Source organism: Sphingomonas sp. AC449, from assembly GCF_979253475.1.
Genome location: NZ_CEEDCZ010000002.1, coordinates 502,231 through 559,561, shown reverse-complemented (window position 1 = coordinate 559,561; position 57,331 = coordinate 502,231). Strand labels below are relative to the sequence as shown.

General features: G+C 66.2%; 49 protein-coding genes, 5 tRNA genes and 1 pseudogene (2 of these 55 running past the window's edge). 26 read left to right on the top strand and 29 right to left on the bottom strand.

Translation table 11 applies throughout. The features are described 5' to 3' along the window. Positions 1-1,390 carry the 3' portion of a cysteine--tRNA ligase gene (cysS, locus tag AC0CH3_RS06195; protein ID WP_354302862.1) on the top strand. 53 nt of this gene lie to the left of the window's left edge, so only the last 1,390 of its 1,443 coding nucleotides appear in the window; the start codon falls outside the window, past its left edge; the stop codon is at positions 1,388-1,390. 74 nt (positions 1,391-1,464) lie between these two features. After that, on the top strand, positions 1,465-2,403 hold the full coding sequence (locus tag AC0CH3_RS06190) for a D-2-hydroxyacid dehydrogenase (protein WP_354302673.1): 939 nt from the start codon (positions 1,465-1,467) through the stop codon (positions 2,401-2,403). Between the two features lie 43 nt (positions 2,404-2,446). Here the strand turns inward: AC0CH3_RS06190 and AC0CH3_RS06185 are convergent, their stop codons facing one another. Beyond that, positions 2,447-2,602: a hypothetical protein gene (locus tag AC0CH3_RS06185; protein ID WP_156350430.1), complete on the bottom strand. Its 156-nt coding sequence runs from the start codon at positions 2,600-2,602 to the stop codon at positions 2,447-2,449. 266 nt (positions 2,603-2,868) lie between these two features. Between AC0CH3_RS06185 and AC0CH3_RS06180 the strand changes: the two genes are divergently transcribed. The 4 genes and pseudogenes from AC0CH3_RS06180 to AC0CH3_RS06165 all read left to right on the top strand — a co-directional run. Then, a complete protein-coding gene (locus AC0CH3_RS06180; protein WP_354302671.1) occupies positions 2,869-4,242 on the top strand; it encodes a class II 3-deoxy-7-phosphoheptulonate synthase in 1,374 nt (457 codons plus the stop codon). A gap of 197 nt (positions 4,243-4,439) precedes the next feature. Further along, positions 4,440-4,514, top strand: a tRNA-Glu gene (locus tag AC0CH3_RS06175). Positions 4,515-4,683: 169 nt separating this feature from the next. Then, positions 4,684-5,508: a hypothetical protein gene (locus tag AC0CH3_RS06170; RefSeq protein ID WP_354302669.1), complete on the top strand. Its 825-nt coding sequence runs from the start codon at positions 4,684-4,686 to the stop codon at positions 5,506-5,508. Positions 5,509-5,630: 122 nt separating this feature from the next. Beyond that, positions 5,631-5,870, top strand: a pseudogene (locus AC0CH3_RS06165) (FRG domain-containing protein); the annotation flags it as partial. A gap of 34 nt (positions 5,871-5,904) precedes the next feature. On the opposite strand, the gene AC0CH3_RS06160 reads toward AC0CH3_RS06165, so the two are convergent. Together AC0CH3_RS06160 and AC0CH3_RS06155 are read right to left on the bottom strand one after the other, a co-directional pair. Next, positions 5,905-5,981: transfer RNA gene (locus AC0CH3_RS06160), tRNA-Pro, on the bottom strand. A gap of 184 nt (positions 5,982-6,165) precedes the next feature. Next, positions 6,166-6,242, bottom strand: a tRNA-Arg gene (locus AC0CH3_RS06155). A gap of 94 nt (positions 6,243-6,336) precedes the next feature. On the opposite strand from AC0CH3_RS06155, the gene AC0CH3_RS06150 reads away from it, so the two are divergent. Beyond that, on the top strand, positions 6,337-6,897 hold the full coding sequence (locus AC0CH3_RS06150) for a hypothetical protein (protein WP_354302667.1): 561 nt from the start codon (positions 6,337-6,339) through the stop codon (positions 6,895-6,897). A gap of 16 nt (positions 6,898-6,913) precedes the next feature. Here the strand turns inward: AC0CH3_RS06150 and AC0CH3_RS06145 are convergent, their stop codons facing one another. Genes AC0CH3_RS06145 through hemB form a run of 3 tightly spaced genes read right to left on the bottom strand, consistent with a single transcriptional unit; the run spans position 6,914 to position 10,650 of the window. Further along, complete coding sequence (locus tag AC0CH3_RS06145) at positions 6,914-9,127, bottom strand: spermidine synthase (protein WP_465237702.1); 2,214 nt, start codon at positions 9,125-9,127, stop codon at positions 6,914-6,916. Continuing rightward, positions 9,120-9,665 carry a GNAT family N-acetyltransferase gene (locus tag AC0CH3_RS06140; RefSeq protein ID WP_354302663.1) on the bottom strand — a complete coding sequence of 182 codons (546 nt, stop codon included), beginning with the start codon at positions 9,663-9,665 and terminating at the stop codon, positions 9,120-9,122. The genes AC0CH3_RS06145 and AC0CH3_RS06140 overlap by 8 nt, the downstream gene beginning before the upstream one ends. Continuing rightward, positions 9,658-10,650 carry a porphobilinogen synthase gene (hemB, locus tag AC0CH3_RS06135; RefSeq protein ID WP_354302661.1) on the bottom strand — a complete coding sequence of 331 codons (993 nt, stop codon included), beginning with the start codon at positions 10,648-10,650 and terminating at the stop codon, positions 9,658-9,660. The genes AC0CH3_RS06140 and hemB overlap by 8 nt, the downstream gene beginning before the upstream one ends. Positions 10,651-10,763: 113 nt before the next feature. On the opposite strand from hemB, the gene AC0CH3_RS06130 reads away from it, so the two are divergent. Beyond that, positions 10,764-11,681: a diacylglycerol/lipid kinase family protein gene (locus AC0CH3_RS06130; protein WP_056021725.1), complete on the top strand. Its 918-nt coding sequence runs from the start codon at positions 10,764-10,766 to the stop codon at positions 11,679-11,681. Between the two features lie 21 nt (positions 11,682-11,702). Here the strand turns inward: AC0CH3_RS06130 and AC0CH3_RS06125 are convergent, their stop codons facing one another. From AC0CH3_RS06125 to AC0CH3_RS06095, 7 genes are all read right to left on the bottom strand, one after another. Beyond that, complete coding sequence (locus AC0CH3_RS06125; RefSeq protein WP_465237701.1) at positions 11,703-13,208, bottom strand: MATE family efflux transporter; 1,506 nt, start codon at positions 13,206-13,208, stop codon at positions 11,703-11,705. A 110-nt stretch (positions 13,209-13,318) separates the two neighbouring features. Continuing rightward, on the bottom strand, positions 13,319-16,003 hold the full coding sequence (locus AC0CH3_RS06120) for a valine--tRNA ligase (RefSeq protein WP_354302657.1): 2,685 nt from the start codon (positions 16,001-16,003) through the stop codon (positions 13,319-13,321). 39 nt (positions 16,004-16,042) lie between these two features. Further along, positions 16,043-17,641, bottom strand: a complete 1,599-nt coding sequence (locus AC0CH3_RS06115; RefSeq protein WP_465237700.1) for a histidine kinase famiy protein — start codon at positions 17,639-17,641, stop codon at positions 16,043-16,045. Between the two features lie 200 nt (positions 17,642-17,841). Further along, entirely contained in the window at positions 17,842-18,429 is a 588-nt protein-coding gene (locus tag AC0CH3_RS06110) for a DUF2497 domain-containing protein (RefSeq protein WP_354302653.1), read from the bottom strand. Positions 18,430-18,464: 35 nt separating this feature from the next. Next, on the bottom strand, positions 18,465-20,000 hold the full coding sequence (locus AC0CH3_RS06105) for a TolC family outer membrane protein (protein ID WP_056021717.1): 1,536 nt from the start codon (positions 19,998-20,000) through the stop codon (positions 18,465-18,467). A 9-nt stretch (positions 20,001-20,009) separates the two neighbouring features. Beyond that, the gene (locus AC0CH3_RS06100) at positions 20,010-20,684 is read right to left on the bottom strand and encodes a protein-L-isoaspartate O-methyltransferase family protein (RefSeq protein ID WP_354302651.1); all 675 of its coding nucleotides are present in this window, start codon (positions 20,682-20,684) and stop codon (positions 20,010-20,012) included. Between the two features lie 312 nt (positions 20,685-20,996). Next, positions 20,997-22,172, bottom strand: a complete 1,176-nt coding sequence (locus AC0CH3_RS06095; RefSeq protein WP_465237699.1) for an AraC family transcriptional regulator — start codon at positions 22,170-22,172, stop codon at positions 20,997-20,999. A gap of 188 nt (positions 22,173-22,360) precedes the next feature. Between AC0CH3_RS06095 and AC0CH3_RS06090 the strand changes: the two genes are divergently transcribed. Beyond that, a tRNA-Cys gene (locus AC0CH3_RS06090) sits at positions 22,361-22,434 on the top strand. A 45-nt stretch (positions 22,435-22,479) separates the two neighbouring features. On the opposite strand, the gene AC0CH3_RS06085 is transcribed toward AC0CH3_RS06090, so the two are convergent. The 4 genes from AC0CH3_RS06085 to AC0CH3_RS06070 all read right to left on the bottom strand — a co-directional run bounded on the left by AC0CH3_RS06085 (position 22,480) and on the right by AC0CH3_RS06070 (position 24,604). Next, positions 22,480-22,854 carry a hypothetical protein gene (locus tag AC0CH3_RS06085; protein ID WP_354302647.1) on the bottom strand — a complete coding sequence of 125 codons (375 nt, stop codon included), beginning with the start codon at positions 22,852-22,854 and terminating at the stop codon, positions 22,480-22,482. After that, the gene (locus AC0CH3_RS06080; protein WP_354302645.1) at positions 22,851-23,426 is read right to left on the bottom strand and encodes a GAF domain-containing protein; all 576 of its coding nucleotides are present in this window, start codon (positions 23,424-23,426) and stop codon (positions 22,851-22,853) included. The genes AC0CH3_RS06085 and AC0CH3_RS06080 overlap by 4 nt, the downstream gene beginning before the upstream one ends. Before the next feature lie 249 nt (positions 23,427-23,675). Beyond that, entirely contained in the window at positions 23,676-24,035 is a 360-nt protein-coding gene (locus tag AC0CH3_RS06075) for a hypothetical protein (RefSeq protein ID WP_354302643.1), read from the bottom strand. Positions 24,036-24,256: 221 nt separating this feature from the next. Continuing rightward, entirely contained in the window at positions 24,257-24,604 is a 348-nt protein-coding gene (locus tag AC0CH3_RS06070) for a hypothetical protein (RefSeq protein ID WP_354302641.1), read from the bottom strand. A 202-nt stretch (positions 24,605-24,806) separates the two neighbouring features. On the opposite strand from AC0CH3_RS06070, the gene AC0CH3_RS06065 reads away from it, so the two are divergent. Beyond that, positions 24,807-26,597, top strand: coding sequence for an autotransporter outer membrane beta-barrel domain-containing protein (locus AC0CH3_RS06065; protein ID WP_354302639.1), 1,791 nt, complete (start codon positions 24,807-24,809; stop codon positions 26,595-26,597). 109 nt (positions 26,598-26,706) lie between these two features. On the opposite strand, the gene AC0CH3_RS06060 is transcribed toward AC0CH3_RS06065, so the two are convergent. Beyond that, a tRNA-Ser gene (locus AC0CH3_RS06060) sits at positions 26,707-26,796 on the bottom strand. A 197-nt stretch (positions 26,797-26,993) separates the two neighbouring features. Between AC0CH3_RS06060 and hspQ the strand changes: the two genes are divergently transcribed. From hspQ to AC0CH3_RS06040, 4 genes are all read left to right on the top strand, one after another. After that, the gene (gene hspQ / locus AC0CH3_RS06055; protein ID WP_082445977.1) at positions 26,994-27,428 is read left to right on the top strand and encodes a heat shock protein HspQ; all 435 of its coding nucleotides are present in this window, start codon (positions 26,994-26,996) and stop codon (positions 27,426-27,428) included. Positions 27,429-27,606: 178 nt separating this feature from the next. After that, entirely contained in the window at positions 27,607-27,951 is a 345-nt protein-coding gene (rplU, locus tag AC0CH3_RS06050) for a 50S ribosomal protein L21 (protein WP_031393729.1), read from the top strand. A gap of 13 nt (positions 27,952-27,964) precedes the next feature. Beyond that, complete coding sequence (gene rpmA / locus AC0CH3_RS06045) at positions 27,965-28,255, top strand: 50S ribosomal protein L27 (protein ID WP_031393730.1); 291 nt, start codon at positions 27,965-27,967, stop codon at positions 28,253-28,255. Between the two features lie 176 nt (positions 28,256-28,431). Continuing rightward, positions 28,432-28,974 carry a GNAT family N-acetyltransferase gene (locus AC0CH3_RS06040; protein WP_354302636.1) on the top strand — a complete coding sequence of 181 codons (543 nt, stop codon included), beginning with the start codon at positions 28,432-28,434 and terminating at the stop codon, positions 28,972-28,974. A 249-nt stretch (positions 28,975-29,223) separates the two neighbouring features. Here AC0CH3_RS06040 and AC0CH3_RS06035 read toward each other — a convergent pair whose 3' ends face one another. Further along, positions 29,224-30,093: a metal-dependent hydrolase gene (locus AC0CH3_RS06035; RefSeq protein ID WP_354302635.1), complete on the bottom strand. Its 870-nt coding sequence runs from the start codon at positions 30,091-30,093 to the stop codon at positions 29,224-29,226. Between the two features lie 63 nt (positions 30,094-30,156). Here AC0CH3_RS06035 and AC0CH3_RS06030 point away from each other — a divergent pair, with 63 nt between their 5' ends. From AC0CH3_RS06030 to AC0CH3_RS05985, 10 genes are all read left to right on the top strand, one after another. Next, positions 30,157-30,756, top strand: coding sequence for a TetR/AcrR family transcriptional regulator (locus AC0CH3_RS06030; protein ID WP_354302633.1), 600 nt, complete (start codon positions 30,157-30,159; stop codon positions 30,754-30,756). A 55-nt stretch (positions 30,757-30,811) separates the two neighbouring features. Beyond that, the gene (obgE, locus tag AC0CH3_RS06025) at positions 30,812-31,858 is read left to right on the top strand and encodes a GTPase ObgE (RefSeq protein WP_056021679.1); all 1,047 of its coding nucleotides are present in this window, start codon (positions 30,812-30,814) and stop codon (positions 31,856-31,858) included. Between the two features lie 115 nt (positions 31,859-31,973). After that, entirely contained in the window at positions 31,974-33,071 is a 1,098-nt protein-coding gene (proB, locus tag AC0CH3_RS06020) for a glutamate 5-kinase (RefSeq protein ID WP_465237712.1), read from the top strand. A gap of 34 nt (positions 33,072-33,105) precedes the next feature. After that, complete coding sequence (locus tag AC0CH3_RS06015) at positions 33,106-34,005, top strand: NAD-dependent epimerase/dehydratase family protein (RefSeq protein WP_354302631.1); 900 nt, start codon at positions 33,106-33,108, stop codon at positions 34,003-34,005. Between the two features lie 58 nt (positions 34,006-34,063). Then, positions 34,064-34,309, top strand: coding sequence for an acyl carrier protein (locus AC0CH3_RS06010; protein WP_354302629.1), 246 nt, complete (start codon positions 34,064-34,066; stop codon positions 34,307-34,309). Between the two features lie 121 nt (positions 34,310-34,430). Then, positions 34,431-35,693, top strand: a complete 1,263-nt coding sequence (gene spt / locus AC0CH3_RS06005; protein ID WP_465237698.1) for a serine palmitoyltransferase — start codon at positions 34,431-34,433, stop codon at positions 35,691-35,693. A gap of 167 nt (positions 35,694-35,860) precedes the next feature. Beyond that, positions 35,861-37,780 carry an ATP-binding protein gene (locus AC0CH3_RS06000; RefSeq protein ID WP_354302859.1) on the top strand — a complete coding sequence of 640 codons (1,920 nt, stop codon included), beginning with the start codon at positions 35,861-35,863 and terminating at the stop codon, positions 37,778-37,780. Positions 37,781-37,881: 101 nt separating this feature from the next. Further along, complete coding sequence (gene lptF, locus AC0CH3_RS05995; protein WP_200916251.1) at positions 37,882-39,081, top strand: LPS export ABC transporter permease LptF; 1,200 nt, start codon at positions 37,882-37,884, stop codon at positions 39,079-39,081. Beyond that, the gene (lptG, locus tag AC0CH3_RS05990) at positions 39,078-40,175 is read left to right on the top strand and encodes an LPS export ABC transporter permease LptG (RefSeq protein ID WP_354302625.1); all 1,098 of its coding nucleotides are present in this window, start codon (positions 39,078-39,080) and stop codon (positions 40,173-40,175) included. The genes lptF and lptG overlap by 4 nt, the downstream gene beginning before the upstream one ends. Positions 40,176-40,243: 68 nt before the next feature. After that, positions 40,244-41,398: an N-acetyltransferase gene (locus AC0CH3_RS05985; protein WP_354302623.1), complete on the top strand. Its 1,155-nt coding sequence runs from the start codon at positions 40,244-40,246 to the stop codon at positions 41,396-41,398. Between the two features lie 21 nt (positions 41,399-41,419). On the opposite strand, the gene AC0CH3_RS05980 is transcribed toward AC0CH3_RS05985, so the two are convergent. The 8 genes from AC0CH3_RS05980 to AC0CH3_RS05945 form a co-directional block, all read right to left on the bottom strand. Continuing rightward, on the bottom strand, positions 41,420-41,827 hold the full coding sequence (locus AC0CH3_RS05980; RefSeq protein ID WP_056022353.1) for a response regulator: 408 nt from the start codon (positions 41,825-41,827) through the stop codon (positions 41,420-41,422). Positions 41,828-41,889: 62 nt separating this feature from the next. Continuing rightward, positions 41,890-44,349: an ATP-binding protein gene (locus AC0CH3_RS05975; RefSeq protein ID WP_354302621.1), complete on the bottom strand. Its 2,460-nt coding sequence runs from the start codon at positions 44,347-44,349 to the stop codon at positions 41,890-41,892. Between the two features lie 7 nt (positions 44,350-44,356). Beyond that, positions 44,357-45,649: an EAL domain-containing protein gene (locus AC0CH3_RS05970; protein ID WP_354302619.1), complete on the bottom strand. Its 1,293-nt coding sequence runs from the start codon at positions 45,647-45,649 to the stop codon at positions 44,357-44,359. Positions 45,650-46,330: 681 nt separating this feature from the next. Further along, entirely contained in the window at positions 46,331-50,551 is a 4,221-nt protein-coding gene (locus AC0CH3_RS05965; protein ID WP_465237697.1) for a translocation/assembly module TamB domain-containing protein, read from the bottom strand. Positions 50,552-50,598: 47 nt separating this feature from the next. Then, entirely contained in the window at positions 50,599-52,791 is a 2,193-nt protein-coding gene (locus AC0CH3_RS05960; protein ID WP_354302615.1) for a BamA/TamA family outer membrane protein, read from the bottom strand. Between the two features lie 101 nt (positions 52,792-52,892). Continuing rightward, a complete protein-coding gene (locus tag AC0CH3_RS05955) occupies positions 52,893-53,252 on the bottom strand; it encodes a hypothetical protein (protein WP_333996450.1) in 360 nt (119 codons plus the stop codon). A gap of 98 nt (positions 53,253-53,350) precedes the next feature. After that, a complete protein-coding gene (locus tag AC0CH3_RS05950) occupies positions 53,351-54,124 on the bottom strand; it encodes a prepilin peptidase (RefSeq protein WP_354302613.1) in 774 nt (257 codons plus the stop codon). Positions 54,125-54,159: 35 nt separating this feature from the next. Further along, a complete protein-coding gene (locus tag AC0CH3_RS05945) occupies positions 54,160-54,648 on the bottom strand; it encodes an SH3 domain-containing protein (RefSeq protein ID WP_354302611.1) in 489 nt (162 codons plus the stop codon). A gap of 181 nt (positions 54,649-54,829) precedes the next feature. On the opposite strand from AC0CH3_RS05945, the gene AC0CH3_RS05940 reads away from it, so the two are divergent. Together AC0CH3_RS05940 and AC0CH3_RS05935 are read left to right on the top strand one after the other, a co-directional pair. Continuing rightward, the gene (locus AC0CH3_RS05940) at positions 54,830-55,828 is read left to right on the top strand and encodes a 2-hydroxyacid dehydrogenase (protein ID WP_354302609.1); all 999 of its coding nucleotides are present in this window, start codon (positions 54,830-54,832) and stop codon (positions 55,826-55,828) included. A 68-nt stretch (positions 55,829-55,896) separates the two neighbouring features. Then, the gene (locus AC0CH3_RS05935) at positions 55,897-56,088 is read left to right on the top strand and encodes a hypothetical protein (protein WP_200916249.1); all 192 of its coding nucleotides are present in this window, start codon (positions 55,897-55,899) and stop codon (positions 56,086-56,088) included. Positions 56,089-56,128: 40 nt separating this feature from the next. Here AC0CH3_RS05935 and AC0CH3_RS05930 read toward each other — a convergent pair whose 3' ends face one another. Together AC0CH3_RS05930 and AC0CH3_RS05925 are read right to left on the bottom strand one after the other, a co-directional pair. Continuing rightward, positions 56,129-56,755 carry a LysE family translocator gene (locus AC0CH3_RS05930; protein WP_354302607.1) on the bottom strand — a complete coding sequence of 209 codons (627 nt, stop codon included), beginning with the start codon at positions 56,753-56,755 and terminating at the stop codon, positions 56,129-56,131. Positions 56,756-56,787: 32 nt separating this feature from the next. After that, positions 56,788-57,331, bottom strand: partial view of an NAD(P)H-dependent flavin oxidoreductase gene (locus AC0CH3_RS05925; RefSeq protein WP_056021641.1) — the 3' end only. 860 nt of this gene lie beyond the right edge of the window; 544 of the gene's 1,404 nt are visible here — the last part of the coding sequence; the start codon falls outside the window, past its right edge; its stop codon occupies positions 56,788-56,790.

Sequence of the window (57,331 nt, the reverse complement as noted above, 5' to 3'; positions counted from 1 at the left end):
GATCGATCCGGCCAATGTCGGCATCTATTCGTGCGGGCCGACGGTCTACAACTATGCGCATATCGGCAATCTTCGGGCCTATGTCTTCACCGATACGCTGTCGCGCGTGCTGTCGTGGAAAGGATACAGCCTCACGCACATCATCAACATCACCGATGTCGGCCACCTGACATCCGATGCGGATCTGGGCGATGACAAGATGGAGGCGGCCGCGCGGGCCACGGGTCAGGACATCTGGGCGATCGCGCGCCACTATACCGAGGCGTTCAAGCGCAACCTCGTCGATCTGCACATCCGTACGCCGACCCGATTCCCGCTCGCGACCGATCATATCGCCGAGATGATCGCCTTCGCCGAAGCGATCGAGGCCCGGCATTGCTACCGGCTCGCCGACGGGCTTTATTTCGATACCGCCACGGTGCCCGACTATGGCCGGCTGGCGCGGTCGCAGGACGATGCCGGCGAAAGCCGGATCGACCCCGTCGAGGGCAAGCGCCACCCGCAGGATTTTGCGATCTGGCGTACCTCGAACGCCGGCGAGAACCGCCAGATGGAATGGGATTCGCCATGGGGCCGCGGCGCGCCGGGCTGGCATCTCGAATGCTCGGTGATGAGCAAACAGTATCTCGGCGAGCGGTTCGACATCCATACCGGCGGGATTGACCACCGCGAGATCCACCATCCCAACGAGATCGCGCAGAACCAGGCGCATTGCGGATGCGCGGATACCGGCGCAACGCTCTGGATGCACAACAACTTCCTGGTCGAACGATCGGGCAAGATGTCGAAATCGGGTGGTCAGTTCACCACGCTCCAGACGCTGGTCGATCGCGGCTTCCACCCGCTCGCCTATCGCCTGATGTGCCTGCAGGCGCAGTATCGCAGCGAGCTCGAATTCTCGTGGGACAACCTTGTCGCCGCGACGACGCGACTGAAGCGGCTCGCGCTGACGGTGCAGACGCTGCGCGATCGCGCCGCGACGTCCACGGCCGCGCCGGCCGACGCGCGGGTCGACGCGCGGCTTCAGGACTATCGGTCGCGGCTCGATGCGGCGATATCCGACGATCTCGCGACGCCGCGCGCGCTGCCGATCCTCGACGAACTGCTCGCTGACAAGCGCCTGTCGCCCGCGGATCTGCTGATCGCGCTTGCGGATTTCGATGCGGTGCTCGGCCTCGATCTCGCGACGATTCGCCGCGAGGATCTGCGCGTCCGGCCGGCAGCGGCGACGATCGACGCGCAAGACGTCAGCGATCGCCTTGCCGAACGTCGCGCCGCGCGGGCGGCAAAGGATTTTCCCCGATCGGACGCGATCCGCGACTCGCTGATCGCCGACGGGGTGGAGGTGATGGACGGCGACCCGATCGAATGGGACTGGCGGCTGGCCTGAATTCGCCACGATCCGCGCCGGAGCGGCCGGGATCGCTGTTGGGCGCGCGCCGGTAACGCGCTAGGTCTGGCCGGATGAAAGCCGTCCTCCCCGCCGCCGCCCGCCCGCTGCTCGAGTCGCATCTCCCGTCCGATCTCGCGGTGACGTGGTTCTCCAGGCCGGACGAGGCGATGACGGGAATCGCCGATGCGGACATCGCGTGGGTCGATATGCAGCCCACCCAGCTCGTCGCCGACGCGATCCGCGCATCCGGCGCACAGCTCAAATGGGTGTCGACGATCTACGCCGGTCTCGACGCCTTCCCGCTCGACGTAATCCGCGAGCGCGGTGCGATCCTGACCAACGGCGCGGGCATCAACGCCGTCACGGTCGCCGAATATGCGGTGATGGGGGTCCTCGTCGCCGCCAAGCGCTTCGACACCGTCGTGCGCGCGCAGGATCGGCGCGACTGGCTGAAGGACGCGCCCGGCAAGGTCGAGCTGGCGGACACCAGCGCGCTCGTCATCGGCTACGGCACGATCGGCAGGATGATCGGCGAGCGACTCGCAGCCTTCGGCGTAGCGGTGACGGGGGTGACGCGTACCGGCCGCGACGGCACGATCACGCCCGATGCGTGGCGTGCACGGCTTGGCGACTATGACTGGATCATCCTCGCCGCACCGTCGACCGGCGATACCAAGGCGCTGATCGGCGCGAACGAGATCGCGGCGTTCCGGAAAGGCGCCTGGCTGATCAATATCGCGCGCGGCGACATGATCGACGACGACGCACTGCTCGCAGCGCTCGAAGCCGGGACGATCGGCGGCGCGTTTCTCGACCCGACGCATCCCGAGCCGCTTCCCGCCGACCATCCGCTCTGGTCCGCGCCGAACACCATTCTCACGATGCATCTGTCCGGCCGCAGCCAGACGACGATGTTCAAGCGCGGCGCAGCCTTGTTCCTGGAAAACCTGGCGGCGTTCCGCGCCGGTGCACCTATGACGAACGTCGCCGATCTACAGGCGGGCTATTAGGCCATTTGCGGCACACGGCGCAGGCCCGTTGCCGTATCGACGATCAGCTGCCCGCGACGCGGTTGCTCGACCGGTTATAGTCCTTGATACCCCGCCGCCGCAGGTTGACGCGACGCCGACGTTTGGCAGCGATGATCAGCACCGGCACGCCGACGAGCACGCCAGCGCCGATGATCGACAACGCAATGATGATACGCATTGGGATATCCATCGGAACGGCATGCCAAATTCGCGCGAAAAATAGAACCCCTCTCCTGACCCATATCTGTCATTATCCCGCTTCAGAATGCTGCGAATTCCGCAGCGCCTCAACCGAGCCGCGATGAACGGAACCGGCGCGATGCGATTTGGCCGCAAACGCGCGGTGCGGACGCGGCTGCCACCACCCGATAGCTTTACTTCGTTGCGCAAAAACGCGTTTTGGCGCATGGCCGCGCCTCGAATTCATCAATCGGACGAACAATTATGGCCGCGAACTGGGCCCCCGACAGCTGGACCACGCACGAAGCCCGTCAGCTTCCGCTCTACCCCGACGCCAACTCACTCGACGCGGCGACGGCGCAACTCGCGACCTTCCCCCCGCTCGTCTTCGCCGGCGAAGCGCGCAACCTCACGGCGAGCCTCGCCGACGTCGCGGCGGGCAAGGCGTTCCTGTTGCAGGGCGGCGACTGCGCCGAAAGTTTCGCCGAGCACAGCGCGAACAACATCCGCGACACGTTTCGCGTCATCCTCCAGATGGCGGTGGTGCTGACCTTCGCCTCGAAGCTGCCCGTGGTGAAGCTCGGCCGCATGGCGGGCCAGTTCGCCAAGCCCCGCTCCGCCAATACCGAGACGATTGGAGGCGTGGAACTGCCGAGCTATCGCGGCGACAACGTCAACGACATCGCGTTCACGCCCGAATCGCGCATGCCCGATCCGCAGCGGATGATCCGCGCCTATTCGCAGTCCGCCGCCACGCTCAATCTGCTGCGTGCGTTCGCGCAGGGCGGCTATGCCAATCTTCACCAGGTGCATCGCTGGACGCACGACTTCATGGGCCGCAGCCCGTGGTCGAAGAAATATGCCGAGACCGCCGACCGGATCGGCGAGGCGCTCGAGTTCATGGCGGCGTGCGGAATCGATCCCGAGACCGTGCCGCAGCTCGCTCAGACCAATTTCTACACCAGCCACGAAGCACTGCTGCTGCAATATGAGCAGGCCCTGACGCGGCAGGATTCACTGACCGGCGACTGGTACGACACCAGCGCGCATTTCCTGTGGATCGGCGACCGGACGCGGTTCGAGGGCTCGAGCCATGTCGAATATCTGCGCGGCATCGGCAACCCGATCGGCATCAAGTGCGGGCCCAGCCTCGAGCCCGACGCGCTGCTGCGGATGCTCGACACGCTCAACCCGGGTCGCATCCCCGGTCGCATGACGCTGATCACGCGCTACGGCTACGACACGATCGAAGCCGCGCTGCCCCGCCTGGTGCGCGCCGTGACGCGCGCAGGCCATCCGGTGGTGTGGTCGTGCGACCCGATGCACGGCAACGTCGTCAAGGCCGCCAACGGCTACAAGACGCGGCCGTTCGAGCGCATCCTTGCCGAGGTCCGCGGCTTCTTCGCCGTGCACCGCGCCGAGGGCACGCATGCCGGCGGCATTCATATCGAGATGACCGGGCAGAACGTTACCGAATGCACCGGCGGCGCGGTCGACGTGACCGAACAGAGCCTTGCGGATCGCTACCACACGCATTGTGACCCGCGACTCAACGCCAGCCAGAGCCTCGAGATGGCGTTCCTCCTCGCCGAGATGCTCAACGCGGAGATGGCGGAGCGCAAGAAGGTCGCGGCCTGACGATCCCGGTTGCCCCATCTGTTCGTACCGCGCGCCCGGTGGCCGCGGGATGCGTGGATGGGGCAACCGAGCGGTATCACTGCGGGATCAGCGGTCTTCACCCCGATCCCGCCCAAAACGACGTCCCATCCGCGATTTACGCATCAAGTCGCTTGACGCCCGCCCGCCCCTTTCGTAGGAGCGCGCCTCGACTACACGGCCCCTTCGTCTAGCGGTTAGGACGACGCCCTCTCACGGCGTAAGCACGAGTTCGATTCTCGTAGGGGTCACCAGTCTTTTCAACGACTTACAGACCAGTAAATTACGTTACCCCCTTAACTTGGGTAATGAGTGGCCAATATACGTCTTCGCACAGGCTGGAACCGTCTGGGACAGACTCGGACGCTATTACTTTGACAGGGCCCGCGCACCAACCATAGCTTTCCCTGGGGAGCATGATGGATGGCAACTGTTGGGAGATCGTATCAGGACGATCAGGTCCGAAGCCATGAGCTGGCTAAGAGCCGATTTTGGGGTACGCTTCTCGCTCAGGTTGGCCGGGCTGGAGCGGCCGCTATTGCGGCGGACGATTGGGATCGAGACGACAACATCCGACGCGGTCTCGACGTCGTGGAGACCGCAGCGCGAGCCGTGAACCCGAACTGGTGGGATTGTGATGACAAGCAATCCGTCGTCGGTTGGAATCATCAGTCGCGACCAACGCTTGCGGGCAAGAAGCACGCTGAGCCTTACATCATCCGCCTCGACGTCGAAGAAGCGGCCGCCAAGTATCTCGCACTCCCCTATCGGGTCGATGGCCTCGATCGGTTGCTGACGGACATGCTGATGGCAGCGGAGATGTTCGCCTTCGCAGACGAGATGCAACCCCAGTTGAAGCAAAAACTACCGACGGTGCTGTCTTGGCTTTGGAACAACCTCAAGTCACTGGTGATCGGGCTGTCGATAGCGGGTGGCCTTGCCTGGCTGGCGCCTGACTCCACCGTTGCGCTTTGGATCGCTGGCATCGTAGCTGGCGTTACAGTCCTCAGCGTCGGCTTCTCGCTCGTCGTGTTCCCGTTTGCTTACCCCGGGGTTCGGGCGCAGCGGCAGAGATTTCACGCGACTGTCATGGCGATGGCGGACGCCTACACTGCGCTGGGTGGGTCGCCAGCGTCGGTCTCTCACATCAGGAAGCTCGTGGATCGTGCTGCTGACGAGGGGGTTGTCTGGCCTGCTCCGTTGATGGTGTTGCTAGACGACATCGCTGATCGACGAAAGGCAATCTAACTATGGATCAGCGTGGCCCCCGACAGATTTGCGCGTTTTTTCAAGCATTGTCGCAAAAACCGACTCGCGATACCCCTTACCACGACCATGCGGATGTAAGTTGATCCACGCAACCTTCAGCATATAGAGCACGCAAGAAGGGCATCCCCAAACGAGAGGCACTTCATCGGTGGCCCCGTGGTGCTGCGGAGTTCGCCTCTCCGTTTCCAAGGCACGATATAGAGTGGATCGTCCCAGCTCAACACTATGGCGGACCAATGATGCTTCTCGACCGAACCGACAGCCCGCTAATTGCGCCGGAGCCCGCTAATCGCGCCGGAGGCCGCTCATCGACTGAACAACGACAATGTAATCAAAATTGAACGCGCCTCGCAGCCCTTTGGGCATGCGCGTAAATGGTCGGGAAGAGAGGATTCGAACCTCCGGCCCCTGCCTCCCGAAGACAGTGCTCTACCAGGCTGAGCTACTCCCCGACGGAGTCCGGCGCGGGGCCCTGCGGGGCCCGGCCGGTGACTGGAGGGGCGCGTATAGCCAGCCGTTTCGGGCTATGCAAGCGGGTCCCGAACGATCTTCGCGTAAGTTTTCCGAACCGCGCGAAAAGACCGCAGTCGCGCGCATACCGCCCGCAGGGACCGTCATGATGACATCGATGGAGAATGGTGCACCCAGAGCGATTCGAACGCCCGACCCTCAGATTCGTAGTCTGATGCTCTATCCAGCTGAGCTATGGGTGCACTGGAGGGGCGCTGATAGCAGGCATTTTTCGCGGCGCAAGAGTGCTTGGCGATAAAGTTGTGCGGCGCGTGCCGTCGGCATACAGCGAACGGCATGAAACACGACCGCGCCGCCCGCCCTCTTCCCTCCGACGCCATCACGCGCCGCCCCATCCCCGCGACCGGAGCCGCGCTGCTCGCGGCGATGCTGCTTGCCACCGCCGCGTGCAGCAAGGACACGACCGTTTATCCTTCGCTCGGCATTCGTCCCGCCGAAAGCATCGGTTTTGCCGAGCCCGAGGTGAAGACGGTGGTCGCGAGGCCCGATCCCGCGCTCGATACCGACATCGCGCGCTACGAGGGTCGGCGCGTGGCTGTCGCTGCCGGGTTCGCCAAGGCGTCGGTGAGCGCGGAGCGAACGGCGCGCGCGGCCCGCGGCCAGCCGGTCGGAAGCGAGGCGTGGCTTACCGCACAGACCGATCTTGCGCAGCTCGACGACTGGCGCGCGCAGGCGTCGCTGCTCGTCACCGACATCGAACGGCGCGCGACGGATCGCGCCGTCAAGCTCGAGGCGGCCTATCCCGCGCTCGATGCTGTCCGCGAGCGCACGCAGGCTGATTCGGACCGGATCGGCGAGACGATCGGGCGTATCCAGGCGACGCTGCCCGCCGCCTGACCCGGTTTCGTGAGACTTACCAGAGGCCTTTGAGCAACGGCAGGATCGTCGAATAGTCGTCGGTCCATGGTGTCGTCCCGGCCTTCGCGACGATTGGCGTCCAGTCCGGGTTGGCAGTCGTCAGCGTGTCGATGACGTGCGGATCCCGCGAGAGCGCGATCCAGTCCGATGGCGACGCACGGTCACTCTCGTTCGGGGATGGCCGGTACAGCAGGTGTGTCGCGGTCCAGCCGCCCTCCCGCGCCGCGGCTGCGACCACGGGCTGCAGGTCGAGATAGCGGTTCGAGATATGGACGAGGAGCAGCCCGCGGGGCGACAGCACGCGGCCATAGGTCGCGAACGCCTCGCGCGTCATGAGGTGCATCGGCACGGTGTCCGAGGAGAAGGCGTCGAGCGCGAGCAGGTCGAGGCTCGACGAGCGCTCGCCCGCGAGCACGATACGCGCATCGCCGATCCGGATGCTGGGTTTCGGAAGGCACTGCGACAGGTAGGTGAACTGTCCCGTATCGCGCGCGATCCGCACGACCGCCGGATCGATCTCGTAGAACCGCCATGCCTGCCCGGGCCTGGCATAACAGGACAAGGTCCCCGTCCCCAGCCCGACGACACCGACGCGCGCGCGCGGTCCGTACAGCGCCGGGAGCGCCTGCATCGCCTGGCCGATCCCGGAATTTGCGACATAATAGGTGGTCGGCGTCCGTTCGCGCGCGGGAGATCCGCGTAGCTGCAACCCGTGCACGGTGGTCCCGTGATCGAGTTCGCGGACCGCGCCGTCGCCGCGGACGGTGTACACGCCGAAATAGCTCCGCTCGCGCGCGCCGCTCTCGGCGCTCAGCTGCAACGCGCGATATCCGCCGAACATCACCAGCGTGCTCGCGAGCACGATCGCATAGGGCAGCCGCGCCCCCAGCGTCGCAAGCCCGATCGCCGCGATCAGCAGGAACGCCGCCCCCTGGTGCTGGTCGCCGATGATGCCATCGGGATTCGATATCCGCATTCCTGCCGCGACCGCGAGGATCACGACGATCACGCCCAGCGCGACGAGCCGGCGCGTGGAATCGCCGACCCAGAGTGACCGGAACGTCGCGGTCAGGTACATCTGAGGCACCAGCACGCCTGCCGCCAGGATCAGCAACGGATATTCATAGGTCCAGTCGAAGATCACCGGTGCGAGCAATGCCGCGAAGACGCCGCCGAGCACGCCGCCCACCGACATGGCGAGATAGAAGCCCGTCAGGCGGTCGGCCGCCGGTCGACGCCGGTACATCGCCGTATGCAACGCGACCGACACCATGAACAGCAGCGTCAGTGCGATCCCCGCGCTGAACAGCGGTTTGTCGTTGAACCCGCCCATGATGATGCCGCCGAACAGCAGGATCGTCACCGGCGCGATCCGGGTCAGCAGATCGGCCAGCGTGCGGTCCTGCGCGAAGGCGATCGAGAAGCTCAGAAGATACAGCCCGAGCGGCAGCACCCAGAGCAGCGGCATCGCGACGATATCGGTGGTGATATAGGTCGAGGTCGCAAGCATCAGCCCCGACGGGACGAGCGCCAGCGCGATCCAGTGCAGGATCTGCATCCGTCCGGGCGCGGGGCTGCTAGCGGCGACGTGCTCCGCGGTTGCGGTCCGCGGCAACCGCGTCGCGCAGACGGCGACCAGCACCGCCAGCGCGGCATAACCGATACTCCAGATCAGGCTCTGCCCGCGGATCGCGAACAACGGCTCCACCAGCAGGGGATAGGCGATGAGACCCGCAAAGCTGCCTAGGTTGGAGGCGGCGTACAACGCATAGGGATCCGCCCCGCCGCTCGACACGCTGAACCACCGCTGGATCAGCGGCGCCTGCGCCGATACCGCGAAGAACAGCGGCCCGATCGACAGGCCGAGCAGCCACGGCACCCAGACCGCGGGCTGCGCATCGGTTGGCAGGTCGAGCGCGAACAGCCCGATCGGCAGCCATAATGCGGCCACCGCCAGCACGCCCAGATGGATCGCCGCCTGTGCGCGCGGTTTCACCCGGCCGAGCCAATGCGCATAGGCATAGCCGCCGAGCAGCAGGGCTTGATAGACGAGCATCGCCGAATTCCACACCGCCGGGGCTCCCCCGAGCCGCGGCAACGCCATCCGCGCCACCATCGGCTGCACGAGGAACAGCAGGAACGACCCGGCGAGAATCGTCAGCACGAACAGGGTGCGGCACCACCGCGCCATCACGGGGGACTCAGGCATTGGCAGGTCGCTCGATACGATAGAGGATGTGGCGGCGAAGCGGATCGGATAGGCCGAGTTCCGGATGGTCGAAATCGCCGTCCTCGACGCGGTGCATGCCCAGACGCTGCATCAGCCCCCGGCTGCGGCTGTTCGCCGGCACCGTGATGGCGACGATATGGTCGACGGACAGGTTCGCCCAGCCCCAGTCGAGGCTCCTTGCGGCCGCGTCGCGGGCATAACCCTGTCCCCAGGCATGACGCGCAAGACGCCAGCCAATCTCGATCTCGCCTGCGATCGGCGGTTTGGCGGGAAGCAGTCCGCAGAAGCCGAGGAACATGCCGTCCGCTTTGCGCTCGACGGCCCAGAAACAGTGGCCGCAGGATTGCTGGCGCTCGACCATCCGGCCGATCGCGGCTTCAGCCTCCGCGCGCGTCGCCAGGCGGCCGAGATAGCGCATCACCTCGGCATCGCGCCCCATCGCGGCAAAGGGTTCGATATCGCCGTCACGCCACGACCGAAGGATCAGCCGGCCGGCGTCCAGCCGAAACTCACCCATTCAGCAGCTTTGCCGCGTGTGCCGCATGATAGGTCAGCACGCCCGAGCATCCCGCGCGCTTGAACGCCATCAGCGTCTCGAGCACCAGCGCGTCGCGGTCGCCCGCGCCGGCTGCGGCCGACGCCTCGATCATCGCATATTCGCCCGACACCTGATAGGCGAAGACCGGCACCTCGAACGCCTGACGGACGCGGACGATGATGTCGAGATAGGGCAGGCCCGGCTTGACCATCACCGTATCGGCGCCCTCGGCGAGATCCATCGCGACCTCGCGCAGCGCCTCCTCCGCATTGGCGTTATCCATCTGGTACGTCTTCTTGTCGCCCTTCAGCAGCCCGCGGCTGCCGACCGCATCGCGGAACGGGCCGTAAAAGGCGCTCGCATATTTGGCGGCATAGGACATGATCTGGACGTTGTGATGCGACTCCGCCTCGAGCGCGGTGCGGATCATGCCGATCCGGCCGTCCATCATGTCGCTCGGCGCGATGATGTCCGCGCCCGCCGCCGCCTGGTTCAGCGCCTGCGCGACCAGCATCTCCGCGGTCGTGTCGTTGACGACATAGCCCGCCGCATCGACCAGCCCGTCATGGCCGTGGCTGGTATAGGGGTCGAGCGCGACATCGGTCAGCACACCGATCTCCGGAACCGCATCCTTCAGCGCGCGGATCGCCTGGCACATCAGATTGTCGGGGTTAAGCGCCTCGCGGCCGTCCTCGGTCCGCCGTTCGGGCTGTGTATACGGGAACAATGCGACACAGGGGATGCCGAGGTCGCGCGCTTCGCGACCGCGTGCGACGATCTGATCGACCGACCAGCGCGAGACGCCGGGCAGGCTGGCGATAGGCTGTTCGACACCCTCCCCCTCGACGACGAACAGCGGCCAGATCAGGTCGGCCGGGGTGAGTACGGTTTCGGCATGCAGGCGCCGGCTCCAGCCGGTCGAACGCGTGCGGCGAAGGCGAAGCGCGGGATAGCTTGCGGACATGCGAAGGGCTTTGCGGGATGGCAGGAAGCGAGGCAAGCGCGGGGTTCACGCACGAAGAATTTTCCGGCGAAGCGTTACGGGTGCGAAACCGCGTTCCGTGCGTTGTGCGCTCGATGACCACCGCCCCATCCGATCCCGCCCCGATCAAGTCGGCTGCCCTCGTCGTGAACGCGAAGTCGCGCAAGGGGCAGAAGATGTTCAAGCGCGCGTGCGCGAGCATGTCCGGTCTGCCCTTTCCGGTCGATGCGCATGCGGTCGACGATCCCGATGATCTGGAGCAGACCGTCAGGACCGCGCTTGCCAAAAAGCCCGATCTGCTGATTCTGGGCGGCGGCGACGGCACGATCAGCGGGCTGGTCGATCTGATGGTTGGTCATGACGTGATTCTCGGCGTGCTCCCGCTCGGCACCGCGAACAGCTTTGCGCGTACGCTCGGCATCCCGCTGACGGTTGAAGGCGCGGTCGACGTCATCCGGACGGGGGCGCCGCGGCGCATCGATCTCGGGATGATCGACGGCGACTATTTCGCCAACTGCGCGGCGATGGGGATCAGCCCGAAGATCGCCGAAACCGTCCCCCACGGCTTGAAGAAGATCCTCGGTAGGGTGGGGTATCTCGGCTGGGCGGCGTATCAGTTCGCGCGCTTCCGGCCCTTCACGCTGATCGTCGGCGAGGGTGACGACGCGGTGCGCATGCGCGTCGTCGAGGTCCGTATCTCCAATGGTCCGTTCCACGGCGGTACCGAACTCGTCGATGCCGCCGCGGTCGATTCGGGCGAGATCGTCGTCCAGGCGGTGATGGGGCATGTGAAACGCCGGCTCGTGATGAACTGGCTCGCCAGCGTCTTCCGCCACGAGTCGCGCCATGAAAAGGTCCGTGACTTTCGCGGCAAGAGCCTGAAGATCACGACGATACCCAAGCTGCCCATCTCGATCGACGGCGAGGTGCTGGCAAAGACACCCGTGACCGCGAAGGTTGCCGCGGGGATCATCCGCGTGATGGCGCCGGTTTCCGTTCCGCCGGAGCGCTGATCAGACGCTTGGCGGCGACGCTCAGCCGACGGGCATCGATCGAGCGGTCGGTTCGCAATCGGCCCTGGTCTGCTCGCCCGCGCCATCGCCGGTGGCGTCCTGCGCGTCCGCTCCCGCAGCCCCGACTGATCCCGGCGTGGCGATCCGTCCCCGCCGCCAGCCGCCTCGCGCATAATAAGCGATCGTCAACAGCATCGACGCGAGCGATCCCGCGGGAAAACTCCACCAGATCGCATCCGCGCCGAGCATGGGCTCAAGCGCATAGGCGAGCCCGAAGCGGACCGGCCCCATCGCGATCGCGAGGATGACGAGTGGCCCGACGACCGCCCCGTTCGCGCGCACCGTCGCGGACAACACCATCGACACGCCGAACAGGATGAAGCTCCACCCTGCGATCAGGTTGATGCGCGTGGCGATGCCGATCGCACCGCCGTCCTGCCCCAGGAACAGCCACAGCACGTGCCGGTCGAGCAGCGTCAACACCGCGACGAGGCCGCCGGTCAGCGCAAGGTTCATCATCAGCCCCGCGCGCGTGATGCGATCGACCCGGTCCCAGCGCCCTGCGCCGATATTCTGCGCCGCCATCGCGCTGACCGCCGCGCCGACCGCCATCGCGGGCATCTGGACATAGGTCCAGAGCTGGTTGGTCGCGCCATAGGCTGCGGTGGTCGTCGTGCCGTGACGGTTGACGAGCCCGATCATCGCCAGCGCGGAGGTCGAGACGACGAGCATCTGCAACCCCATCGGGACGCCCTTCACGACGATCGTCTTCAGCAGCGCACGATCGGGCAGGATATAGCGCAGCTCCGCGCCACGCAGCCGGATCGGCAGGTCCTTCGCATAGATATAGGCGAGCAGCGCGACGAACGAGACGGTGTTGGCGATCAGCGTCGCGAGCGCGGATCCCTCGATCCCAAGCGCGGGGATCGGCCCCCAGCCGCGGATCAGCAGCGGATTGAGCGCGACGTCGACGACCGAGCCGAGCGCCATGAACTTGAGCGGCGTCAGCGAATCGCCCGTACCGCGCAACGCCATCGTCAGCAGCACCGACAAAAACCCCGCGGGCATCGCGACGAAGATCACGCGCAGATAGGCGAGCGCGAGCGGATAGACCTCGGCGGGCGTCGCCAGCACGCGCAGGATCGCCGGCGCGACCAGCCAGCCAATCCCCACCGTCAGAACCGAGATGATCGTGAACAGCCCGAACGACGTGCCAAGCACGCGGCGTACCGCATCGATGTCGCGCCGCCCCATGTTCTGGCCGATCAGGATCGTCGACGCCATGCCGAAGCCGAACACCGCCGCGACGAGCAGGAACATGATGATGTTCGCGTTGGTCGTGGCCGCCAGCGCGCGCTCGCCGAGAAACTGGCCGATCCACACCGCGTTGATCGAACCGTTGAGCGACTGGAGGATCGACGATCCAAGCGTCGGCAGCGCGAACGCCAGCAACGTCTTGCCGATCGGCCCCGCGGTCAGGTCGCGCTGGCCGGTCTTCGCTGCAGCCGTGTCCGTCGCATCAGGCATCGCAGTCGGGTCCCCTCCCCTTTGCATGCGGGGTCAGGACAGGCCCCGACCCCATATGCTGGCAGCTTTCGTAACGCACGCCCATGCCCGTCCCGTACAGCGGACGGAAGTCAGCCCAGCCGGCCCAGCGCCGCCTGCAGCCGCGCGGCTTCCGCCGCCTTGTCGGCGTGATCCGCCTTGGCCTTCTCGACCGCTTCGGGCTTGGCGCGCTCGACGAAGCTCGCATTGCCGAGCCGGCCCGCCAGCGCGTCGCGTTCCTTCTCCGCCGCCGCGATCGCCTTGGTGAGACGCGTGCGCTCGGACTCGAGATCGATCACGCCTTCGAGCGGCAGGACGAAGGTCGCCTCGTCGACCACGACCTGCGCCGCGCCGCCGGCGGGTTCGCCCTCGGCATGCGTGACGCGCGCGAGCCGGGCGAGCGCAGGGGCCTGGCGTTCGAGCCGCGCCAGCGTCGCCGCGTTGGCATCACGGACGTGCAGCGGCAGACGCGCGCCCGGCGGCACGTTCAGCTCGTTGCGCGCGGTGCGGATTTCCTGGACCAGTCGTATCAGCCAGTCGACCTCCCTGCTCGCCTCGGGATCGAGCGAGCGCGCATCGGCCATCGGCCACTGCGCGACGATCAGGTCGTGATCGCGGGGGCCCATCGCGTGCCACAGCTCTTCGGTGATGAACGGCATGAACGGGTGGAGCAAGACCAGGATCTGGTCGAGCACCCAGCCCGCGACGGCCTTGGATTCGTCATCGATCTGGCCGCGCTCGTCACCGACCATCTGCGGCTTGATGAGTTCGAGATACCAATCGCAGAAGCGGCTCCACGCGAACTGGTAGATCGCGTTGGCGGCGCCGTCGAACCGGTAGTCGGCGAGTGCGAGGTCAACCGTCTGCACGGTCGCGATCGTCTCGGCGATGATCCACTTGTTGACCGCGAGGTCCGCGCGGGGGGCTTCGAGCGTGGTGCTCGCGACGATGCCGTTGGCCTGCGCAAACCGCGCCGCGTTCCACAGCTTGGTGGCGAAGTTGCGATAGCCCTCGACGCGCTTCTCATCCATCTTGATGTCGCGGCCCTGGCTTTCCATCGCCGCCATGAAGAAGCGCAGCGCATCGGCGCCATATTGGTCGATCAGCCCGAGCGGGTTGACGACATTGCCCTTCGACTTCGACATCTTCGCGCCGTCCGCCGCGCGGACGAGGCCGTGCAGGTAGAGCGTGCGGAACGGCACGTCCTTCATGAAGTGCAGCCCCTGCATCATCATCCGCGCGTTCCAGAAGAACAGGATGTCGAAGCCGGAAATCAGCACGTCGTTGGGATAGCGCCCGCCGAGCGTGGGATCGGATTCCTCGGGCCAGCCCATCGTCGCAAACGGCCAGAGGGCGGAGGAGAACCACGTGTCGAGCACGTCCGGATCGCGAACCAGCGTCACGCCCGCGCCGGCCAGCGCCTGCGCTTCGGCCTCCGTCTCGGCGACGTACGGCGTGCCGTCCGGCCCGAACCAGGCCGGGATCTGGTGCCCCCACCAGAGCTGCCGCGACACGCACCAGGGCTGGATGTTTTCCATCCAGTTGAAGAAGGTCTTCTCCCAGGTCTTGGGCACGATATCGATCGCGCCGACGCGGACCGCCTCGATCGCGGGCTGCGCGAGCGTCTTGGCGTCGACATACCATTGGTCGGTCAGCCACGGCTCGATCACCACGCCCGAGCGATCGCCGTACGGCGTCTGGATCGTGCGCGGTTCGGCGTCGTGCTCGACGCCCTCCTTGTCGACATGCGCGATCAGGAAACCTTCGGCCTTCAGCTGCGCGACGACCGCTTTCCGCGCCTCCGCGGTCGTGAGGCCAAGGAACGCATCCGGGATCAGCCCGTCGGACACCTGCACGACGCGCGCCTTGGCATCGAGCATGTTGAGCATCGCGCCCGCGGCCATCCCGGCCCGCTTGCCGACCTCGAAATCGTTAAAGTCGTGGCCGGGCGTGATCTTCACCGCGCCCGATCCGAGCTCGGGATCGGCATGGTCGTCGGCGATGATCGGGATCAGACGCCCGGTGATCGGCAGCTTCACCTGCTTGCCGATCAGCGCGGTATAGCGCTCGTCCGCGCCGTTAACCGCCACCGCCATGTCGGCGAGCATCGTCTCGGGCCGCGTCGTCGCGACCTCGATGAAGCCCGATCCGTCGGCGAGCGGATAGCGCAGGTGCCAGAAGCTCCCCTTGATCTCGCGAGTCTCGACCTCGAGGTCGCTGATCGCCGTGCCGAGGCCCGGGTCCCAGTTCACGAGGCGCTTGTCACGGTACAGCAGCCCCTGCCTGTGCAGGTCGACGAACACCTTGAGGACGGCCTTCGAAAAGCCCTCGTCCATCGTGAAGCGTTCGTTCGCCCAGTCCATCGAGCAGCCGAGCCGGCGGAGCTGCTGCGTGATCTCGCCGCCGCTCTCTTCCTTCCACGCCCAGACCTTGGCGATGAACTCGTCACGCGACAGGTCGGTGCGCTTCTGCGGCGGGGACATCGCGCCCATCTGGCGCTCGACGACCATCTGCGTCGCGATGCCGGCGTGATCGGTGCCGACCACCCAGAGCGCGTCCTTGCCCTTTAGCCGGGCGTGGCGCGTCAGGATGTCCTGCAGCGTGTTGTCGAGCGCATGGCCGATATGCAGGCTGCCCGTGACGTTGGGCGGCGGGTTGACGATCGTCCATGGCTCCGCGTTTGGGCGGTCGGGGCGGAACTGGCCGCTGGCCTCCCAATGCGCATACCAGCGCGATTCGATGGAGGCGGGGTCGAAGGTTTTGGGAAGCTCGCTCATGCCCGACGCCTTAGCGAGCGCGTCCGGGCTAGACCAGCCTCACGTCCGCGCGCCCGGCTTGTCGAGCACCGCGCGGATCCGCTGGTTGAGTTCGTTGCGCCGATAGGGCTTGCGGATCAGCTCGAACGACCGGCTCCCCTCGTCGATCGCCTCATCGGCAAAGCCCGTGGTCAGCAACACCGCGATATGCGGGAAATCGCGCCGGACGCTCTGCGCCAGCGCGACGCCGTTCATGCCGCCGGGCATCAGGATGTCGGTGAACACCAGGCGAAAGTCGGTGTCCGCCGCGAGCGTATCGAGCGCGGCGCGCCCGCTGTTCACCAGCACGACGTCATAGCCGAGATCCTCGAGGATCGTCTTGCCGAGCTCGCCCACCTCGATCTGGTCCTCGACCATCAGCACGCGCTCGGCGCCGCCGGTACGCGGCGCGATCGGCCCGGCGGGCTTGCGCTCGACCGCACCGCTCGCGCGCGGGAAATAGAGCGAGACCTCGGCACCGCCGCCCGGCGCGTTCTGGATCGTGGCGAGTCCGCCCGACTGCCGCACGAAACCATAGACCATCGCCAGACCGAGCCCTGCGCCCTTGCCCATCTCCTTGGTCGTGAAGAAGGGTTCGAACACCTTGTCCGCAGTCGCCGGATCGATCCCGGGCCCGTCATCCCTGATGCTCAGGACGACATATTCGCCCGGTTCGAGCTTTGCCACGCCGTCATCCTCGGGCAGGACCGCGTTGCGAGTCGTGAGCGTGACGGTCCCCGCGCCGCCGAGCGCGTCGCGCGCGTTGGCGATGACGTTGAGCAGCGCCATCTCGGCCTGGACTGGGTCGATCCGGCAGTTCCACAGGTCGTTCGCCAGTTTTCGTTTGAGCACGACGCCATCGCCGATGCTGCGATCGAGGATCGGCCGGAAATCGCCGATCAGCTGGTTGAGATTGAGCAAACGGTCGCGCAGCTCCTGCTTGCGCGCAAAGGCGAGCAATTGCTGGGTCAGCGTCGCGGCGCGCGATGCCGACGTCGCGATCGCATCCACCGCGCGCCGCGCCGCGCGGTCACTCGCGTCGATCCGGGCATCGAGGATATCCGCATAGCCCTGGATGACCTGAAGCAGGTTGTTGAAATCATGCGCAATGCCGCCGGTCAGCTTGCCGACGGCCTCCATCCGCTGCGCCTCGTGCAGCGCCTCCTCGGCCTCGCGTCGCCGCGAAATGTCGAGCTGGCTCGCGAAGAAATAGCGAAGCTCGCCGTCGTCGCCGAAGACCGGCGACACGAAGAGCGCGTTCCAGAAGGTCGAGCCGTTCTTGCGGTAATTGAGCACCTCGACCGCGATCTCCTCGCGCTTGGCGATCGCGGCACGGATCTCGTCGACGACGGTGCGGTCGGTTTCGGGCCCCTGTAGGAACCGGCAATTATACCCGAGGATCTCGTCCTGCGAATAGCCGGTCAGGAACGAGAACGCCTCGTTGCAGAAGATGATGGGGTTGTCGGGCCGGTGCGGATCGGTCACGACCATCGGCATCCGCGTGGTCTTCACCGCCGCGAAAAAGATGTCGCTCCCGGCGCCGGCGGGCATGATGTCGTGCAGGTGCCCGCTCACACTCAAGGCAGCAGTGTCTGTATCGGGCGCGGGCAGCTTGGACATGCCCAACCAAACCAAGTCCGTCGCACCGTGGTTCCGCCGGACTCGTGCCAGAACACGCGATTTGCGACGGAAGCCGGAAGCCGGCCGCGCTTGGGCTTCCCCTCCCGCTACCGGTACATCTTCCGTAGCTTAAGCCATGGCAGCGTCAGGTCAGGCTCGGGAAACGATGGGCGGGCCGCGATCTGACAGCCCGCCGATGGTCAGGGCTGCTGGTTCATGATCTTCGCGATTTCGCGCGCGACCATGTCCTCGACCATATGCGGCAGGTTCGCATCGATCCACTCGCGCAGCATAGGTCGCAGCATCTCGCGGACCAGCCCTTCGAGCGTACCGTCACTGTTTGCGTCGGGCTTCACCATCATGCGCGTCAACGCCTCGAGCGGCGCGCGCGTTGCAGCTGCGGTTTCGCGCGACACGATCGGCTCGGCGGGCTCTTCCGGAACCGGGGCCTGCTGCGCCTGCGGGCGAGGCGCGGCCGGTCGTGGCTCAACGTGCCGTGGCTCGGCGTGCCTCGGTTCGGCGTGCCGCGGGTCGGGCACCGGATCGACCGACGTCAGCACCGGCGATTTCGGCGGGCGGGGCGTACGGTCTACCATCGGCATCGGGTCGCTCAGTTCGAGAATTTCGTCGTCGTCGATCTCGTCGTCATAGTCGACCGACGGTGATGCCTGCATCGTGCGCGCCGGACGCCGCTGACGGCTCGGCATGCCATCGCCCTCTTCGGCGATGATCCGTTTGATCGACGAGAGGATTTCCTCCATCGACGGCTCCGCGCTGATATCCCCCATCCGGACCATCCCAAACCCCATGGCCGGTCCCGCCCCTATTGGCGGCTCGGCGCGTCCCTACCTGTCGTCAATGCCGGGTTCCTGTCAACCGGACTGTCGAGCAACGGATCAAGTTCACGCCGCACATCAGCGGTCTGCGTGGGCGACTGGACGGTACGCGTCGCCACCGGCAGCGCCTGGCCATCGCCGCCGAAATCCCAGATCTTCTTGTGGACGCGGTCATAATTGACGACCGGGTCGTAGAGAACGCCGCCGTCCAGACCGAGATCGCGCGCCTCGGCCTGCCCCATCGCCGCCAGCAGCGCGAAGCCCGCGACATAGGCGTCGCGGCGCGCGGTCACGAGCGTGACCTGGCTGTTGAGCAGTTCCTGCTCGGCGTTGAGGATGTCGAGGATCGTTCGCGTGCCGACGCTGTTTTCCGCGCGCACGCCCTCGAGGCTGAGCTTGTTCGCGTTCACCGCGGTCTCGGACGACTGGATCACCTGCTCCGACGACCGCCAGACCGCAAAGGCCGAGCGCGCCTGCGAGATCACGTTGCGTTCTGCGGCGGTGACATTCTCGATCGCGCGCGCATTGAGCGCCTCGGCCTGGCGGACCTGTGCAGCCGGGCGCCCGCCCTGGAACAGCGGCATCGTCAACGACAGCCCGGCCTGAACCGACTTGTTCGCGTTCGGAACCGAGCCGGTCGTGCCCGTACCGCCGACCGCCGGGATCGAGCCGAGATAATTGGTGTAGCTGCTCCCGCCGACCGCGTTGATCTGCGGCAGGCGAGTCGCGCGCGCGACGCCGATGTCATACCGCGTGGCGTCGCGTTCCTTGGCCGCCGCGATCAGCACCGGATTGTTCTCGATCGCGACGGTCACCGCCGACGCCGGGCTGTCGGGCAGATGCGGCAGCGTCGGCGGCGGCTCCAATGTTCCAGCAGGCGTGCCGACGAGCCGGATATATCCCTCACGACTCGAGATCAGCTGCGCCTGCGCCGACTGCAGCTGTGCGCGTGCGAGTGCCAGCCGGGCCTCGGACTGCGCGACGTCGGTGCGCGTCAGATCGCCGACCTGGAACCGGTCGCGGCTCGCCTGCAGATTGACGTCAAGAACGCGGACGTTCTGCGTGTTCAGCCCGACGATCGCCTCGTCGCGGATCACGTCCATATAGGCGGCGACGACGTTGGTGAAGAGATCGGCCTCGGTCCCGCGCAGCGTCGCGCGGCCTGCCTCGACGCGGATCTTTGCCGCGGCGACCGAATTGCGGACCTGCCCCCCGAGATACAGCGGGATCGACACGTTGGCGCGTGCCACGCCCTGGCGCTGCGGGACGACGAACGAATTGGACGCGTTGAGGACGAACTCCGAATAGTCCGCGGTCGCATTCGCCGCGGGCAGCCCGGCCGCGCGCGCGATCGGGACATTCTCGTCGGTCGCGCGCAACGTCGCACGCTGTCCGGTGATCGTCGGGTTGGTCGTGTAGGCCTTGGCCAGCGCCTCGCGTAACGTCTCCGCATCGACCGGTGCAGCGCTATAGATCAGCGCCACACCAGCAAGCAGGAAGCGGAAGGATGCGGCGCGCGGCATGGTCTTGCCTCAGAACTTGAAGGGTTGAGGAGTTGCGAATCCCGGCAGCACCACGCACTCGACGTCGACGAACGCCGCCATCGCGAACCCGCCATCGGTCTTGCGCCCCGATGCGAGCCGCGTCAGCCCACGCTCGGCGAGACCGGCCGCGACGCGCCCACCCGATCGAAGCTGCGCCACCAACATGTCGGGGATCGATTCGACCGCACCGTCGATGATCAGCACGTCGTACGGCGCGCCTGCCGCATGGCCCTCGTTGAGAGGCCCTTCGACGAGTTCGACCGTGTCGATGCCGGCCAGCGCCTCGCGCGCGACGGCGATCAGGGCGGGGTCGCTCTCGATCGCGACGACCGACGCGACGATCTCCGACAGCACCGCCGCGGTATAGCCGCTTGCCGCGCCGATCAGGAGGACCCGGTCGGTCGCGGTGAGATACGCCTCGGTCAGCAAGCGCCCCGTCGCCATGGGCAGGTTCGCATAACGCCCCGCCCCGAGCGCGATCGCGGTGTCGCGATAGGCGATGCTGCGCACGTTCGCCGGCAGGAAATCCTCCCGCGGAACACGCGCCATCGCGGCGACGACGCGCTGGTCGTTGACCGCATTGGTACGAAGCTGGCTGGCGACCATCGCATGGCGCATCGCTGCGAAGCCGGAGCTGGTGGTATCGGTGCTGATCGTCGTCATGGCCTATCCTGTCGCACAACTGTTTTAGGTGCGCAATACACTTGTTTGCTGGCCAAGCTGTACCGTGCCGCTGCCGTTGCGCCAAGCGACTGCGGGGTGAAAATCGCAGCGAAAGCCGACGAAACCGGATCGTGGCGCGAGGTCCGCAGCGGATTCCGGGCGATTTCAACGAGAAGCGATGGGCGCCCCGCCCGCCCGTGTGACACCAAGATGCCGCGGGCGGGACGCCGAGGGCGCACGCATGGTTGCGGCACACCTCATCCCCGGCCTAGCACGTCCGCCTCGGGCGATCGCATCAATTCGCCCGCAATTTCAATCCGGATCGGGTGCAGGCGGTGTGTCGCCGTCAGAGAGGCCGAGCGGCGTGCCCTCCTGGGCTCCCATCGCTGGCACCGACGTCGACGCCATCGCGGCGATCGTCGCGGCCTCGATCATGCCCGGCGGCAAGGGCAACGACCCAGCCGACGGTGCAGACACGGGCGCGGCTGGCGTACCGCGCGGCGCAGCATCGCCCTGCGGTTCCTGCGCCGACGTCCCTCTGCCGATCGGGGCTATCGTCGACGGCACGTGCAGCACCTGCGTCGCCGCGCCGAGCACGGCGGCGCGCGCGCGGACGCTTGCGTCGAGGAATGGCGTGCTGCTCGCCATGAACCGCCGCGGTGTCATCCCGAGAAACGTATCGGCGTCGCGGAGGAAATGCGACATGTCGAAATAGCTCGGGTCGATCAGCGAATAATCGACCGTCCCGGGCGTCCTGAACAGCCGCAGGAACGACCGCAGGAAGCGCGCGCGGCGCAACAGCATCTTGGGCGTGAACCCGAAATGCCGGACCGAGATACGCCGCAGGGCATGGCCGGTGATGCCGAGCTCGGCAGCGACGGTCGCGACGTCGTGCGATCCGTCCCTGCCGATCATGTGGCTCAGCTGCCCGATCAACGCCGCCTCGGCAGGCGGTGGCCCGAGCAGGTCGCACAGGATCGCGTCGAGCGCGGGCGCGACCTCGTCGTCACACGCGGCGAGCCGCAGCGCATCCATGAACCGTCCGGTCGCGATCGGTCCCATCGCCTCGCCCAGGGGGACGATCTTGTTGCAGTAATCGCCCGCCGACCGCCTGAACAACCGGCTCCAGGCGAGCGCGCTGACGCCGAACCCGATCATGATCCCGCGATTGGTGATCGCCTTAAGCGCGGTTCCGGTCGGGCCGTACAGCGTCGCGGGTGGCAGGTCGGCGAAGGTTCGGCGCCCGATCGAGACCGATACCGGCCCCGCATCGATCGTGAACCTGACATTCGCGGTACCGGGCAGGAAACGGTCGACCTGGCCCAGGCTTTCCGGTCCCGACGACCGGTAGACGTGATAGCCCGTGATGAGGTCGGTCAACGCGGCGCAGGGCTTGTCGTACCGGATCGCCATGCCGGGCGGCATCGCAAAGATCTCCGGCTGCACGCCGCCAAGGTTGGTCCCTCCCCTCACATCGATCGTTTTCACCAGAATCCCCGTTTAATCGCAGAATCTTGACACCTGAGTGCAGCAACTTGCGCACCACGACAAGCGGCGACCATGACGGCCAGATCCCACTCTCGGACTGGCTTCGAGGTTATTTTAGGCGCAAATTTCGCTCGGGCGGTTGACCCGCCCGGTAAAAGCACGCATCTGCGCCCTCCGCAGCGCATCGAGGCCCGATGGCGGAGTGGTGACGTAGAGGACTGCAAATCCTCGCACCCGGGTTCGATTCCCGGTCGGGCCTCCAATCTTACCGTTCAGGCGCGATATCGCGCCTCGCGGCTACCCTAGATCAGATCGTAAAAGGCAGGCAATTTGCCCCCGGTGCCGCGATCGCCTGTTCACCCAAAGTGACGATATGGTCGACGATGTCGTCGGGAACCGGGGTCGCGGCTTCGAGCCCGAACTCGCCGAGATACGACCAGGCTACCCAGCCCGAATACCGCGTGAGCCCCGGAATATCGAGCGTCAGGAAGCGGCCGATCGTGACTCCATAGTCCGACCGGATCCGGAAACCGCGCGACGACACGTCCTGGATATTGGCGGGATGCGCGTCGCCAAGCGGCGTTATCAGGAAGACGTCCAGATCGACGGCCCGTCTGGTCGAATAGCGCCTTTCACTGAGATCGGGCGAGGAATCGCTCGCAATACGCCGGTAGACGTTCACCGTTCAGCCTCGGACACCCCTGTCGGGGCGACAAGGGTCTCCTTCCGGATCTCGCCACCATCACTCCTGATGCTGTTCACGATCGCTTCCGCTTTGATCTTGAGTTCCCAGAGCATCGCCCTGTCCTCCTCGGTCACCACCTCACGCGCCTTCTGGTCGAACGCACACAACGCGCCGAGTGCCGCGCCATTCTCATCGAGCAGCGGCGCCGCGATATAGAACCGTATGCCTTCGATCGTGTCGACATAGGGATTACCCGCGAACCGTTCGTCCGCGGCGGTGTCGGGCACGACGGTGAGGGAATCGGGCGACAGGATCGTATGCGCGCACAGCGACGACGATCGCTTGTAGATGCCCGCGTCGAAACCGAGCGCGGAGACCAGATACGTCGAGTCCTGATAGACGATCGTGATGGCGGCAGCCCGCGCGTGCAAAGCCCCTCGCACGCAGTCCAGGATCGAATGAAATTTTTCCTGATGCGGCTCGGCAAGAATACCGGTTCTGGCAATCGCCTTCTCGCGATCGGATTCATTGTCCGGCTTACTCGCCACGCTATAAAACGAGATGGACATAACGCGCTCCCAGCACCGCAACCTGATCGTGTCGATCGAGCAGATGGGCAGCCACGCGGGTCCATTTGCTGGTCTCCCGATCTAGAGGCGAATGGCTAAAAAAGCGTTTTGAACGGCGAGATCGGGCAGGAAAATCGTGCACATCCCGATACAAGCGGGGTTTGGGCGCTGCTCTGCTCACGCAGGCATGCGATAGGGCGACGCGCGGGGCGTCAGGTCGCTCCGGTCCGCTGGCCGCATCAGCGGCGGTCAGTTGCGGTTGGTGAAATCCTTGATCTCGTCGGGTGTCGCCAGCCGTGGTCGCGCCTTGGCGTCGGGAGGCGTCGGCGCCGGCTTGCGTTTGACGGCGGTCGCGGCACGCTCGGGCGTTGGCGCCGCCGATACCGGGCTTCTGCTCGTGCCGCTGGTATCACTGACGGAGGATTCGGTCAGGTCGGACATGCCGCCATTGGCCTTGACCTCGAGTGCCTCCACGCGACGGGTGAGCAGATCCAGATCGAGCTTTTCCGGCGTCGCCTGCAACGCACCGACCTGTCGCTCGAGCTCGTCGATACGTTTGTTCGCCGCTGCGATCCGCACCCCCGCCTCGAGACGGTCGAGATCCTGCACGAGGGGATCCTGCTTGGCGACGTTCCGGTCCGTCGCAGGTGTCGGGGGCCGATCGCATCCTGATGACAGGATCAGGCAGACGAACGGCAGGATAACTCGCGATCGGTGAAGCATCACCCGCGCTTACGATGCCGCCGACGGCGTGTCAGCCTGATTTGCACCCGCCGGATTGGCGTTCGGCGCCGCTCCCGGCAATCGGATGGAGCAGCCGGCGTTCCGGTTCAGGCGTTCGGCAGTTTCGTCGTGCGCAGCCGCGACAGCAGCGCTTTTGCGTCGGCGGGTGCTGCCTGCTGGAACAGGCTGAACAGGGCTGCGTCGTCCATGTCGTCGATCGCGAAGCCGATCGGCAGCGCGATCGGCTGGCGGATCCGCGCGCCTGGCTGTGCTTCGAGCACCAGCGCGAACCAGGTCATGCCGACCGGCGAGGCGCCGATGTCGTCGGCGAATTCCTGCGCAACGGCCTGGCGGATGCGGATACGACGATCGGGGTTTGTCGCGAACCACGCGATGTCGCCCTGCTTGGCGATCTCGATAAGCCGTGCCTGCATTGTCTGAGCTCCACCGGTCATCTTCGCCTCCTTGCGCGCCTCGACGCGAAACGCGCCGGCCGCCCATAGCAAAGCCCTGCCCGCCGCCAACCCGCATGCGCCTCGTAAAGCGCTGCAATTACCCACCGTCGTGAAATTGCGACCGCTTGACGAAGGACCGCGCCGGACCCAACACTGTCGCCCGAGCGATGGACAGTGATCCCTCGCCGCCAGGAGAGGCATCATGAAAAGCACTTACGCAGTCGCGCTGCTGCTCGGCTCGATTCTATCGGCCGCCAGCCCTGCTCACGCACAGACCGCCGGCACGGCGAGCGCGGGCGACCCTGTCGACCGCATGATCGTGTTCGGCGACAGCCTCGCCGATGGCGGTTACTATCTGACGCTCGATCCGCGGCTTGCGCGCGATGCGGGCAGCTTCACGACCAACCCCGACCCGGTCGCCCCCGAAGTCCTTGCCGCGCGACTCGGGCTCCCGCTCGACCCCGTCTATGGAAAGGGCGGGACGAACTATGCGGTTGGCGGTGCGCGAGTGACCGCGGCGAACGCGCTGTCGATTCCGATCACCACGCAGATCGGCAACTTCCTCGCCGCGGGCGGCAGCTTCGGGCCGCGTGACCTCGTCTATATCCAGGGCGGTGGTAACGACTATTTCGCGTTTCAGGCGGCGGGCAGCACGAACAACGCGACGCTGACGACCGCCGCGACGCAACTCGCCGCGCAGGTGTCGCGCCTGCAGACGTCGGGCGCGACGCGCATCGTCACGCTCGCGGTCCAGTCCGGCGGTGCCGCGGGGATCCAGCTGTTCAACCGGACCTATGCCGCCGCGCTTGCGGCCGCGAACGTCAACGCGCTGTATTTCGACACCGATCGCCTGTTCAACGAGCTCGTCACCAGCCCGTCGACCTATGGCTATACCAATATCACGGGTGTCGCCTGCACCGTTCCGTCGTCGCTCGCCTGCACGCGGTCGACACTCGTATCGCCCAACGCGAACGAGACCTACATCCTCGCCGACAGCGTTCACCCCGCAGGCATCACGCAGCGGATCCAGGGGCAGGCGGTTGCAAGCCTCGTCAAGGCGCCCGACCAGATCGCCGGGCTCGGCTATGCCGCGCAGGCGATGTTCAGGGCGCAACGCGACCTGCTCGAAGGCCCCGAGCGTGGCGGTTCGCAGCGCGTCGGACGCGGGTTGTCGATCTTCGGCGGTGCCGCCTATCATTATTATTCGAGCGGCAATTCGGCGCAGCGCGTGGGGCTGAACGAACGCGGGTTCAGCGGGACGATGGGGGCCGACCTCGCGATCGGCGACGCCTCGGGAATCGGCATCGCCGGGGGATATTCGGACGGCAAGGGCGACTTCCAGTCGGGCGCAGGCAGCTACAAGCCCCGCGCCTGGTCGGCCAGCGGCTATGCGCGTGGTGAACTGGGCCCCGTCCGCCTGCTCGCCGACGGCTCGTACGGCGAGATCGACTATCGCCGGATCCGCCGCACGGTGCAGCTTGGACCGGCGATCCGCTCGCACGATGGCGAGACCGACGGCAACTACGTCGCCGGGCGAGTCACCGCCGCCTTCGACCTCGTCTCGCGCGGCGGGATCGCGTTCGGACCGGACGTTGCGGTCCAATATGACCGGGTCCGCATCGCGGGCTACGCGGAGAGCGGCGGGCTTTCGACGTCGGCGAGCTTTGGCAAGCAGGAGATCGAGAGCCTGACCGGTCGCTTCGGCGCGGTCGTCCGCTCGACGCCGGGGCAGCCGGTACGCGTCTTCGCGCGCGCTGGTTATGAGCGCGAATTCGACGACGATCCGCGCATGCTCGTGATGACGCCCGCCGGGGCACCGATCAGCTTCACCAGCGGCGTCGAGCGGGCCGATCGCAACTATATGAGCTATGCGATGGGTGTCGACGGCCAGATCGCGGGCGCGCTTTCGCTTCGTGGTGGCGTCTCGGGCTATGCGCTGCGCGACGATCGCGACAGCGTCACCGCGTTTGCCGGACTCTCCGCCGCGTTCTGAGATGGACGACGCGCGCCGGGATGCAGCAGCCGCCTGTGTCCCGGCGCGCGGACAAGCGAACGAAATCGCTGCACCCCGAAGGGTAAGTCATTGCTGGACTGGTGTTAAATGGCGGAGAGGGTGGGATTCGAACCCACGGTACCCTCGCGGGTACGCCGCATTTCGAGTGCGGTACGTTCGACCACTCTGCCACCTCTCCGCAAGGTCATCCGAAGTGCTGCGAGCAGCGCCTCCGATCAGTCGAGGGCGGGCCTCTAAATCAGACATGCGGCGAACGCAATAGGGGTTTTGGCGATTTTGCACACATGCCGCCAAAGCCAATGACGCGGGAGCGTCGCCCTGCCCGCGCCCGGCGACACCGCTTGTGCGGCGCAAAACAGCGCTTAGATTGGCAGCATGCCTCACCATGATATCCCCACCGATCCCGCTGCCCCCGATATCGCGGTTCCCGAAGGCAGCGTTGCCATCGCCCGGCAGGGTGGAGCGTCGGACGTGATCGCACCGCCGATCGTCCACGCCAATTTTTCGATCGGCGACGTCGTGCGTCACCGCATGTTCGATTTCCGCGGCGTCATCTTCGACGTCGATCCGGTCTTCGCGAACACCGACGAGTGGTACGAGGCGATTCCCGAGCAGATGCGGCCGAAGAAGGACCAGCCCTTCTACCACCTGCTCGCGGAAAACATGGAGTCCACCTACGTGGCCTATGTCAGCCAGCAGAACCTCGTTCCCGATTCGACCGATGAGCCCGTCGATCATCCTGCGATCAGCGGCCTGTTCGGCGAATTTGCGAACGGCCGCTACACGCTGCGCCAGCTTCACCGCCACTAAAGCCGCCGGCCGCACCCGCGAATCGGCGCATGGATCGATCGGGGAGCGTTTTCACGCGAGATTTGCCGGTTGCGACCCCTTGATGGTTGACAGGACGGCGCCCCTCGCTTAGCTCCCCGGCTTCTCCCGGCGGACCCTGCGTTCGTGGGGCACATGTATTTGGAAAGTGACAAGGGCCATGTTCGCAGTCGTGCGCACGGGCGGCAAGCAGTATCGCGTCGCCGCCGGAGATAAGATCGTCGTCGAGAAGATCGAGGGCGATGCAGGTGCGTCGGTGACGCTGGGCGATGTGCTGCTGGCGGGCGAAGGCTCGGAGCTGCGCTCGGTCGAGGGTTTCACCGTCGCCGCAGAGATCATCGCGCAGGCGAAGGCGGACAAGGTCATCGTCTTCAAGAAGCGTCGTCGTCACAACTATCGTCGCAAGAACGGCCATCGCCAGCAGCACACGATCCTGAAGATCGTGTCCGTGGGTGGCCAGACCGCCAAGCAGACCGAGGCTGATGCCCCGGCCGCTCAGGCATAAGGAGTAGCTTCAGATGGCACATAAGAAAGCAGGCGGCTCTTCGCGCAACGGTCGCGACTCAGCCGGTCGTCGCCTCGGCGTCAAGAAGTTCGGTGGCCAGGCGTGCGTCGCCGGCAACATTCTCGTGCGTCAGCGCGGGACGAAGTTCTACCCGGGCACCAATGTCGGCATCGGCACGGACCACACGCTGTTCGCACTCGTCGATGGTCGCGTCGTGTTCAGCCAGGGCAAACTCGGTCGCAAGTTCTGCTCGGTCGAGCTGGCAGCGAACGATGCCGCCGATATGGCAGTCGCAGCCGAATAACATCGGGTAACCGTCCGGGTTGCCCACCAGGGGGACCCGGGTCGCGAAAGCGAACCTGAACAAGGGAGACGGGTCACCCCGGCTCCCTTTTTTATTGCTCCCTCCCCGCGCCCGTCGCTGCCCCGTCATTCGGATGTGGCAGGAGGACAGGTGCGATGCGTCGAGGAGAGCAAGGCATGTTCGCGCGCACCAGAAGATTGACGTTACGCCCCGGCTGGCCGGAGGACGCGCCCGCATTGGCGCAGGCGATCGGCCATGAATCCGTGATCGCAAAGCTCGCGCGCGCGCCGTGGCCCTACGGCGTCAGCGATGCGGACGCGTTTCTCGCCCAGCCGCGTGCCGGGCACGATCCGCGCTTCCTGATCGAGACGATGGAAGCGGGCGCACCGCGGCTGATCGGCGGCATCGCGATCGACCCGGACGGCGAGACGCATCAGCTCGGCTACTGGCTGACCCCCGACGCCTGGGGTCGCGGCCTGGCAACCGAGGCGGGTGAAGCGGTGATCGCGATGGCCCGCCACGCATTGGGCCTGCGCAGGCTGGGCGCCTTCCACTTCGTCGACAATCCAGCCTCGGGCCGCGTGCTGACAAAGCTCGGCTTCCGGCCGACCGGGCGAATCGAACCGCGCGCGTCGCTTGGTCGCGGAGGCGAGGCACCCGCGGTGCTGCTCGAACTCGACCTCGAAGACCGATGTGCACCCATGCCGCTGGCGGCGTGATTTAGCCTTTGTTTGCTTGGCTCTTACCACCACCCCGGCGAAGGCGGGGGCCCGGGTGGAGCGCTCGCAGTAACGAAGCGATGACCTTCGCCAGCACGGCCCCCTGATTGGGCCGCGGCCTCCGCCGGGGTGGTGCGCTGGACGACAGTCTGTGACCTAGACCGTCATCCTGACGAAAGTCAGGATCCAGGGTTAAGGGCGGTCCCGTTGCTACTCTGGATCCTGACCTTCGTCAGGACCCGGCCCCGCTCACGCCACCGCCGTCACCCGCTTCGCCACCGGCAGCACCGCTGCCTCATACTCGCTCTCCGCCAGTCCGATCAGCGCGCGATCGTCATGCTTCCACGGATGGAACCCCGGCAGGAAATAGGCGGCCCAGACGCCCGCTATCTTGCGCGCCATCCCCGGATTGCCGAACGCATACCACGCCATCCGCGCCCAGACGCGTGGCCCCGTCAGACCGTCCTGCCGCAGCAGTTCGGCCATCCCGCGCGCGCGGCCGGTGAAGAACCGCCACGTGGTGATGAGCATCACCAGCGACTTCACCCGCCAGCGCGTGAAGCGCGGCCAGTCGCGGGTCGCATGCAGCCAGGTATCGTAGGCGACACCCTTGTGCTCGATCTCCTCGGCGGCATGCCACAGCCACAGCGCGGCCGCCTGTTGGTCGCCACCGTGCAGATGCTTCGGATTCGCGATCAGCTCGTGCGCCAGCATCGCGGTGAAATGCTCGAGCGCGGTGGTCGCCGCGAGGCTGGCGATCGGCGGGCGCCCCTTGGTCAGCGCCAGCGCGGCATCGACATCGGCCATCAGCGGCGCGACATCATAGCCCTGGTCGGTGACATGCCGGTTGAACGCGACATGCTCGCGCGTGTGAATGACTTCCTGCTTGATGAAGGCGTTGATCTCGCCCGTCAGCCGGGGCGGTGTCCCCTCGCGAAATTGCCGGACGCTGTCGACGAAATAGCCTTCACCCTTGGGAAACGTAACCGACAGCGCGTTGTAGAACGCGGTCGCGATCGGATCGTCATTGAGCCACCAGCGACGAATCGCCGCACCGCGTCCGAAGCGTCGGTCGCGCGGCGTGATGGTCAGATCGGCGGGCGTGGTTGCTTTCGCCACGGAAACCTCCAAACAGGAATGGAAACACGTTACTTACAACGATGTAAATAGGTTCTCCGTTCCGTGCCGTCAACGCTCCGCAAACGCCTCTCTCCCACCGAATCGCGTGAGGCGGCGGTCGAGGCCGCCCGCGCCTTGCTGATCGAAAGCGGTCCTGGCGGGGTCACGCTGAAGGCGGTCGCCGCGCGCGTCGGCCGCACCCACGCCAATCTGCTCCACCATTTCGGGTCCGCGGACGGGCTGCACACTGCGTTGATCACGCGGATGGCCGCCGACATCGTCGGGACGATCCGCGCCGCGGTACTCCAGGTTCGCAGCGGCGACGGCGATCCGCGCGACGTGGTCGAGATGACGTTCGACGCGTTCGGCAAGGGCGGCGCGGGTGCACTGGCGAGCTGGATGATCCTGTCGGGCAATACGGTCGCGCTCGACCCGATCCTGACCGCGATCCACGATCTGGTCGACGAACTCGCCGGCGGCGAGCTGCCCGGCACGCGCCCGATCCAGGAGCAGACCTTGACGCTGGTGCTGATGGCGCTTGGCGACGCGCTGATGGGGGCGCCGATGGCGCGTGCGCTCGGCCTGCCCGCGAGCAAGGCGCGCGAACTCGCGCTCGACGCGCTGCTCGCGAGCAAGGACGCCGCCGCCTCCCCACCGGCCTGAACATCCCCGACTCGGAGAGGGTGGAGATTTTCGCCAATTTCGCTATGGGGCGGCGATGCATTTTCTAGACCAAGCCAAGATCTACGTACGTTCGGGTGAGGGCGGCCCCGGTGCCGTCAGCTTCCGCCGCGAGAAATATATCGAATATGGCGGCCCCGATGGCGGCAATGGCGGCAAGGGCGGCGACATCGTGTTCGAATGCATCGCCGGCCTGAACACGCTGATCGACTTCCGCTACACGCAGCATTTCCGCGCACCCCGCGGCTCGGGCGGGTCGGGCTCGAACCGCACCGGCGCGGGCGGCGAGGATCTCGTGATCCGCGTGCCGCTCGGCACGCAGGTGCTGTCGGAGGATAAGGAAGAGGTGCTGATCGACTTCACGCAAGTCGGCCAGCGCGAAGTGCTGTTCCGCGGCGGTGACGGCGGGCGCGGTAACGCCAGCTACAAGACCTCGACCAACCGCACCCCGCGCCAGCACGGCACCGGCTGGCCGTTTGGCGAGGCATGGGTCTGGCTGCGGCTGAAGCTGCTCGCGGATGCGGGTCTGGTCGGGCTACCCAACGCGGGCAAGTCGACCTTCATCAACCAGGTGACGAACGCGCAGGCCAAGGTCGGCGAATATGCCTTCACGACCACGCGGCCGCAGCTGGGCGTGGTCCGTCACAAGCAGCGCGAATTCGTCGTCGCGGATATTCCGGGGCTGATCCAGGGCGCGGCCGAAGGTGCCGGCATCGGCGACCGGTTCCTCGGGCATATCGAGCGGTGCCGCGTGTTGCTGCATCTGGTCGATGCGAACGACGCCGACGTCGCCGAATCGTACCGCATCGTTCGCGACGAGCTCGAGAATTACGGCGAGGGTCTGACCGACAAGAACGTCATCGTCGCGCTCAACAAGGTCGACATGCTCGACGCCGAACTGATCGCGGCGCTTTCGGCGGAACTGGCGGAAGCCAGCGGCGCGGAGGTCATGGCAATCTCGGGCGCGAGCGGCGCGGGGATCGAAGCCCTTCTCGACAAGCTGATCGGTGCGATCGGCCCGGCACCCGGCGCGCCAAAGGAACTCGAAGAGGGCGAAGTCCCGGTCGCATGGTCGCCGCTCTGACCCTTAAAGCCCTCTCCCCTGCGGGGAGAGGGTTGGGTGAAGGGATGTTCCAGGCGATACCGCCCGTGGCCGCCCCTCACCCCGGCCCTCTCCCCGGCGGGGAGAGGGAGCAGTGATGTTTCCACCGTCGTCCTGCGCGCGGCTGGTCGTGAAGATCGGCTCGGCACTCCTCGTCGATCCTGATGGCAGCGTTCGGCGAGGCTGGCTCACAGGTCTCGTCACCGACATCGCCGCGCGCGCCAGCGAGGGGCAGCAGGTCGCGATCGTCTCCTCCGGCGCGATCGCGCTTGGTGCGCGCCGACTCGGGCTGCCCAAGGGTGGGCGCGCAAGTCTCGAAGATGCGCAGGCCGCCGCCGCCACCGGTCAGATAGCGCTCAGCCAGGTCTGGGCCGAATTGCTCGCCGCGCAGGGGCTCAACGCCGCGCAGATGCTCGTCACGCTCGACGATCTCGAGGACCGCCGCCGCTATCTCAACGCCGCCGCGACGCTCAACCGGCTGTTGTCGCTGCGAGTCGTCCCCGTCATCAACGAGAATGACAGCGTCGCGACCGCGGAGATCCGGTTCGGCGACAACGACCGCCTTGCCGCGCGCGTCGCGCAGGCGGCGGGCGCGCAGGGCGTGATCCTGCTCTCCGACGTCGACGGGCTCTACACCGCCAACCCGCACACCGATCCGTCCGCGACGCATATCGCCAGCGTGGATCGGATCGATGCGGTCGCGGACATGGCGGACGACGGGTCGGGCTCCGGCATGGGATCGGGCGGCATGGCGTCGAAGATCGCCGCCGCGCGGATCGCGACTGGCGCAGGCATCCCGCTGGCGATCGCATCGGGGCGGATCGCGCATCCGCTCTCCACCCCTGCCCGCCACACGCTCTTCACCGCCGAACGCACGGCGTCTGCGCGGAAGGCATGGCTCGCGGGCGGGCTGACCGCGAAGGGTGCGATCCACGTCGACGCAGGCGCGGCCATAGCGCTCGGCCAGGGCCGCAGCCTGCTCGCGGCGGGGGCGACGCGGATCGACGGCGGGTTCACGCGCGGCGACCTCGTGACGATCGAGGGCCCCGAAGGCACGATCGCGCGTGGGCTGGCGGAATACGACGCCGCCGATACCGCACGCCTGCTCGGCCGGCGTAGCGACGATCATGCTGCGATCCTCGGCTATGCGCCGCGGTCCGCGCTGGTCCACCGCAACCATCTCGCGCTGCTGTGATCGGCCGCGCCATGACCACCCCGGGAGCGCGCGCATGATTCTGGCCATCACCGGCGGCACGGGGTTCGTCGGCAGCCACCTGATCGACCATGCGCTCGAGACCGGGCACACGATCCGCGCGCTCGCCCGCAAGCCACAGGCCAAGCGCATCGGCGTGACCTGGATCGAAGGCGCGCTCGATCGACCCAAGAGCCTCGCCACGCTGGTGGACGGTGCTGACATCGTCATCCACGTCGCGGGCGTCGTCAACGTGCCCGATCGCGCCGCATTCGCCGAGGGCAACATCGCGGGCACCGAGGCGATCCTGAAGGCAACGCGGCTCGCCGGCATCCGTCGCTTCATCCATGTCTCGTCGCTTGCCGCACGCGAGCCGGGGCTCTCGAACTATGGTTGGTCGAAGGCGGAGGCGGAGACGCGTGTCACCGCATCGGGGCTCGACTGGACGATCGTCCGTCCGCCCGCGATCTTCGGGCCGCGCGACCATGATCTGCTCGACGTGTTCAAGGCGGCGCGGTCGGGCTTCGTGCCCGTGCCGCCAGCGGGGACTCGCATCTCGCTGCTCTATGTCGAGGACCTGACGACGCTGTTGCTCGCGCTCGCCGAGATCCCCGCCGCGCCGTCGATCATGGAGCCCGACGACGGCGTCGCGACCGGCTGGGACAATCGCGATTTCGCGCGCGCGATCGGCACCGCGGTCGGCAAGCCGGTCCGCGTGCTGCCGACGCCGCGCATGCTGATGCTGCTGGCCTCCGCTGCGGATCGTCTGATGCGCGGCAGGAAGGCGCGGCTGACGCGCGACCGCGTCCGCTATTTCTGCCACCGCGACTGGGTGTCGCACCAGCCGCCTCCGCCCGCTTTGTGGACCCCCGCCGTCCCGACCCCGCAGGCACTCGCGCAAACCGCCGCATGGTATCGCGCCGCGGGGCTGCTATAGCGCCGAAAAGCCGCCGCAATTCCCTGCCAGGGATGACGGCGACACCGAAGGGATTATCATGAGCGACCGCCAGCAGATCTACGACACCGTCACCGCGCAGATCGAGCCGTTCAACAAGAAGGGCGTCGCGCTGACCGACGCGACGACGTTCCAGGGCGACCTCGAGTGGGACAGCCTGACCGTCATGGATTTCGTCGCCGCGATCGAGGACGAATTCGACATCATCATCACGATGAACATGCAGGCCGAGATCGAGACCGTCGGCCAGCTGGTCGATGCGGTCGAGAAACTGAAGGCCGCCTGAGCAAGCCCATACCCCCCACCCGTTCGTGCTGAGCGAAGTCGAAGCACATGGTACCAAGGCCCTTCGACTTCGCTCAGGGCGAACGGCAGGGGGGCGATACCGCCCTGATCTGGAACCGAACATGACCGAAGCCGCCACCACCGCCCACGCCCTCCCCGTCGACGTCGCCGAGGTCGCCCCCGAACGCGACCTGATGTCGAAGTTCGACGGCCTCATCGCCGAACGCGAGGCGCTCGTGCGGTCCGGCGTGCGCAACCCGTTCACGATCGTGATGGACGAGGTGAAGTCGCCCACGCAGGCGGTGATCCGCGGCAAGGACACGATCCTGCTCGGCACCTATAATTACATGGGCATGACGTTCGACCCCGACGTCATCCAGGCCGGCAAGGACGCGCTCGACACGTTCGGCTCGGGCACCAACGGCAGCCGCATGCTCAACGGCACGTTCCACGATCATATCGACGTCGAACAGGCGCTGCGCGACTTCTACGACATGAGCGGCGCGATCGTGTTCTCGACGGGCTACATGGCCAATCTCGGGATCATCTCGACGCTCGCGGGCAAGGGCGAATACGTCATCCTCGACGCCGACAGCCACGCCTCGATCTACGACGGCTGCAAGCAGGGCAATGCCGAAATCGTCCGCTTCCGCCACAACGACGTGACCGATCTCGACAAACGGCTCGGCCGCCTGCCCAAGGAAGCCGGCAAGCTGGTGGTGCTCGAAGGCGTCTATTCGATGCTCGGCGACATCGCGCCGCTGAAGGAGATGGTCGCGGTCGCCAAGAAGCATGGCTGCATGGTTTTGGTCGACGAGGCGCATTCGATGGGCTTTTTCGGCCCCAATGGCCGCGGCGTGTACGAGGAGATGGGGCTCACCGACCAGGTCGATTTCGTCGTCGGCACCTTCTCGAAGTCGGTCGGCACGGTCGGCGGGTTCGTTGTGTCGAACCATCCCAAGTTCGAGATGGTCCGCTTCGCCTGCCGCCCCTACATCTTCACCGCCTCGCTGCCGCCCTCAGTCGTCGCCACCGCCGCGACCTCGATCCGCAAGCTGATGACCGCGCATGACAAGCGCGCGCAGCTCTGGAAGAACGCGCGGGCGATGCACGCGGGTCTCAAGGCGATGGGCTTCAAGCTCGGCACCGAGACGTCCGATTCGGCGATCATCGCAATCATCCTGACCGACCAGGAACAGGCGATCGCGATCTGGCAGTCGCTGCTCGAGGGCGGGCTGTACGTGAACATGGCACGTCCGCCGGCGACGCCTGCGGGCACCTTCCTGCTGCGCTGCTCGCTCTGTGCCGAGCACACCGACGAGCAGGTGCAGACGATCCTCGCCATGTTCCGGGAGGCCGGACGCGCGGTTGGCGTGATCGGCTGACCTTCATCCGCGCGACCCGCCGACGAAACGCTACCGCGTCCGCCACTTCCGGGCTGACATTGCCTCGTCGGTATAACGCAGGCTATCGTTCGTCCGTGACGCAGGACGAGGCCGACGCTATCGCCGTTGGGGGCGGCGGGACCTGGCGGACCATCACGCTCATCGTGATGGCACTGCTCGGCGCGGCGGTACTGGTCGCGCTCATATCGACGCTGAGCAGCGCCAATCGCGAGCGCGACCGCGCGCTCCGCCTCCAGGCGCACAGCTATGACGTGATGATCCTCGCGCGGACGCTGTCGAGCACGATCGCACGATCCGAAGCCTCGCTCGGCCGCTACGTCATCAGCGGCGACAAGCAACTGGGCCGGCTCTATTTCGAGGAATGGGTGCTCGCCGGGACCCAGATCAACCGCCTCGAGCGGCTCACCTTCGACAATCGGGAGCAGTCGGCGCGCGTCGCCGAATTGCGTACCGCGTACGAGGATCGCGGCCGCGAGCTGTCGCTGACCGCGCTGAGCACCAACTACGGCAAGAACAGCCAGGCGCTCGCCCGCTATTATCAGGGCCGCAATGCCCCCACGCTCATCGCGATCAACCGCACCCTCGACCAGCTGATCGCAAGGGAGCGGGCGCTGCTCGACAGTCGGACCTCAGGCGCGATGGGGTCCGTCGAACGATCCAGTTCGATTGCCGGCGTGCTCGCCGTATTCGGCATGTTGATCGTGCTCGGTGCGATCGGGCTGGGCTGGTTCACGATCCGCGCGGTCAGCGACCGGGTCGATGCGCAGGCCGATGCCGACATGGAGCGCGGCAGGGCGGAGGAGCTCTCGGCGGCGGTCGAGCAGGCAACGACCGAATTGCGCGTCCAAGAGTCCAAGCTCCGCCAGATCCAGAAGATGGATGCGGTGGGCCAGCTGACTGGCGGAATCGCGCATGACTTCAACAACATGCTCGCGGTTGTTCTTGGCGGCCTCGAACTCGCGCAGCGGTCGATCATCCGCGATCCCCTGACCGCCCGCCGTCACATCGAAAGCGCGACCGACGGTGCCAACCGGGCAGCGGCGCTGACCCGGCGGCTGCTCGCGTTCAGCCGCGAGGATTCTCTCAAGCCGGAGACGCTCGGCGTCGCCGGGCTGGTCGAAGGCATGTCCGACCTGCTCGACCGCACGCTGGGCGATGCGATCACGCTCACCGTGGTCGACCGGTCCGACGGCTGGCGGGTTCGCGCCGACCGCGTCCAGCTCGAAAATGCGGTTCTCAACCTTGCCGTCAACGCGCGGGATGCGATGAACGGGCGCGGGACGATGACCGTGACGACGGGCGCCGTGTGCTTGGCCGCCAATGCGGTCGGCCATTGTCCTGCCGGCGACTATGCGACGATCGCCGTCGCCGACGACGGCAGCGGGATGAGCCCCGACATCGCCGAACGGGTATTCGAACCCTTCTTCACCACCAAGGAAACGGGCAAGGGAACGGGTCTCGGGCTGAGCCAGATATTCGGACTCGTTCGCCAGCTCGACGGCGAGATCGAAATCGTCAGTGCGGTGGGCGAGGGAACGACAGTCACGCTCTATCTGCCGCGCGACCTTGCCGACCCCGTCGTCGAGGCCGATCCCGAACCGTCTGGCGAAACGGACGGAAGCGACACCGACGTTCAAGCATCGCAGCAGGCGGCCGAGCCTGCGGTCGCCAGTGCGGGGTTGCGTATCCTGGTCGTCGAGGACGACCCGCGCGTCCTCGCATCGACGATCAACGCGCTCGAGGAACTCGGCCACAACCCGATCCCGTGCGACGATCCGGTCAATGCCGCAGCTCTGCTTGCGCGCAACGGCGCGGTCGACCTGATCATTTCCGACGTGCTGATGCCGCGCCAGACCGGCCCGGAAATGATCGCGGCGCTGCGCCCGATCTTCCCCGATGTCGCGGTCCTCTTCGTGACGGGGTTTGCCGGCGAGTCGGCGACCAGCGAGTTCGGTGATCACCAGGTCCTTCGCAAGCCGTTCACGCTCGCCGGGCTCGAACGGGCGGTGATCGCCGCGATGGCGCCGGGCCGGCCATCGCCGCCGCGACAGATCGCCGCGGAATAGGCCGCGACCTCCGCGCCATACCACCTCTATATCCCGGCACGAAAGCTGGTATAGACCCGCGATTACTCCTCCGTCCGCGCGTCTCGCAGAGCCCCCGCCTCATGAAATCCATCGACCGCTACATGGCCCGGCTGATCGCGGTCCCGCTCTTTTCGACGCTGGTGATCGCGGCGATGCTGCTGGTGCTCGACCGCATGCGCCGGCTGTTCGACTTCGTGGCCACCGAGGGCGGTCCGATCAGCGTCGTCTGGCGCATGCTCGCCAATCTGCTCCCCGAATATCTCGGGCTCGGCATTCCAATCGGCCTGCTGCTGGGCATCCTGCTCGCGTTCCGCAAGCTCGCGACCACGTCGGAGCTCGACGTCCTGCGCAGTGTCGGGATGAGCTACACGCGGCTGCTTCGCGTGCCGTACATGTTCGCGATCGTTCTCGCGATCGCCAACCTCCTGATCGTCGGCTATCTCCAGCCGATCGCCCGCTATTATTACGAGGGGCTCCGCTTCGAGCTGCGCACCGGCGCGCTCGGCGCGTCGATCAAGGTCGGTGAGTTCACGCATCTCGGCGACCGGATGACGCTGCGCATCGAGCAGAGCCGCGACAAGGGGCGCGAGCTGTCGGGGATCTTCGTCCACGCGCAGACGCCGAAGAACGACTGGATCGGCGTCACCGCGGCAAAGGGCCGGTTCCTCGCGACCGACGACCCCAACGTCATCATCTTCCGGCTTGCAAATGGCACGTTGATCCATGAGCGCCCCGAATTCCGGACGCCGCGCGTCCTCACGTTCAGCAGCCACGATCTGCCGATCAACCTGCCGAAGTTCGAGAGCTTTCGCGTCCGCGGCGGTCGCAATCTGGAATTCACGCTTCCCGAACTCGCGCGCGCGGGCCACGAGGCCGCGACCCCCGAGTTGCGCGATGCAAGCCGTTCCGAATTCCACTTCAGGCTTGCCGAGGTGGCGATGATGTTCCTGCTGCCGATGCTCGCGGTCGCACTCGGCGTGCCCGCGAAACGCTCGACATCCGGGCTTGGCGTCTTCCTGTCGATCGTGATGATCGTGACCTATCACAAGGTCAATCAATACGCAGCGGATGTCGGCGAGCTCGGGCGGATCGACCCGCTGATCGCGCTCTGGGTGCCCTTTACCGTCTTTGCCGGGCTGATCCTCTGGATGTACTACACCATCGCCTATGTGCCCGGCGGCGAGCCGATCGGTGCACTCGAGCGCGGGATCAGCCGTACGGTCAAGATGGTCACGAGCCGCCTGCCCGGCCGCCGCCGCGACAAGGAGGGCGCGGCATGAGCCGGGTGATGATGTTCCCGTCGCGCACGGTCGCCGTCTATATGGGCCGGCTGTTCATGACGCGGACGTTCAGCATCCTCGCGGCGCTCGTCCTCGTGCTGCAGGCGCTCGACCTGCTCAGTGAATCGGGCAACATCCTCGCCTTTGCCGGCAATGGTGACGCGCAGGTGTGGCACTATGTCAGCCTGCGCGCGCCACAGATCATCGCCTTCGCGCTGCCATTCTCCGTGCTGCTGGGTACGATCCTGACGCTGATCACGATGAACCAGAACAGCGAGATCATCGCGCTGAAGGCGTCGGGGCTGTCCGCGCATCAGGTGCTCGCGCCGCTGCTGATCGCGAGCCTTCTCGTCGCCATCGTCAGCTTTTCGTTCAACGACCGTGTCGTCTCGCGGGCAACCGCGACGCTGACGCAGTGGCAGAAGGTCAATTACGGCAAGATGCCGATCGACCGCGGCGACCGGGCCAATGTCTGGGTGCGCGACGGCGACGATCTCATCCAGGTCGAGCAGATCCGCGGCCGCGCCGCGGCAACGCGTCTCGGCGGCATCACGCTGTACGATCGCGCAAGCGGCAACCTCGTTTCGATCGTTCGCGCACCGCATGGCAAGCGCGTCGCCAATGGCTGGGAGATTGGCCCGGCGACGCGGTTCGACGTCGCCAGCGGCAATCTCTCGCAGATCGGGACGGTCGTGGTCGGGCGCGACGTCAGGCCCGATCAGTTCACGCTGGCGACCGTCGATGCCGACAGCCTCTCGTTCGGCGCGTTGAAGGCTGCGATTGCCGATCTGGCCGATGCCGGAAGGCCGACCAAGGCGCTCGAGGGATCGCTCTGGCATAAATTGTCGGGGCCGCTCTCGTCGGTGCTGATGCCGTTGCTTGGCGCCGTCGCAGCCTTCGGGATCGCGCGATCGGGCAAGCTGTTCATCCGCGCGGTGATCGGCATGGGGCTCGGCTTTGCCTATTTCGTCGCCGACAATTTCGCGCTCGCGATGGGCAATCTGGGGGCCTATCCGCCGTTTCTCGCGGCATGGGCGCCGTTCCTGCTCTTCTTCCTGATCGGCGAAGCGGTCCTGTTCCGTACCGAGGAATAGCGGCTATACGATCGCTCGGGCGGCGGTTATCCGCTTGCCCTGGTGAATGGGCTTCGAGGGGCGATCGAATGGCTGGTACGATAACGATCCGCAAGGTCGAGACGACGCGCGATCGCAAGACGTTCATCGACCTGCCCTTCCGCCTCTATGCAGACGATCCCCACTGGGTGCCGCCGCTGAAGTCCGAGGCACTCGGCCTCATCACGCCCGAGAAGAATGGCTGGTTCAGCCACGCCAAGGCGAAGCTGTTTCTCGCCGAGCAGGACGGGCGCGTCGTCGGTCGCATCTCCGCGCATATCGACACGCTGGCCCTGACGATGCCCCCCGAACAGGGGTTCGGCCCGGGCGTCGGCCAATGGGGGCTCATGGAGGCGGAGCGCGAGGACGTCTTTCAGGCGCTCTTCGCTGCGGCCGAGGCATGGCTGCGCGATCAGGGCATGACGCGCGTGCTGGGTCCGATCAGCATGTCCGTCTGGGAGGAGCCCGGTCTTCTGATCGAGGGGTATGACCATGCGCCGACGATCATGATGGGCCACGCCAAGCCGCAATATCGCGGCTGGATCGAGCGCGCGGGCAACCTGCCCGTCAAGCAGCTGATGACCTATGAGGTCGATATCACGCGCGAGTTTCCGCCGATCGTCCAGCGGATCATCAAGTCGGGCGAGAAGAATGGCCGGATCGTGATCCGCAACGTCGACAAGTCGAAATTCGACACCGAAGCAGCGATCATCCTCGGGATCCTCAACGACGCATGGTCGGACAATTGGGGCTTCGTTCCGCTTACCCCGCCCGAGATCAAGGACGTCGGCGTCAAGCTGAAGCCGATCGTGTTCAACGACCTGATCCGCATCGCCGAAGTCGATGGCAGGCCGGTCGCGTTCATGATCACGCTCCCCGACATGAACGAGGCGATCAAGCCGCTGAACGGCAATCTTCTCCCGTTCGGCTGGGCCAAGCTGCTGCTTTGGCTGCGCAAGCCCCGGGTGCGGACGGTCCGTGTGCCGCTGATGGGCGTGGTCAAGGAGCTCCAGTCATCGCGTATGGCGAGCCAGCTCGCCTTCATGATGATCGAATATATCCGTCGCGCATCGCTCGCCAACTATGGTGCGACGCGCGCGGAGATCGGCTGGATCCTCGACGACAATCAGGGGATGCGTTCGATCGCCGAGACGATCGAGAGCCGGATGAACAAGAAATATCAGGTCTATGAAAAGGCGCTCTGATCGCGCCTGACGCCCGGCACGCTAGAGGATGAGGCTGCTGCTTCCCGGACCATCGCCGCGCGCGTCGCGCGCGAGGATGCGGCCCATCGCCTCGAACAGCGCATCCATCGCGACCGGTTTGAAGATGACGTCGTCGGCGCCCGCGGCGATGCACCGCTCGCGCAGGTCGGGCGCGACATCCGCGGTAATGACGATGATGGGCACCTTGGCCTTCTCGTCGCCGCGCGCGCGAATGATCGTGATCGCCGTGATCCCGTCCATCCCCGGCATCCGGAGATCGACCAGAACCATCTGGAAATCCTGGGCATCGAGGATTTCGAGGCCGCGCTCCGCACTCTCCGCTTCGGTCATGGTCGCACCGGCAACGCCGAGCATATCGCCAACGACCCGGCGATTCATTCGATCGTCCTCAATGAACAATATGTTCAAGACTTCCTCCGCGACGGGACCGGCAAGGCAGGCAGGCATTCCGTTACAAAAGGCTGTACGCTTCAAGCTGCCTCGGAGACAAGATCCGCAATTAAGTTGTTTTGCATTCCGGCGCTGTCAAAAAGGGCCGCAAGCAGTTCGGTACCCGAAACGGGCTTCCCGACGACACGCGTCGGCTTGACGATCAACGCGTCGAGTTCGGGCAAACGTGACGCGGGCCAGAGCAGCGTGGTGGCCGCATCGCCCGCCGCGGCATGGATCCGCGCGATCGCCGCAGTGACGTCCCCGGCAGCATGCACGGTCACGTCATCGATGAGGATGTTTGCGACGCGCGTCGCTTTCAGCGTCTCAACCGCCTCGTCGACCGATGCGACGGCGAGCACGGAGTCGACATGAGGTGCGACCAGCGTCTTGAACATGCTGCGCATGATTGGGTTGCGATCGACGATCAGGAACGACGCTCTGGCCACCGAACCGCTTCCAGTCTCCGACCGCACGACGCTGTCGGCGACGATCAGCGGCAGGTCGAGCGTGAAAATGGTGCCCTGCCCGACCACGCTCGCGACGACGATCTCCCCCCCCATCGCCCGGGCGAGATTGCGCGAGATCGCGAGGCCAAGCCCCGTGCCGCCATATTGGCGGGTCGTTCCCGCATCGGCCTGACGAAACGATTCGAAGATATCGGCGAGCTTGTCGGCCGGGATGCCGATCCCCGAATCAGTGATATCGAGCAGCAACCGCGTCTCGCTTGACCGCAAGGCCACCGTAACGGCGCCCGCATGCGTGAACTTCAGCGCATTGGACAACAGGTTGAAGACGATCTGCCGGATCCGCGCCGCATCGCCGATGATCGTCGCCGGGCACCCCGCCATGTCGATGGTGAACGCCAGCCCCTTCCGCTCGGCCTGGACCTCCCACATCCGCGCGGCATCGCTCACCGTCGAACACAGGTCGAGGGGGCCATGCTCGATCGTCAGGTTCCCCGTCTCCATCTTCGCGATGTCGAGGATATCGTCGACCAGCGCGCGCATCGTGACGCCCGCGCCGTGGACCACGCCCAGCCGGTCGCGCAGCCTGGTATCAAGCGCGGCGTCGGCGAGCATCACCTCGGTCATCCCGAGGATGCCGTTCAGCGGCGTACGAATCTCATGGCTGGTCGTCGCGAGGAATTCGGTCTTCGCCGCCAGCGCCTTGGCCAATGCGCCGTTCGTCACCGCCAGATCGTCGTTCGCGGCCCGCACCTTGTCGCGGCTTCGACGGATCGTGACGAGGCCCACCGCGAGCATCCCGATCACCGCCAGAACCGCCGCCGCTCCCGCCAGAAACAGCAGGCGCTGCGTCCGTGCGCGCGCCTGCTCATACGCCACGCTGCGCTGGAGCTCGTCGGCATGGAGCTTCGAGATCTTCAGTTCCTGGTTCGCAAAGTTGAACCGCGCGGCCATCAGCGCGGTGCTCGTGTTCGTCGCGAGCTTCGTCGCCTGATCGTCGAGCCGCTTCAGCGCCGCGAGATGCACGAGCGCCTCGTCGGGCCGCCCGATCGCCTTGTAGATGTCGTAGGCGACGGCATGCGCCTCGCGGAACGAGAGCGTCGTCTTGTTGGGATCGATCCCCTCAAACCGTTTCTCGATCAACGTCAGCGCCCGTGCCGTGTCATGGCGCAAAAAGGCGAGCTGCGCGGCGTAGGGAAGGATCAGGCCAAGCCCCTGCTCTGCGCCCTCGCGCGTGGCAATCAGCATGGCCTCGTCGATCGCCACCTGGGCCTGACGAGGATTCCCTGCCTTGATGCGGGTTTGCGCGATGTTCCCCAGGACGACGGAGCGCAACATCGGACTGTTCATGCTCTCGGCAATCTCGAGCGCATGATGAAATTGCACTTCCGCCTCGGGATAGCGTCCGAGATCCTGCAGATACGATCCGCGATTGTTGTAGATGGACACCAATACGCCGGGATCCCCGCTATAGATGTCGAGTGCTTGACCGAGATACCGCAGTGCGGTTTCCGCATCATTCCCGTCGGCATACAGGCTACCGATCAACATCAATGCCTTGGCTTGTTTCCGCGTATCGGACTGGCGGCGAAAGATATCGTGCGCGGCTTGATAGTCAGCGAGAGCCGCAGCAGCCTCACCGCGTGCACCATGCGCACCGCCGCTCGACAACAGGATGTCGCCGTGCAGGTTCGATCCGCGGTCGTACCGTCCCACCGTCTCCAGCGCCCGGGCGATGAACGGTGCACCGCGGTCGGGCTGGTCGATGCGAAGATAGGCTTCCCCCCGCAGCCACTGCGCCGTCGCGATGGCGATATTGCGCTGACGCAGGTCCGCGATCGGGCGCGCAAGGGTCTCTGCTCTGGCGGCGCTGGCAGTCGCTGCACGAGGATCGATCTGCATCGTCGATTTGACGTCGCCGATCGCCACGTCGAACCGCTCCTGCGCCCCTCCGCCGCCAGCGGCGATGGCGGGCGTCGCAATCGCTGCAAGGGTGATCGCGCACAGGACCACCAACCGACGCAGCGTGGACACCGCGCTCCTAGCCACTTTGCCTGACAGCGGAAACGCGGCCGAACGGTGAGCGGATTTCCTGCGCCACGCTCAGATGACGCTCTTCGTCGAGAAATGGCAGCAACGCGTCGATGCCGATCGGGCGGCTGATGAGGAACCCCTGCACCATGTCGCACCCCATGACGGACAACAGTGCCATGGCCGATGCGGTCTCGACGCCCTCGGCGACGACCTCCATCTCGAGCGCGTGCGCAAGATCGATCGTCGAACGGACGATCAGCGGATCGCGGTTCGAGCTCGTCAACTGCGTCACAAACAGCTTGTCGATCTTGAGTTCGCTCGCCGGGAGCTGCTTCAGATAGGCGAGCGACGAAAGCCCGGCGCCATAATCGTCGATCGCGATGACGATCCCGATGTCCGCAAAGACCTGAAGATTGCGAATCGCGCTGTCCGGATCGCGAATCACCGACGTTTCGGTAATCTCGAAACCGAGCTGCGCCCCGCTCTTCTCGATCAACACACAGGCCTGGCGCACGAATCGCGCATCCGAGAGCAGCACGCCGGCGATATTGATGAAGATCGGAAGATCATGGCCGCGCGCGACCAGGATCCGCTGGTCGCGAATCACCTGTTCGATCGTCCACAGCGTCAACGTGACGATATCACGGCTGTCTTCGGCGATCGGGATGAAGTCGCTGGGCAGGACGAGACCGCGCGTCGGGTGGCGCCACCGCACCAGCGCCTCGACGCTCGACACCTCCTGCCGCCGCAGATGGACCTTGGGCTGATACTGCAGGAACAGCTGATCGCCCCCGATCGCCTCATGCAGTTCGCGCGCGAGGAGCTGGCGGTCCAACGATGCATTGGCGATCGACGCATCGCGCGCGATCGGACCGTGTTCGATTCGCGCATCCGCAAGCGCGAGCTCCGCCTCCTCGATCAGCCGCACCTCGTCATGCTGCGGCGCGTGGACCGAGGCTCCACCGAGCGTCAGCTGGATGAGATAGCACTCACCGTCGATATCGAACGGCGTGGCGAACGCCTGCTCGATCTGGTTCAGCACGAGATCGAGCTCGGACTGCGCGTCGCCCTGCAGGCTGATGTCGATGAGATCCCGCGCAGCCACCTCGGTTCGCGACTGCGGCAGCAGGGTCGCGATTCGCAGCGCGATGTCTGCAACGAGCGTATCGGCCCTGCGACGGCCGACGTGGCGCCGGAGATGCGCAAAATTGCCGACCTCGGCAAGGATCGCGAACTGCCAGCCGTGAAACGCGACCGGCAGCCGCGCGACCTCATTTGCCGATGACGTGCCTCCGGTCATGCGCACACCGCTGCGTGGCAGGCCGCGAGGCGCGCAACCCGACACGGGGCGGAAGGGCGATAAAAGGGCTCGCTCATGGTGCCGACGCTAAGGGCGACGCCTGAAGAATGCGTTAAGCCTTCCCGCAACGGGACGTGAAGATGGTTAATGCGTCGTATACCACGTTGTTTTTTACTTAATGGCGCGTTAACTCAGTATTGCGCATCAACAGGCGCGAACAAGGGAGAACAAAAAATGCTGAAGTTCATTCTTTCGCTCATCTACGGCAACCAGATCCGTCCCTGGTAAATCGTTAACGGTCCGGCGATCGCATGATTACGCGGAGTGACGCGCAGTCTGAGATCGCCGGGTCACTTTTGTGACAATGCATTTCAAGTTTATTTAACGCCATTTTGGGTTTGAGGCGTTTTGTAAAAGCCTGCGATCCGTAAGGGATTTTGGTCTTACGCTGGAGCGATCCTGCCCGCGTAAGCACGGCCCTCACTCACCGTGGCATTGCCGGGGCCGAACGCAGAGGCGCGTAATTTTCGCTAGTTCGATTCAAGCGGCATCGACCGGCGCGCGCATCCGGCCGCCCTCCAAGGCAACATCATTTCGCGATGACATGAAAAAGCCGGCACCCGTCTGATCGGATGCCGGCTTTTATCGTTTGGTCTGTCGCACGCCGCGGTGCGAATGCGCTCAGTAGTCCTTCGAGTATTTCACGCTCGCGTTCTGACCACCCTGCGACCCGGTCGACGACAACAGGCTCAGCGCCTTGGTCAACGCGATCTCGAGCTGCGTCGAAGTGAAGCCCTTCGCGTCGGTCACGATCTCTACATAGATGTTGTCGGTCAGGTACTTGCCAGCGGCAAGGCTGGTCCCGCGCCCGCTCGCCTCGTCGGCACCCAGCACGCGCAGGCGATCGAACCCCGTCGCGGACCGCAGCTTGCCGAGCGGGTTGAGCCCGCCTCCGCCCGACCCGCGCAGCGAATTGAGCGCGGCCGCAAGCTGGATCGCCTCGGTCGCCGACAGATTTTCCGGGTTCGTCCCGAACAGGAGCCGGCTCAGCACCTCGTCCTGCGGCAACGCGGGAGTCGATGTGAACGCGATCTGCGGCCGCTCGCCCGTACCCGTGACGTTGATCACGACCGTGATGTTGTTGGTCGTCGTCGTCGCCTGGATATTGATGTCCGGATCGGTCAACGCACCGCCACGGAACCGGATCGTGCCGCGGTTCACCTCGAACCGCTTGCCCGCGAACGAATAGGTGCCGCGGACGATGTCGAGGCCACCGGTCACGACCGGTGCGACCGACGTCCCGCTGATTCGCATGTCCATCTCCCACTCCGACTCGAGGCCCATGCCGGACACGAAGAGCTGGTTGGGCGCACGCACGCGCAGATCGAGCTTGATGAGCCCGGCCGGAGTCACACGCGCCGGGCGGTCCGTCGGTCGACCCGGGCGGATCTCGCTCTTGCGACGTACGCCCGTAAGCTCGGGGACTTCGGCCTGACCCTGGCGGATGATCTCGTATCGCGCTTCGGGAACCTGCAAATCGCCCTGCAACAGCGCACCGTCGCGGCCGTTGGTGAAGCGCACCGTACCCGTCGTCGTCGCACTCAAGGCATCGCTCTTGGCCAGCTGTGCATTATTGAGCGTCGCGCGCAGATCGATCGGGAACCCGCTGTCTGCCGCAAGCCCGACGCTACCCTGTGCCTGGACGGTACCGTCACCAGCACGTGCCGCCAGCTGCGTCAGTTCGAGGCGATCATTGTTGAACCGCGCGTTGATCCGCATCTGCGACAGCCGCGTGCCATATTGCTCATTGTCATACGTCAGCGAGTCCGCACGGATCAGCCCGTTCAGTCGCGGCGCCTGCAACCGGCCGGAGAAATCGGCAGCGATCGCGATCGGCCCCGACAGCTGCTGGTTGGGCAACGCCGCCAGGCTGAACAGCACCGCGGACGGACCATTGTAGCGGATCCCCCCCGACAGCGGTGCAGCCATCAGACGCTCCGACCACGAGGCTCCCGCCCCGAGCGGCTGGAGATTGGCGACCATCCGGCCAACGACGGTCGGCCCGCGACGGACGAGTGCGCGCCCCGTGCCGCCTTGTGCGCCGAGCGTCCCGGCGAACACGATGTCGACGGGATCCGAAATCGCGGCGATCCCGGTCCGCGTGAAGTTGCGGACCGTGATGCGGGCATCCGCCGTCGGAACCGCCGCGCTGCCCGATTGCGCGAAGTCGAGGCTTCCCGTGGCGTTGCCGCCAATACCGAGGCTCGGCATGAGTGCGCTCAGGATCGAGAGATCGAGCTTGTCGAGCCGCAGCTGAGCATTGAGCCCGCTGCCATAGCTTCCTGCGAGGCGCGCCGCGCCCGCATTCGGTCCCTGCCCGAAATCGATCCGCGTCGGCGCGAGCCGGTACGTCCCTGCCGTCGCGCTGATCCGGGCCGGATTGGCCGTGCGGAAATCGATGCCGTTCGCTTGGCCCTTGAGCGCGACGAGATACGAATCGGGGCTGAGCTGAGCGTTCATCGCGACGCGGAACGGGACGCCGCTCGACCCCGTCGCCAGCGCCTGCGCCGTGCCCCGACCACCGACATAGTTCACCTTCGCGCGCGCGGCCGACAGCACGACCTCACCGTAGCGCATGTCGGCGACCTGGACGTCGGCGATCACTTCCGGCGCCTTGGGGTACATCACCGCGTGCGCGTTCACGATCGCACGCCCGATGGTGAAGTCGACCATGCCGGGAATCTTGGCGCCATAGGCACGCGCGGCGACATCCGCGCGCTGGTAACCGCCCTGGTTGCCCAGCCGGACGTTCCCCTGGAGCCCCTGCCCTGCGAACTGCAGCGCGCCCGCGAACGGCCCCGGTGCCGTCTGCACGACCCGGCCGCTCGCGACGATCCCTGCGAATACGACTCGCCTGACGTCGACCGCCAGCTGCGCCGCGGGCGTTACGAGCACGTCGGCGGTGAACGGACCGTAATTGGTCCCCCCGCTCGCGACGACCGCATAGGCGCCGTTGCGTCCGACGATCCGCGCCTGGAGATTGACGAGACCGACGCCGACGCCCGGGCGCGGTGCGCGCAGGACGACGACGGGTGCGGTCGCACTCCCCGTCACGCGCGCGAACAATGGGCCATACACCGTCGAATACGCGTCGGCATTGACCAGCACCAAGCCGCTGGCCGGATCAAACCGCCCCTCGCCACGCGTGATGCGGAACTGGGGTGCATTCATCCGCAGATTACGGAACGTGACGATCCCCTCAGGGCTGTAGCCGATATCCGAACGGATGATCGCATTGCCGCCGAGGAACATGCGTGCGCCCTCGTTGAAGATCTGCGACGTCTGCGCGACGACGCGGCCGGTGATCCCGAAACCACCTTTGGCCCCGGGCACCAGCTTGGCGTCGGTCGACAGGTTGACGATCCCGATACCATCGACGCGGTAGTTGTTGATCCGGCCCTTCAGCGCACCGGTGTAGCGACCCGTCGCCATGTTCGCGACGACCACGGCGGTCGCGTCGATCTTGTCCGACCGGATCTTGAGGTTGTCGGACAGGACGTTGACGCCCGAGATCGCGAAATCGCCATCGATCGCGACGTTGGTCGCAAGTCCGCCGACCGCCGCGTTGAGCCCCGTCACGCGACGCGCGCGAGCCTTGACCGGTACCAGGATCCGGTCGCTGTTGATGCGTGCCAGACCCTCGGCGTAGAGATTCTCGACGCCCATGTCGCCGAATGCGATCGTTGCGGCACGCACCTTGTAGTCGACCGTCGGTGTCGCGAACGCACCGTCAAGCACGACACGCGCCGTCACGTCGCGGCCGCGCAGGTTGGGGAGAATCGCGCCGGGCGTCAGCAGCTTCGCGTCGACTGCAAAATTACCGAACCGGCTGTTCGCGAGATCGATCAGGCCGCCGGCGTCCACCGTTAGCGCATCCGACTTCAGCGTGATCCGCGTATCCGCCTTGCGATCGTTTAGCGTCGTGTCGATCGCAACGTCGAGCTGCGGCGCGGTCAGGCGTTCGACCGGCCCTTCGAGATAGAGGCCCGGCCGAGTCGCGCCGCGCACCTCGATATGTCCGTTCTTCGCGGTCAGCGCGAGATTGGCGAGTTGCCCCCCGCCAAGCGTGGCGACCGCACGTCCCTGCCACGCAGCCCAGCTGCCGCGCCCATCGACGGTTGCCGTCAGTGGCGCCTTCAGCCCGCCCATCGTCGCGACCACGCCGCCAACGGGCGCCGCGAGCTTGAGATTGACGTCGAACTTGTTCTGCTCGGGCACCGCGTCGAGCCGCAGCATGAGCCGATCGCCACCGGCAACGCCCGGCCCGCGCAGCGCAGCGGCGTTGGTGGTCAGCTGCGCGCGCTTGTCGGCGATGTGCACTGCGCCATCGATCCTGACGATATGCGTCTGCCCCGTGACCGGCTTGCCGATCACGAATCGATCGATCCGCAACCGGTTCACGTCGATGTCGAGGTCGGGCAGCAGCGGCGCATTGGGATCGCTCGGCGTTGCCTTCAAAATCGGTCGACGCTGCAGCGTCACCAGCGGGGTCGTCAACGCGCGCACGTCGACATGATTGCGCGCGAACGCGAACGGCCGCCAGTCGACCGCCAGCCGCGGGCTGGTGAGGAACACGCCCTTCGTATCGGACACGCGCAGATCGCTTAGCGTCATCGCGCCATAGATCGAGCCATCGATCCGCCCGACCTTGATGTTGAGCCCCGACGCGGTCGTGTAGCCACCGATCTGATCCGCGACGAGGCGACGGCCAGGATCGGTGTTGATCCCGAAGAGCACCAGCAACAGCAGGACGACGATCCCGATCACCGTGAGGACGATCCATTTCAGGATACGCTGCCAGAGGGGACGCTTGTCAGTGCTCCCGCCGTCCGCGTTCGTCATAGGGTCGACCACCGGGTCGTGAGCGGGAGGGGTGCCGTTTTCGGCCATCAGAATGCCTGCCCGATCGAGATGTAGAGTGCGACCTTGCCGTCACCCTCGCGCGGGTTCAGCGGCGTCGCGATATCGACGCGCATCGGCCCGAAGCTGGTATAGAAACGCCCGCCGATACCCGCGCCGTAGCGCAGGCTCGAAAGGTCGGGCGTCGTGCTTTCGTAGCTGTTGCCCGCATCGACGAACGGGACGATCCCGAAATCGCCAAACCGGTACCGCGCTTCGAGCGCGAATTCGTTCAGGCTGCGTCCGCCGACCGGATCGCCATTCGGATCGAACGGCCCCAGCCGCTGATAGCCGTACCCGCGCACCGATCCGCCGCCGCCGCCATAATAGCGACGCGACGGCGCCAGGTCGTCGCGGGCGACGCCCTGGATCGTCCCCGCCTTGGCGCGGCCGGCGATCACGATGCTGCTCGATACGGGATAGTAGAACGTCCCCTCGACCATCGCGCGGACATAGGGCCTGACCGCCCCCTGGACCGACGTTTCGGGACTAAGATTGACGCGGAGGCGATAGCCCTTGCTCGGATTGAGCAGGCTGTCCGACCGATCGAACAGCACCTGCCCCGGCAGCGCGACGATGCCATAGGTCCGCCGGACATTCTCGCCACGCGTGAAGTCGTAAACGCTCTCGTTCGTGCCGACGAGCTCGCCGCCATAATAATAGGTCAGCGGCTTTTGCCAGATCGGCGTCGAATCATAGCTCCAGCGGACGCCGACGCTCGTCGTGAACGCTTCATAGGCGTCGTAATTCGAGTGGTTCGCACCTGCGGTCAGGCTGAACGTCCGATCGCGGCGGCCGGCATTGGCACGGCGGAACGTCCCCGCGACACCCTGCTCCTGCGTGCCTGCGATTACCGACGCGATCAGCGCGCCTTCGTACGGGAAGAGATTGCGATGCTGCCAGGTGCCTTCGGCGCGGAACCCCTGCCCCGTCGAGAATCCGACGTTGCCGCCCAGCGTTCGGGCCGGACCCTTGGCCTGACGGACCAGCAGATCGACCTGCTCGGTGCCATCGGCATTGATCTGTCCGGTGCGCTGCGGGACCACCGAGACGCTCTGGAACAGGCTGGTCGCGACCAGTGCGTTGCGCAGGTCGTCGGTCAGTCGATTGTCGTACAGCGCGCCCGGCTCGAACCGCGGGAAGACGTTTAGATGCTCGATATTGAAGACCGTGTCGCCTTCGGTGCGCAATTGCCCGAACGACGCGCGCGGCCCGACATCGACCGGGAGCGTATACGCGCCCGTCGCGGTCGGCGACTCGTCGTCGAGCAGGATATCGCGCTCGCCGACCTTGACGAACGGATATCCCATTTGCGGGAGCGTCAGCGAGACGTTCGCCTCCGCGCCCTGGATGCGGTCGGCCTGGATCGCATCGCCGACCTTGAGCGGCAGTTGCTGCCGCACGAGATCGGGCGGTGTCGTCTGCGCGGCCTGAACCACGATCGACGACAGCGTGTACAGCCGGCCGGGCTGTGCGCTGACGATGGCCTTCAGCCGGCCGGGCGTTCCGGCGGGGGTCTCGATCGTCGAAATGGCGGTGGCATCGTAATAGCCGAGCGATTTGAGCAACCGGACGACCAGGGCCTCGTCTTCCTTCGCCCGCGCCGAAACCTGCGTCGCGTTGGCAGCCTTGCCGCCGCCCTTGAGCGCGGACAATGCCTTGTATCGTGCCTCCAGCCCGTCCCCGGCGTCCGCAAGCCCCTTGATTTCGGCATCGTACCGGATCTCGGGCGCATTCTTGTCGCGGATGTCGGCACCGGTCGCCAGTGGCGCGGTGTCGTAGCTGGCGAGCGCGGGGAGCGGCTCGACGAGCTGCGGATCGTTCGGCCCGATCGGCGGCAGCACATCGCCGGAAGCGGTAACCGCCGGAGCGCTCGACGTGGCCGGCTGAGTCACTGACGCGGTCTGCGGCGTGTCGGCGATCATCGGCTCGAGCGCCGCGTTGATATCGCCCGACAAGGGCGGCAGCGCGCTGTTGAACTCGGCGTCGGGAACGATCGGCGCGTCAGTCGCAGGGGAGGCTGGCGTCGACGATTGCCGATCAGCGGCACGAGGGGCGTCAGGCCCCTTGGCAGGCGCAGAGCCGGGCTGTGCGAGCTGCGCCGCGGCGGGCTGGATGAGGCCATTGGCGCCCGCCGCCAAAGCGATGGCGAGCCAATAATGCCGTCCGGTCGAACCTGTCACGCTAACTGCGAGTCCCCTTTGAATAGGGCGACCGCATTCGATTCATCCCCGTTAGCTGTTCCGAACGCTCGAAAGTTCTGAAAGTTTCGCACCGTTGCGATTTACGTGCAGCCGACCATACCCGCGACCGGCAGGATCACCGTATCGCGTCCCGGCCGGTCGATCCGTAGCGTCGCCGCAGGGATCATCGCCCCCGACGCGAGGTCGTCGCGCGACACGATCGTCATGTCGAGCGCGATCGTCAGATCGCCGCCGCGATAGGTCGTGACTCCCGCAAAGCCGAACCCGCCGGCACCGCTTTCATCGGCGCGCAGGTAATCGATCGGCTTGCCGTCGATCGCGACGCGGATCCGCCCCGTTTCCGCCCCGGCCATCGCCACCAGCGTCCGGTCGGTCGTCCCCCACAGGAACGCGGCACACCCCTTTGCGGGCATGACCTGCTTGCCGATCGGACCGAGCATGGGCGCCGCGCTGCCCGATTGCCCCCCAATCTGTGGAGAAGCGGTCGGTGGAGACGCGGTGGACGACGCTTGCAACGCAGCGGCAAAAAGCAATCCGATCATGCCGCGGTCGTTATCATGAATAGCCAGGCTGGATAAGCGGCGATCGCGAGCAATGCGCCGAACGGGAGCGCGGTGTCCGCGGTCACCGCGGCGCCGCGCAGCCGCGCCGACAGTACGACACCCAGCCCGATCATGCTGCCGATCAACAGGATCGCGGGCAGCATCTGCCAACCCACCCATAACCCGATCGCGCCGAACAGCTTCGGATCGCCGGCGCCCATCCCCTCGCGGCCCCGCAGCCGTCGATAACCGGCGGCAATGAGCCACAAGCTGCCATAGCCGACGCCGCCGCCGATCAGCCGGTCGATCGCGATCGGTCCGATACCGGCGATCCCACCGATCGCGCCGCCGATCGCAAGCAGGCCGGTCAATCGGTCGGGAAGCCAGAACGCAACGATGTCGAGCGCAGCAAGCGCGAGCAGGATCCAGCCAAAGACCGCACCGGCGACGCCCTCCACACTGGGGGCAACGATCCCGGCGACTACTCCGATCACAACCGCGCAAGCCTCGATCCGCCAGTGGATCGGATCGATCGGCGCGCGACAATGCCTGCACCTTCCTCGCGTCAGCACCGCACTGACGAGCGGGATCAGCTCGATCGGGCGAAGCACGCGGCCGCAATGATCGCAGCACGACCGCCCCTGGACCACCGAACGATCCTGCGGCCAGCGGATCACGAGCGCCGCGATAAAGCTTCCAAAGATCGCGCCCAGCCCGCCGAGAAGGACCGCGGCGACGAGCGGCATCGGCAGGTTTGCGATATCGATCATCCCTGCCGCGTGACGAGCGGCTGCCCCGCCGTCAATCAGGGAAGCGCTTCGTCCGCATCGACACCCCAGAGCGCATCGACCCTGACGAACCCGGCCTGCCCCTTGACGTCCATCAGGCACCAGCCGTTCGCGCACTGGCTCAGCCGACCGACCACGCCGGGTGCGGCCCGCCACAGCAGTTTCGCGCTTTCGCTCGGACGCGCGCGCAGATCGATCGGCACCCCGCCGCGGACGATCGCGGTCCGCGTGGCGCTCATCAGATTGGCCTGCATCCAGCCTTCGGTGCCATCCGGATCGGCGATCTTGCGCCATTCCTTGTGGATCGCGACGACTTTCACGGGCAGGTCGGCGCGCTGGTACAGCCAGCTCGCGGGATAGGTGCGCGCAGGCCCCGTCCGTGTCCGGGCTCGCCCCGCCGCGATCGACGCATAATAGGGGACCTTCCGGTCCGGATCCGCCGCCGCCGGTTCGACGATCAGAAGCAACGTGGCGGTGACGGCGAAACCGACGGCAAAGAGGCGCATGGCGATATCCTGTAGCCCGACGCAGCCCGCGGGACGCCAATCCCTATCGCGGCGAATGCTCCGGTTTCAACTACTAAGCGCAGGCCAGTGCGATCGCGCGCGATCGCGGGAACCGGCACGTGCGACGGGACCCTGCCGCTTCTTCGTTGACGCCTGCGACGGGGTTCGCCAAGCCGTCGGCATGCCCGATACCCGTCGCTGCCCCAATCCGAAGGTCGTCGTCACACGCGAACTCGCGAACGTGGTCATGGACCGGATGGAGGCGTTGTTCGAAACGCACAACAACCGCGCCGACGAGAAGATGTCGCGCGACGCGCTGGCTGCCGCGATGGCGGACTGCGACGTGCTCGTCCCGACGGTGACGGACGATATCGACGCCACGCTGATCGCCGGTGCCGGCGACCGCCTCCGCCTGATCGCGAATTACGGCGCCGGGGTGAACCACATCGACCTCAAGGCCGCGCGCAACCGCGGGATCATCGTCACCAACACCCCCGGCGTGCTCACCGAGGACACCGCCGACATGACGATGGCGCTGATCCTGTCGGTGCCGCGCCGGCTGGCGGAGGGCGAAAAGCTCGTTCGCTCGGGAAGCTGGACCGGCTGGAGCCCCGGCGGGATGCTGGGCCACCGGATCGGCGGCAAGGCGCTCGGCATCGTCGGCATGGGTCGGATCGGCCAGGCGGTCGCGCGGCGTGCGGCCGCGTTCGGGCTGTCCGTCCACTATCACAATCGGCGCCGGCTGCCCGTGTCGCTCGAAACGGCACTGGGTGCGACGTGGCATGATTCGCTCGACGAGATGCTCGCCGCAGTCGATATCGTCACGCTCCACACGCCGCTCAATGCCGACAGCCGCGACCTGATCGACGCGCGTCGGATCGCGTTGCTTCGCCCCCATGTCTTTCTGATCAACGCGTCACGTGGCGGCATCGTCGACGAGGACGCGCTGATCGACGCGCTCGAATCGGGGCGGCTTGCGGGCGCCGGGCTCGACGTCTGGCGGCATGAGCCCGAGATCGATCCACGGCTGCTCGCGCTCGATAACGTCGTGATGCTGCCGCACATGGGCTCCGCGACGTTCGAAGGCCGGATCGCGACCGGCGAGAAGGTCATCCAGAATATCCGCATGTGGGCGGACGGACACCGCCCCCCCGATCAGGTGCTCGAAGGCTGGGCCTGACCAGTTTTTGGGAACCGATGCTGCGACGCGGCATTAGTTGGATACCCCCGGAGAGAAGGAGTATCCCCATGAAGAAGATCGCAGTTTCCGCCTTGCTGGTCGCATCCGCCGTATCGATGAGCGCGTGTTCGACACTGAAGGGCGCCGGCATCGGCGCAGCGGGCGGCGCAGGTGTCGCCGCAGCAACCGGCGGTAGCGTCGAAAAGGGCGCGGCAATCGGCGGCACCGGTGGTGCGGTCGTCGGCACCGTGGCAAAATGATCGGACGCGCGGGCCGGCCAACGGCCCGCGCGAACCTCATTCAGGCGTGCGTGCCGAGCAACGCTGCGCCGAACCCGATGAAGATCCCGCCCGTCGCGCGATCGAACCCGCGGCGCAACGCGGGACGCCGAAGATGCCGCGCCAGCGTGCGCCCGCACAGCGCGTAGACCCCGTACCAGAAGCTTTCCACGACCGCGAAGGTGACGACCAGGATCGCGAACTGCGGCGCCTGCGGGGATCCGCTGTCGACGAACTGCGGCAGGAACGCCGCTGCGAACAGCAGCAGTTTCGGGTTGCTGATCCCGATCACGAACCCGCCGCGAAACAGCCGCCGCGCCGACGCCGCGACGGGCAGCGCGTCCGATCCGACATCGACCGGCGCACCGGCGCCCCGCCATGCCTTGATCCCGAGAAACACGAGATAGGCGACACCGGCATAGCGCAACGCGTCGAATACGCGTGGCCATGCGGCGAGCAACGCCGATACCCCCGCAGCCGAGGCTGCCAGCACGAGCACGAGCGCGCACAGGCATCCCGCCATCGCCGCGATGCTGCGCCGCGCACCGAACGCGACGCTTCGCGTCATCACATGCAGCATGTTCGGCCCCGGCGTCCCGCAGAGCAGGAACACCGCGACAACGAACAGCCACCAGAGATGCAAGGTCATCGCCACCCCTCCCCGTCACCGCCGAACGACGTTTAGTCGCCCGTCAGGATCCGATCGACGAGCTGCCCGACGCTCGGCACGAAGCCGTTCGAGTAGAACGGGTCCTTCTTGAAATTATACGCGGCATGGCCCGCGAACATCAGGTTCTGCTCGATATCGCCGCCATGCGCGATGTCCTGCAACGTCTTCTGGATGCAGAAGCTGCGCGGGTCGGCGAGGCGCCCGGTCGAATTGGTCTCGGTATCCGCCCAGCTCGAGAACGAGCATTGCGACAGGCAGCCCATGCAGTCCGCCTGATCCTTGCGGATCATGCCCTTCTCGTTCGGGCTGACGAACACCAGCGTGTTGTCGGGCGTCTTGAGCGCATCGGTATGCCCCTCGCCGAACCACTGGCGGGCGCGCAGCAGGTCGTTGCGCGTGACCCAGAAGTTCTTGCCCTTCACGCCGACGTCGAGCTGGAACACATGGTCGCCCGCCTCCTGCGTCGAGAAGGCGATCTGGCGCTCCGACCGCGCCTCGAGGCTGCGCAGGAACGGGTTGCGCACCGCGGACGAATAGAAGCCGGTCGGCGAGAAT

Bases quoted from the DNA above. Each gene is read 5' to 3' on its own strand.
- spt (WP_465237698.1), top strand. From the start codon at position 34,431: ATGACCGAAGCCGCCACCACCGCCCACGCCCTCCCCGTCGACGTCGCC.
- AC0CH3_RS06125 (WP_465237701.1), bottom strand. From the start codon at position 13,208: ATGCCTGATGCGACGGACACGGCTGCAGCGAAGACCGGCCAGCGCGAC.
- AC0CH3_RS05985 (WP_354302623.1), top strand. From the start codon at position 40,244: ATGGCTGGTACGATAACGATCCGCAAGGTCGAGACGACGCGCGATCGC.
- AC0CH3_RS05955 (WP_333996450.1), bottom strand. From the start codon at position 53,252: ATGCTCGGTCCGATCGGCAAGCAGGTCATGCCCGCAAAGGGGTGTGCC.
- obgE (WP_056021679.1), top strand. From the start codon at position 30,812: ATGCATTTTCTAGACCAAGCCAAGATCTACGTACGTTCGGGTGAGGGC.
- AC0CH3_RS06065 (WP_354302639.1), top strand. From the start codon at position 24,807: ATGAAAAGCACTTACGCAGTCGCGCTGCTGCTCGGCTCGATTCTATCG.
- AC0CH3_RS06105 (WP_056021717.1), bottom strand. From the start codon at position 20,000: ATGCCGCGCGCCGCATCCTTCCGCTTCCTGCTTGCTGGTGTGGCGCTG.
- hemB (WP_354302661.1), bottom strand. From the start codon at position 10,650: ATGTCCGCAAGCTATCCCGCGCTTCGCCTTCGCCGCACGCGTTCGACC.
- AC0CH3_RS06010 (WP_354302629.1), top strand. From the start codon at position 34,064: ATGAGCGACCGCCAGCAGATCTACGACACCGTCACCGCGCAGATCGAG.
- AC0CH3_RS06070 (WP_354302641.1), bottom strand. From the start codon at position 24,604: ATGACCGGTGGAGCTCAGACAATGCAGGCACGGCTTATCGAGATCGCC.
- AC0CH3_RS06190 (WP_354302673.1), top strand. From the start codon at position 1,465: ATGAAAGCCGTCCTCCCCGCCGCCGCCCGCCCGCTGCTCGAGTCGCAT.
- AC0CH3_RS06040 (WP_354302636.1), top strand. From the start codon at position 28,432: ATGTTCGCGCGCACCAGAAGATTGACGTTACGCCCCGGCTGGCCGGAG.
- AC0CH3_RS06110 (WP_354302653.1), bottom strand. From the start codon at position 18,429: ATGGGGGATATCAGCGCGGAGCCGTCGATGGAGGAAATCCTCTCGTCG.
- AC0CH3_RS05965 (WP_465237697.1), bottom strand. From the start codon at position 50,551: ATGACGAACGCGGACGGCGGGAGCACTGACAAGCGTCCCCTCTGGCAG.
- AC0CH3_RS05950 (WP_354302613.1), bottom strand. From the start codon at position 54,124: ATGATCGATATCGCAAACCTGCCGATGCCGCTCGTCGCCGCGGTCCTT.
- AC0CH3_RS05940 (WP_354302609.1), top strand. From the start codon at position 54,830: ATGCCCGATACCCGTCGCTGCCCCAATCCGAAGGTCGTCGTCACACGC.
- AC0CH3_RS06120 (WP_354302657.1), bottom strand. From the start codon at position 16,003: ATGAGCGAGCTTCCCAAAACCTTCGACCCCGCCTCCATCGAATCGCGC.
- AC0CH3_RS06100 (WP_354302651.1), bottom strand. From the start codon at position 20,684: ATGACGACGATCAGCACCGATACCACCAGCTCCGGCTTCGCAGCGATG.
- AC0CH3_RS06180 (WP_354302671.1), top strand. From the start codon at position 2,869: ATGGCCGCGAACTGGGCCCCCGACAGCTGGACCACGCACGAAGCCCGT.
- AC0CH3_RS05930 (WP_354302607.1), bottom strand. From the start codon at position 56,755: ATGACCTTGCATCTCTGGTGGCTGTTCGTTGTCGCGGTGTTCCTGCTC.
- lptF (WP_200916251.1), top strand. From the start codon at position 37,882: ATGAAATCCATCGACCGCTACATGGCCCGGCTGATCGCGGTCCCGCTC.
- rplU (WP_031393729.1), top strand. From the start codon at position 27,607: ATGTTCGCAGTCGTGCGCACGGGCGGCAAGCAGTATCGCGTCGCCGCC.
- lptG (WP_354302625.1), top strand. From the start codon at position 39,078: ATGAGCCGGGTGATGATGTTCCCGTCGCGCACGGTCGCCGTCTATATG.
- AC0CH3_RS05945 (WP_354302611.1), bottom strand. From the start codon at position 54,648: ATGCGCCTCTTTGCCGTCGGTTTCGCCGTCACCGCCACGTTGCTTCTG.
- rpmA (WP_031393730.1), top strand. From the start codon at position 27,965: ATGGCACATAAGAAAGCAGGCGGCTCTTCGCGCAACGGTCGCGACTCA.
- AC0CH3_RS06145 (WP_465237702.1), bottom strand. From the start codon at position 9,127: ATGCCTGAGTCCCCCGTGATGGCGCGGTGGTGCCGCACCCTGTTCGTG.
- AC0CH3_RS06115 (WP_465237700.1), bottom strand. From the start codon at position 17,641: ATGTCCAAGCTGCCCGCGCCCGATACAGACACTGCTGCCTTGAGTGTG.
- AC0CH3_RS06080 (WP_354302645.1), bottom strand. From the start codon at position 23,426: ATGTCCATCTCGTTTTATAGCGTGGCGAGTAAGCCGGACAATGAATCC.
- AC0CH3_RS05935 (WP_200916249.1), top strand. From the start codon at position 55,897: ATGAAGAAGATCGCAGTTTCCGCCTTGCTGGTCGCATCCGCCGTATCG.
- hspQ (WP_082445977.1), top strand. From the start codon at position 26,994: ATGCCTCACCATGATATCCCCACCGATCCCGCTGCCCCCGATATCGCG.
- AC0CH3_RS06170 (WP_354302669.1), top strand. From the start codon at position 4,684: ATGGCAACTGTTGGGAGATCGTATCAGGACGATCAGGTCCGAAGCCAT.
- AC0CH3_RS06015 (WP_354302631.1), top strand. From the start codon at position 33,106: ATGATTCTGGCCATCACCGGCGGCACGGGGTTCGTCGGCAGCCACCTG.
- AC0CH3_RS06140 (WP_354302663.1), bottom strand. From the start codon at position 9,665: ATGGGTGAGTTTCGGCTGGACGCCGGCCGGCTGATCCTTCGGTCGTGG.
- AC0CH3_RS06130 (WP_056021725.1), top strand. From the start codon at position 10,764: ATGACCACCGCCCCATCCGATCCCGCCCCGATCAAGTCGGCTGCCCTC.
- AC0CH3_RS06150 (WP_354302667.1), top strand. From the start codon at position 6,337: ATGAAACACGACCGCGCCGCCCGCCCTCTTCCCTCCGACGCCATCACG.
- AC0CH3_RS06000 (WP_354302859.1), top strand. From the start codon at position 35,861: ATGGCACTGCTCGGCGCGGCGGTACTGGTCGCGCTCATATCGACGCTG.
- AC0CH3_RS05970 (WP_354302619.1), bottom strand. From the start codon at position 45,649: ATGACCGGAGGCACGTCATCGGCAAATGAGGTCGCGCGGCTGCCGGTC.
- proB (WP_465237712.1), top strand. From the start codon at position 31,974: ATGTTTCCACCGTCGTCCTGCGCGCGGCTGGTCGTGAAGATCGGCTCG.
- AC0CH3_RS06185 (WP_156350430.1), bottom strand. From the start codon at position 2,602: ATGCGTATCATCATTGCGTTGTCGATCATCGGCGCTGGCGTGCTCGTC.